The 57,180-nt window shown below is 59.9% G+C and carries 54 protein-coding genes and 1 riboswitch (1 of these 55 only partly in view); of the genes, 40 read left to right on the forward strand and 14 right to left on the reverse strand.

Going from position 1 to position 57,180, the window contains the following annotated elements; genetic code table 11:
* Positions 1-223 precede the first annotated feature (223 nt).
* Genes rpsF through rpsR form a run of 3 tightly spaced genes read left to right on the forward strand, consistent with a single transcriptional unit; the run spans position 224 to position 1,302 of the window.
* Complete coding sequence (rpsF, locus tag NFS22_RS09300) at positions 224-520, forward strand: 30S ribosomal protein S6 (protein ID WP_251317497.1); 297 nt, start codon at positions 224-226, stop codon at positions 518-520.
* 12 nt (positions 521-532) lie between these two features.
* Positions 533-1,018 (forward strand): single-stranded DNA-binding protein, encoded by a 486-nt coding sequence (locus NFS22_RS09305; RefSeq protein ID WP_251317499.1) that lies wholly within the window; start codon positions 533-535, stop codon positions 1,016-1,018.
* A gap of 44 nt (positions 1,019-1,062) precedes the next feature.
* A complete protein-coding gene (gene rpsR / locus NFS22_RS09310; RefSeq protein ID WP_420908857.1) occupies positions 1,063-1,302 on the forward strand; it encodes a 30S ribosomal protein S18 in 240 nt (79 codons plus the stop codon).
* 167 nt (positions 1,303-1,469) lie between these two features.
* Here rpsR and NFS22_RS09315 read toward each other — a convergent pair whose 3' ends face one another.
* The 4 genes from NFS22_RS09315 to NFS22_RS09330 all read right to left on the reverse strand — a co-directional run bounded on the left by NFS22_RS09315 (position 1,470) and on the right by NFS22_RS09330 (position 4,274).
* Positions 1,470-1,655: a hypothetical protein gene (locus NFS22_RS09315; RefSeq protein WP_251317502.1), complete on the reverse strand. Its 186-nt coding sequence runs from the start codon at positions 1,653-1,655 to the stop codon at positions 1,470-1,472.
* Between the two features lie 20 nt (positions 1,656-1,675).
* Positions 1,676-2,680: an ATP-binding protein gene (locus tag NFS22_RS09320; protein WP_251317503.1), complete on the reverse strand. Its 1,005-nt coding sequence runs from the start codon at positions 2,678-2,680 to the stop codon at positions 1,676-1,678.
* A 1-nt stretch (position 2,681) separates the two neighbouring features.
* A complete protein-coding gene (locus NFS22_RS09325) occupies positions 2,682-3,635 on the reverse strand; it encodes a DnaD domain protein (RefSeq protein ID WP_251317505.1) in 954 nt (317 codons plus the stop codon).
* Between the two features lie 99 nt (positions 3,636-3,734).
* Positions 3,735-4,274 (reverse strand): ECF transporter S component, encoded by a 540-nt coding sequence (locus NFS22_RS09330; RefSeq protein WP_251317507.1) that lies wholly within the window; start codon positions 4,272-4,274, stop codon positions 3,735-3,737.
* A 145-nt stretch (positions 4,275-4,419) separates the two neighbouring features.
* A riboswitch (FMN riboswitch) is annotated at positions 4,420-4,536 on the reverse strand.
* Positions 4,537-4,827: 291 nt separating this feature from the next.
* Between NFS22_RS09330 and NFS22_RS09335 the strand changes: the two genes are divergently transcribed.
* Together NFS22_RS09335 and spoIIP are read left to right on the forward strand one after the other, a co-directional pair.
* Positions 4,828-5,769 (forward strand): AEC family transporter, encoded by a 942-nt coding sequence (locus NFS22_RS09335; RefSeq protein WP_251317508.1) that lies wholly within the window; start codon positions 4,828-4,830, stop codon positions 5,767-5,769.
* A 129-nt stretch (positions 5,770-5,898) separates the two neighbouring features.
* A complete protein-coding gene (gene spoIIP, locus NFS22_RS09340) occupies positions 5,899-7,056 on the forward strand; it encodes a stage II sporulation protein P (protein ID WP_251317509.1) in 1,158 nt (385 codons plus the stop codon).
* 141 nt (positions 7,057-7,197) lie between these two features.
* Here spoIIP and prfB read toward each other — a convergent pair whose 3' ends face one another.
* Entirely contained in the window at positions 7,198-8,319 is a 1,122-nt protein-coding gene (gene prfB, locus NFS22_RS09345; protein WP_251317510.1) for a peptide chain release factor 2, read from the reverse strand.
* Between the two features lie 139 nt (positions 8,320-8,458).
* On the opposite strand from prfB, the gene NFS22_RS09350 reads away from it, so the two are divergent.
* On the forward strand, positions 8,459-8,755 hold the full coding sequence (locus NFS22_RS09350) for a hypothetical protein (protein ID WP_251317511.1): 297 nt from the start codon (positions 8,459-8,461) through the stop codon (positions 8,753-8,755).
* Between the two features lie 3 nt (positions 8,756-8,758).
* Positions 8,759-9,190, forward strand: coding sequence for a hypothetical protein (locus NFS22_RS09355; protein WP_251317512.1), 432 nt, complete (start codon positions 8,759-8,761; stop codon positions 9,188-9,190).
* Between the two features lie 185 nt (positions 9,191-9,375).
* Here NFS22_RS09355 and NFS22_RS09360 read toward each other — a convergent pair whose 3' ends face one another.
* The 4 genes from NFS22_RS09360 to NFS22_RS09375 form a co-directional block, all read right to left on the reverse strand.
* The gene (locus tag NFS22_RS09360; protein WP_251317513.1) at positions 9,376-11,229 is read right to left on the reverse strand and encodes an S-layer homology domain-containing protein; all 1,854 of its coding nucleotides are present in this window, start codon (positions 11,227-11,229) and stop codon (positions 9,376-9,378) included.
* A 203-nt stretch (positions 11,230-11,432) separates the two neighbouring features.
* Positions 11,433-12,683 carry an ABC transporter permease gene (locus tag NFS22_RS09365; protein ID WP_251317514.1) on the reverse strand — a complete coding sequence of 417 codons (1,251 nt, stop codon included), beginning with the start codon at positions 12,681-12,683 and terminating at the stop codon, positions 11,433-11,435.
* A complete protein-coding gene (locus NFS22_RS09370; RefSeq protein ID WP_277614758.1) occupies positions 12,680-13,417 on the reverse strand; it encodes an ABC transporter ATP-binding protein in 738 nt (245 codons plus the stop codon). The genes NFS22_RS09365 and NFS22_RS09370 overlap by 4 nt, the downstream gene beginning before the upstream one ends.
* Positions 13,418-13,430: 13 nt before the next feature.
* A complete protein-coding gene (locus tag NFS22_RS09375; protein ID WP_251317515.1) occupies positions 13,431-15,080 on the reverse strand; it encodes an efflux RND transporter periplasmic adaptor subunit in 1,650 nt (549 codons plus the stop codon).
* A gap of 339 nt (positions 15,081-15,419) precedes the next feature.
* Between NFS22_RS09375 and NFS22_RS09380 the strand changes: the two genes are divergently transcribed.
* Entirely contained in the window at positions 15,420-15,764 is a 345-nt protein-coding gene (locus NFS22_RS09380; protein ID WP_251317516.1) for a helix-turn-helix domain-containing protein, read from the forward strand.
* 91 nt (positions 15,765-15,855) lie between these two features.
* On the opposite strand, the gene NFS22_RS09385 is transcribed toward NFS22_RS09380, so the two are convergent.
* Complete coding sequence (locus NFS22_RS09385) at positions 15,856-17,016, reverse strand: mannitol-1-phosphate 5-dehydrogenase (RefSeq protein WP_251317517.1); 1,161 nt, start codon at positions 17,014-17,016, stop codon at positions 15,856-15,858.
* A gap of 418 nt (positions 17,017-17,434) precedes the next feature.
* On the opposite strand from NFS22_RS09385, the gene NFS22_RS09390 reads away from it, so the two are divergent.
* Positions 17,435-18,178 (forward strand): DeoR/GlpR family DNA-binding transcription regulator, encoded by a 744-nt coding sequence (locus tag NFS22_RS09390; protein WP_251317518.1) that lies wholly within the window; start codon positions 17,435-17,437, stop codon positions 18,176-18,178.
* A 48-nt stretch (positions 18,179-18,226) separates the two neighbouring features.
* Positions 18,227-20,128, forward strand: a complete 1,902-nt coding sequence (locus tag NFS22_RS09395) for a PTS mannitol transporter subunit IICBA (protein WP_251317519.1) — start codon at positions 18,227-18,229, stop codon at positions 20,126-20,128.
* A gap of 166 nt (positions 20,129-20,294) precedes the next feature.
* On the opposite strand, the gene NFS22_RS09400 is transcribed toward NFS22_RS09395, so the two are convergent.
* Entirely contained in the window at positions 20,295-20,432 is a 138-nt protein-coding gene (locus NFS22_RS09400; protein ID WP_251317520.1) for a hypothetical protein, read from the reverse strand.
* 109 nt (positions 20,433-20,541) lie between these two features.
* Between NFS22_RS09400 and NFS22_RS09405 the strand changes: the two genes are divergently transcribed.
* The 4 genes from NFS22_RS09405 (at position 20,542) to NFS22_RS09420 (ending at position 26,619) form a co-directional block, all read left to right on the forward strand.
* Positions 20,542-22,287 carry a Na/Pi cotransporter family protein gene (locus NFS22_RS09405; RefSeq protein WP_251317521.1) on the forward strand — a complete coding sequence of 582 codons (1,746 nt, stop codon included), beginning with the start codon at positions 20,542-20,544 and terminating at the stop codon, positions 22,285-22,287.
* 199 nt (positions 22,288-22,486) lie between these two features.
* Complete coding sequence (locus tag NFS22_RS09410; RefSeq protein WP_251317522.1) at positions 22,487-23,161, forward strand: response regulator; 675 nt, start codon at positions 22,487-22,489, stop codon at positions 23,159-23,161.
* Positions 23,158-24,840 carry a sensor histidine kinase gene (locus tag NFS22_RS09415; RefSeq protein WP_251317523.1) on the forward strand — a complete coding sequence of 561 codons (1,683 nt, stop codon included), beginning with the start codon at positions 23,158-23,160 and terminating at the stop codon, positions 24,838-24,840. Before NFS22_RS09410 ends, NFS22_RS09415 begins: the two co-directional genes overlap by 4 nt.
* 303 nt (positions 24,841-25,143) lie before the next feature.
* Positions 25,144-26,619: a glycoside hydrolase family 32 protein gene (locus NFS22_RS09420; RefSeq protein WP_251317524.1), complete on the forward strand. Its 1,476-nt coding sequence runs from the start codon at positions 25,144-25,146 to the stop codon at positions 26,617-26,619.
* An 86-nt stretch (positions 26,620-26,705) separates the two neighbouring features.
* Here NFS22_RS09420 and NFS22_RS23715 read toward each other — a convergent pair whose 3' ends face one another.
* On the reverse strand, positions 26,706-28,073 hold the full coding sequence (locus NFS22_RS23715) for a sigma-54 interaction domain-containing protein (protein ID WP_277614759.1): 1,368 nt from the start codon (positions 28,071-28,073) through the stop codon (positions 26,706-26,708).
* 549 nt (positions 28,074-28,622) lie between these two features.
* Between NFS22_RS23715 and NFS22_RS09440 the strand changes: the two genes are divergently transcribed.
* From NFS22_RS09440 to NFS22_RS09565, 26 genes are all read left to right on the forward strand, one after another.
* Positions 28,623-29,351, forward strand: coding sequence for an aspartate/glutamate racemase family protein (locus NFS22_RS09440; protein ID WP_251317525.1), 729 nt, complete (start codon positions 28,623-28,625; stop codon positions 29,349-29,351).
* Between the two features lie 128 nt (positions 29,352-29,479).
* Positions 29,480-29,806 (forward strand): (2Fe-2S)-binding protein, encoded by a 327-nt coding sequence (locus NFS22_RS09445; protein ID WP_251317526.1) that lies wholly within the window; start codon positions 29,480-29,482, stop codon positions 29,804-29,806.
* Positions 29,803-30,924, forward strand: coding sequence for an NAD(P)/FAD-dependent oxidoreductase (locus NFS22_RS09450; RefSeq protein ID WP_251317527.1), 1,122 nt, complete (start codon positions 29,803-29,805; stop codon positions 30,922-30,924). The genes NFS22_RS09445 and NFS22_RS09450 overlap by 4 nt, the downstream gene beginning before the upstream one ends.
* Positions 30,924-31,448, forward strand: coding sequence for an ATP-binding protein (locus NFS22_RS09455; protein ID WP_251317528.1), 525 nt, complete (start codon positions 30,924-30,926; stop codon positions 31,446-31,448). The genes NFS22_RS09450 and NFS22_RS09455 overlap by 1 nt, the downstream gene beginning before the upstream one ends.
* A 5-nt stretch (positions 31,449-31,453) precedes the next feature.
* On the forward strand, positions 31,454-31,726 hold the full coding sequence (locus NFS22_RS09460) for a (2Fe-2S)-binding protein (protein ID WP_251317529.1): 273 nt from the start codon (positions 31,454-31,456) through the stop codon (positions 31,724-31,726).
* Positions 31,719-32,873, forward strand: a complete 1,155-nt coding sequence (locus NFS22_RS09465; protein WP_251317530.1) for an NAD(P)/FAD-dependent oxidoreductase — start codon at positions 31,719-31,721, stop codon at positions 32,871-32,873. The genes NFS22_RS09460 and NFS22_RS09465 overlap by 8 nt, the downstream gene beginning before the upstream one ends.
* 12 nt (positions 32,874-32,885) lie before the next feature.
* On the forward strand, positions 32,886-34,013 hold the full coding sequence (locus NFS22_RS09470; RefSeq protein WP_251317531.1) for a mandelate racemase/muconate lactonizing enzyme family protein: 1,128 nt from the start codon (positions 32,886-32,888) through the stop codon (positions 34,011-34,013).
* 90 nt (positions 34,014-34,103) lie between these two features.
* The gene (locus NFS22_RS09475) at positions 34,104-35,513 is read left to right on the forward strand and encodes a TRAP transporter large permease subunit (protein ID WP_251317532.1); all 1,410 of its coding nucleotides are present in this window, start codon (positions 34,104-34,106) and stop codon (positions 35,511-35,513) included.
* Between the two features lie 51 nt (positions 35,514-35,564).
* On the forward strand, positions 35,565-35,978 hold the full coding sequence (locus NFS22_RS09480; RefSeq protein ID WP_251317533.1) for a GlcG/HbpS family heme-binding protein: 414 nt from the start codon (positions 35,565-35,567) through the stop codon (positions 35,976-35,978).
* Between the two features lie 217 nt (positions 35,979-36,195).
* Positions 36,196-37,671 (forward strand): sodium:solute symporter family protein, encoded by a 1,476-nt coding sequence (locus NFS22_RS09485; RefSeq protein ID WP_251317534.1) that lies wholly within the window; start codon positions 36,196-36,198, stop codon positions 37,669-37,671.
* Positions 37,643-39,298, forward strand: a complete 1,656-nt coding sequence (locus NFS22_RS09490) for a sensor histidine kinase (protein ID WP_251317535.1) — start codon at positions 37,643-37,645, stop codon at positions 39,296-39,298. The genes NFS22_RS09485 and NFS22_RS09490 overlap by 29 nt, the downstream gene beginning before the upstream one ends.
* On the forward strand, positions 39,288-40,679 hold the full coding sequence (locus NFS22_RS09495; RefSeq protein WP_251317536.1) for a sigma-54-dependent transcriptional regulator: 1,392 nt from the start codon (positions 39,288-39,290) through the stop codon (positions 40,677-40,679). Before NFS22_RS09490 ends, NFS22_RS09495 begins: the two co-directional genes overlap by 11 nt.
* A gap of 191 nt (positions 40,680-40,870) precedes the next feature.
* A complete protein-coding gene (locus tag NFS22_RS09500) occupies positions 40,871-41,638 on the forward strand; it encodes a LamB/YcsF family protein (RefSeq protein ID WP_251317537.1) in 768 nt (255 codons plus the stop codon).
* Between the two features lie 36 nt (positions 41,639-41,674).
* On the forward strand, positions 41,675-42,925 hold the full coding sequence (locus NFS22_RS09505) for an NRAMP family divalent metal transporter (protein ID WP_251317538.1): 1,251 nt from the start codon (positions 41,675-41,677) through the stop codon (positions 42,923-42,925).
* A 71-nt stretch (positions 42,926-42,996) separates the two neighbouring features.
* The gene (pxpB, locus tag NFS22_RS09510; RefSeq protein WP_251317539.1) at positions 42,997-43,737 is read left to right on the forward strand and encodes a 5-oxoprolinase subunit PxpB; all 741 of its coding nucleotides are present in this window, start codon (positions 42,997-42,999) and stop codon (positions 43,735-43,737) included.
* Positions 43,734-44,675 carry a 5-oxoprolinase subunit C family protein gene (locus NFS22_RS09515; protein ID WP_251317540.1) on the forward strand — a complete coding sequence of 314 codons (942 nt, stop codon included), beginning with the start codon at positions 43,734-43,736 and terminating at the stop codon, positions 44,673-44,675. The genes pxpB and NFS22_RS09515 overlap by 4 nt, the downstream gene beginning before the upstream one ends.
* A gap of 50 nt (positions 44,676-44,725) precedes the next feature.
* A complete protein-coding gene (locus NFS22_RS09520) occupies positions 44,726-45,550 on the forward strand; it encodes a putative hydro-lyase (RefSeq protein ID WP_251317541.1) in 825 nt (274 codons plus the stop codon).
* Between the two features lie 138 nt (positions 45,551-45,688).
* A complete protein-coding gene (locus NFS22_RS09525) occupies positions 45,689-46,699 on the forward strand; it encodes a LacI family DNA-binding transcriptional regulator (RefSeq protein WP_251317542.1) in 1,011 nt (336 codons plus the stop codon).
* 76 nt (positions 46,700-46,775) lie between these two features.
* Positions 46,776-48,119 (forward strand): MATE family efflux transporter, encoded by a 1,344-nt coding sequence (locus NFS22_RS09530; protein ID WP_251317543.1) that lies wholly within the window; start codon positions 46,776-46,778, stop codon positions 48,117-48,119.
* 88 nt (positions 48,120-48,207) lie between these two features.
* Positions 48,208-49,410, forward strand: coding sequence for an AGE family epimerase/isomerase (locus tag NFS22_RS09535; RefSeq protein WP_251317544.1), 1,203 nt, complete (start codon positions 48,208-48,210; stop codon positions 49,408-49,410).
* A gap of 28 nt (positions 49,411-49,438) precedes the next feature.
* Complete coding sequence (locus NFS22_RS09540; RefSeq protein ID WP_251317545.1) at positions 49,439-50,293, forward strand: MurR/RpiR family transcriptional regulator; 855 nt, start codon at positions 49,439-49,441, stop codon at positions 50,291-50,293.
* Between the two features lie 10 nt (positions 50,294-50,303).
* Positions 50,304-50,951 carry a YesL family protein gene (locus tag NFS22_RS09545; RefSeq protein ID WP_251317546.1) on the forward strand — a complete coding sequence of 216 codons (648 nt, stop codon included), beginning with the start codon at positions 50,304-50,306 and terminating at the stop codon, positions 50,949-50,951.
* 479 nt (positions 50,952-51,430) lie between these two features.
* Complete coding sequence (locus NFS22_RS09550; protein ID WP_251317547.1) at positions 51,431-52,804, forward strand: ABC transporter substrate-binding protein; 1,374 nt, start codon at positions 51,431-51,433, stop codon at positions 52,802-52,804.
* Positions 52,805-52,962: 158 nt separating this feature from the next.
* Positions 52,963-53,856: a carbohydrate ABC transporter permease gene (locus NFS22_RS09555; protein WP_251317618.1), complete on the forward strand. Its 894-nt coding sequence runs from the start codon at positions 52,963-52,965 to the stop codon at positions 53,854-53,856.
* 12 nt (positions 53,857-53,868) lie between these two features.
* Positions 53,869-54,795, forward strand: coding sequence for a carbohydrate ABC transporter permease (locus NFS22_RS09560; protein WP_251317548.1), 927 nt, complete (start codon positions 53,869-53,871; stop codon positions 54,793-54,795).
* Positions 54,796-54,830: 35 nt separating this feature from the next.
* Entirely contained in the window at positions 54,831-55,742 is a 912-nt protein-coding gene (locus tag NFS22_RS09565) for a dihydrodipicolinate synthase family protein (RefSeq protein ID WP_251317549.1), read from the forward strand.
* Between the two features lie 65 nt (positions 55,743-55,807).
* Here NFS22_RS09565 and NFS22_RS09570 read toward each other — a convergent pair whose 3' ends face one another.
* Both NFS22_RS09570 and NFS22_RS09575 read right to left on the reverse strand, forming a co-directional pair.
* Positions 55,808-56,401, reverse strand: coding sequence for a hypothetical protein (locus NFS22_RS09570; RefSeq protein ID WP_251317550.1), 594 nt, complete (start codon positions 56,399-56,401; stop codon positions 55,808-55,810).
* A gap of 17 nt (positions 56,402-56,418) precedes the next feature.
* On the reverse strand, positions 56,419-57,180 hold the 3' end of the coding sequence (locus NFS22_RS09575) for a glycoside hydrolase family 3 C-terminal domain-containing protein (protein WP_251317551.1). The gene runs 1,656 nt beyond the window's last position; 762 of the gene's 2,418 nt are visible here — the last part of the coding sequence; its start codon lies off the right edge, out of view; it ends in the stop codon at positions 56,419-56,421.

Consider the following 57,180-nt stretch of genomic DNA (forward strand, 5'->3'; position numbering starts at 1 on the left):
TGACGGTCGTATGTATAAAAAAATTAGGTTACACTCGGTCGTTTGACCTTGTGTAACCTAATATTAACGCCTGCCAAAGAACCTAATATTAACGCCTGCCAAAGAAACACTTGACTTTTCAACAAATTCCGGTATAATAATTAAGCCTGTCTCCAGCTGGAGGCAGCTATCCTTGCTCCCGGAGGGGTTTCGGGGGCCATATGTCCATAAGGAGGTGCAAAACATGGCAAAAATCAATGCGAACTACGAGGCGATTTATATCCTCAAGCCCGACCTGAACGAAGAGCAGATCAAGGCTCTGGTTGAGCGGTTCAAGGGCGTGGTGGAGGCGAACGGCACTGTGTCCGAGATCGACGAGTGGGGCAAGCGCCGGCTGGCCTATCCCATCAACGATCTGATGGAGGGATACTACGTGCTGATGACCTTCACTGCCGCCGCCGCCGTCCCCGCTGAGCTGGACCGTATTTTCCGGATCACCGACGGCGTGATGCGCTCCATGATCGTCTGCAAGGACGAGTAAGGGGGAGCAACAGTGCTGAACAAGATTTTCATTATGGGCCGTCTCACCCGGGACCCGGAGCTGAGACGCACCCAGACCGGCACTCCGGTGGCATCCTTTTCCCTGGCTGTTGACCGGGATTTTCGGGACAAGTCAACCGGCGAGCGAGCCACCGACTTTATTGATGTGGTGGCCTGGCGGCAAACCGCCGAGTTTGTCAGCCGGTATTTTTCCAAGGGCCGTATGGCCGTGGTGGAGGGCCGGCTTCAGATTCGGGACTGGACCGACAAGGAGGGCGGCAAGCGCCGCTCCGCCGAGGTAGTGGCGGACAATATCTACTTTGGTGACTCCAAGCGGGACGGTGACGGCGGGGGCTATTCCACCGGCTATCACCAGGGCGGGAGCTATTCTTCCGCACCCGCCGCGCCCGCCGACCCCTTCGGCGGCTATGGCGCTCCCCCCGCGGACGGCGATCAGTTCGCTGAGCTATCAACTGACGACGGCAATCTGCCGTTTTGACTTTGACCAGTTAAGGTCGTAAAAAGGAGGTTAATTCCATGGCTATGGAACGCGACAACAAGCCCATGCGGGGCCGTAAGCGCCGCAAGGTCTGTGCTTTCTGCGCCGACAAGGTGGAGCAGATCGACTATAAGGACGCCGCCAAGCTGCGCCGGTTCACATCCGAGCGGGCCAAGATTCTGCCCCGCCGCACCACCGGCACCTGCGCCATGCATCAGCGCCAGCTGACTGAGGCCATCAAGCGTGCCCGCCAGGTCGCCCTGCTGCCCTACGTCACTGACTAATAGAAGAAGCACAGCCCCCTTCGCTGTGTACCGCCCAGGTTGTGTGGACAGCGCAAAAAGGCCCTGTGGTAGGAAGTATGAAGTTTTAAGTGGAGAGGCGTCGCGCAAGCGGCGCTTCTCCACTTTTCAGCTGGATGCGCTCATGATTGTAGAAATAAATCAAATTGTCAATCAATCATAGACCGTTGTGTCTTTCCTCTGGGGCGGAGACAGGACCGTTCCATACCCTCCACATCCGCAAACTCGGCGACGGTGATCGAACGGAAAACGACCGTGAACAGCGCCCCGAGCTTTCTCTCCAGGCGGTCCAGGGCGGCAGCGGCCACTTTTGCCTCACCCGTTTTGATTTTCAAATTTATGGCCCGTCCTGGGTTCACATCCGGTTTTTCCGCAGCAGCCGGATATCGTCCCCGAAGAAATGCAGGACGTGGTACTCCCCGTCCAGGCGGGAGACGATCTGGGGGGCGTAGCGTTGGGCGGCCTCCTCCATAGACAGGTTGGAGGAAATCACCGTCCGCCGGTCCGCTGCCAGCCGGGTGTTGACCAGCTCATACAGGGCGGATTGAGTAAACTGGGTGGTCAGCTCACTGCCCAGGTCGTCCAGGATAAGCAGGTCACAGTTGAGGTAGCGGCGGGTCTCATCCCGGGCGTCCAGACCGTCGGGGCTGTCCCGGAGGAATTTTCGGGCCTCAAACTGGGCGAAAATGTTCCCCGCCGTGTCGTACACCACAGAAAATCCGTTTTCAGATACGGTGCGGGCAATGCAGGCGGACAGGAAGGTTTTTCCCAGTCCCGGCGGGCCGGAGAGGAACAGGTTTTTGATGGCGAAGCGGCCAAACTTGGTGGCGTAGTTCAGGCAGACATCATAGACCAGCTCCATATTCCCTCTGGGGGAGGTACCTCTGCCTGGGTAGGGGGTCTGGCTGTAGTAGTCCAGGCGGAAGGTGTCGAAGGATTGCTCCCCCAGGTCCAGCAGCTTGGACAGCTCCTTAATCTGCTCCTGGGTACACAGCTCTTTCAGGCAGCGGCACATTTTAGCTCCCTGCCAGCCCCGGTCTTTGCACAGGGGACAGGCGGGCCTGTCGTCCAGGGCGTCTTCGGGCAGGCCAAGCCCCCCCAGCAGGACAGCCCGCTCCCGCCGCAGGTCCTGGTTCTCTTCCCGCACAGCCTTTACGGCCTGGACGGGATCGCCCCCCTGGCGGAGGGCGGCGGCCACCAGGCCGGCCATGGTGCCCTGGATGCGGCGGTCCAGTTGCTCCAGCCGGGGCTCCCGCTCATAGGCTTCCAGCCGCAAGCGCTCGGTTCTCTCCCGGCGGCGGCGGGACTCGTCCTCCAGCCGCTGGGCGGCCCGGTGCAGTACGTTAGCGTCGTATGGCACGTTAAGATCCCTCCTGTTTCATTTGCTCCATCAGGCGGCGCATGCGCTCCATGTCCTCCCTGGCCCGCTGCTCCTGGCCAGGGGAGGGAGGGGGCGCTGCCTTCTGCCCTCCCCCGGCCCGGACGGGCCTGAGGTCCCGGTCCCCCGCCCGGACGGCGGCGGCGGTGTGCAGCCCCTTCTCATGCCAGCGGCGCAAAATCCCGTTCATATAGCCCCAGTCCATAGACTGCTTTTTCAAAACCGTCCGCTCATAGGCCATGCGGATGGCCTCATCCTCAAAGCCCATGTCATCCCAGGCGGCAATGTAGTCCTTCTCCCGCTGGACCAGGGGGCGGGGGGAGATATCCAGCAGGCAGAGCACCTCGGTCTCCCGGCCCCGAAGGCGGGTGAGCTTTTCGATGTGTTCCTCCGCCCGCTCCATGGTGTCCACCCCCCGGCGGGCCCAGATGAAGCCCTCCTTCCGAATCTGGGACAGGAAGGGCTTGCGTCCGGGGCCGTATTTTCGGGCCACCTCCTCAATGCACCAGCCCACCAGCATAAGGATGACCTCGGCGGGGAGGGCCAGGTGGTCGTAGAGGGTATACAGGCTCTTTAAATCGGCGGTGGACAGCCGCTTGCCCAGCCGGCGTTCCACCTCGCCCGCCAGGGCGGGGAAGGTGGAGGCGTTGTCTGCCAGGGCCTGGGTGATGTCCTCGGTGGAGTAATCCGGGGGCGGCTCCTCCTGGACGGGGGGCTCTGGGGGGGCGGCGGGGAGCTCCGGGGCCAGCCCCTGGCTTTTCAGCTGTTCCAAGGCGCTCTGAAAGCGGGCGTCCGTCCATTTGAGCCCCTCCGTGTTCCCGCAGCGGAGCAGCCGGAGATACAGCAGGGCGGCGTCGCCGCTGTCCAGCTTCAGCAGCCGGTCTGCCGCCTGAGCGGTCATGGCCAGAACCTCGCCGGGAAGAAATGTCTGGGACATGGGCGCCGCCCTCCTTTCCAACACTGTTTCGTGTTTTGATATTGTACAACAAAATTGGCCCCGCGTCCATCCTTTTTCAAAACTCCCGCCTGCCGGGCGCTAATTTTGGGCGGCCCGCCCCAGCGCGGATAGGGCTGGTTTGTACAGAAGGATCGTAATTGCCGCGTTCAGTCCCCCTTTGATAAAATTAAAGGGCAGAAAGGCCGGAAGAAGCAGCTTTACCACTTCTTCTCTAGGGACCCCCATATAGAGCGGCGTGAGAAGCCAATTCCAAAGCATCATGGCTGAAACCATACAGCCCCACCCACACAAAAGCCCGGCCGCAGCGCCACAAAATCCGCGCTTTTTTTGATGGACAAGCGCTGTGGTACAGGCGAAAGAACAGCTGGAAATGACATTCATAAAAAATCCCAGTATGCCGGTTTCGCTGAGGGTGAACATTTCGATCAGAGAGACAACCCCCGCCATCCAGAACGAGGCAAGCGGCCCAAAGAGCAGACCGCTGATGGCGATGACGCTGTCCTTGGGGTCGTATTTCAAAAACAGAACCAGGGGGACGCGTCCCACCGCCGCTGCCCCATAGGCCAGCGCGCACAGCATGCCGATTGTAGTAAGTTTCCTTGTGTTTCCCTTCATCATAAAGACCTCCTGAAAAAATTAACACCTGAACAGGACGGACTGCCTTTCAGGTGTTGATTGATCAGGTGTATTGAAAACGTCAACAGAGCGGGCGGCACGGGATGGAAAAAGAGCGCGGAGGCCAGAGCGGACCCTGACCGTTTCAACACACCTTCTTCAAATCCAGACTGTACTGTCGGTTTTGGAGTTGCACCAAATCAGCATGTTCATGCTCGCGGACTTTACCGCCGATCGGGAATTTCACCCTGCCCTGAAGACATCATCACTATTCAGTTGTCAGCAGCAGTATATCAGACAAGGAGAAAATTGTCAATTCAACGGATGAAATAGACATAGAAATCAATTTTGCTGCTGCAGGGCGCGACGACCCCGGCGCGCCGTTGGCAGCAACTGCCAACCTGCGGCGGGCCGAGTCGTCCCGCCCTGCAATATGGCGGTCAATCTGATAATCACTATCAATTTATTTGTGGGACAGGCCGGAAAAATAACCCTTCCGAATCCGGCGGCGATATGATAAACTGAACTGACACACAAAAAAGGGAGGGCGGGGCCTGTGGAAAATTTTATCGTATCCATCCGCTGTATTACCCCGGTGCTTCTCACCATGTGCCTGGGTATTTTGATTCGGGCCTGCGCCAGGTTCCCCGAGGAGTTGTACGGGCAGCTGAGCACGCTATGCTTTCGGTTTCTTCTGCCCTTTCAGCTGTTTTACAACATCTACAGCGCCAAGATGGAGGGGGCCTTTTCCCCCAAGCTGCTGTTGTTTCTGGAGGCGGGGGTGCTGATCTGGTTTTTGGTGAACTACGCCTTTTTCTGCGGAGTGGTGCCGGATCGCAGAACGCGGGGCGCTTACATCCAGAACTCCTTCCGTTCCAACATCGCGGTGGTGGGGGTGTCTTTGGCCCAAACCATGATGGGCGGCGGACCCGGGGTGGCGGCCATGTCCATTGCCACGGCGGTGCTGGTGCCCACCTATAACGTGCTGGCGGTGATTACGCTGGAATCCTGTCGGGGCGGCAAGGCCCGGCCGGATGAGACGGTAAAGCAAATTTTAAAAAACCCTCTGATTCGGGCCTGCCTTCTTGGGGTGGTATGCCTGGGACTGGGTATCCGTTTGCCGCAGCCGGTGGACCAGGCGGTGAAAAATATAGGCAGCGCGGGCAGCGTGATGACCCTGGTAGCCCTGGGCGCCTCCCTGCGGCTGGAGGGGGCGCGGAAAAACATCAGGCGGATTATTTTCTGCAACGTCCATCGCCTGGTGCTCACCCCTCTTGTCATGCTCACAGCGGCCTGCCTGATGGGCTTTCGGGGGGATGCTCTGGCAGTCATTCTCATCTGCGCCGGTACGCCCACCGCCACCACCTCCTACCCCATGGCCCTGGCCTGTGACAGCGACCATGAGCTGACAGCCCAGGCTGTGGTAACCACGTCCCTGTTTTTCTGTCTGAGCATGCTTTTGTGGATCTTTGCCCTCAAGCAGATGGGGTTGATGTAGAAAGAGCCGCCCAAAGGGCGGCTCTTTTTCTGTCATGTTTCCGCTTTGCCCCTCATATAGTGGACTGGACTGAACGCACACGGATGCGCAAAGCGCGTCTTTTTCCTACACAGGATAAGGAGTGGTACTATGGGGAACAAGGCTGGACGGGCCCTGCGCCGGGGGGTGGCGCTGGGGCTGGGACTGGTGGCGGCCTGGGGCGTGAGCCTGACGGCGGACCTGGGAGATATGGGCGGACGGCTGAGGTCGCTGGGGGAGCAGCCAACTCTGGCAGTCTCCCTGATGGCCTCCCAGCTGGGGGAGCTCCCCGGCAGGGAGAAGGGTTTGACAGGCTGGAGCCGCCTTCTGCTGGACAGCTCCCCCCTTTTAAAGCTGGGGGAGGGGCCGGTCATGGAGCTGCGGGCGGGCAGGGAGGACCCGGCACCTGATACGCCGGAGGTGCCCGAGCCTCCGGACAGCGAAGACGAGGAGCAGCCTGATCTCCGCCCCTCCCGGGAGAGCGAGGGCATTGTGGAGATGACCGGACAGGGCAAGGAGGGGTCTCAATACCTGTCTGAAGGCGGGGTGTATGTCTACAACCGTACCGGCCTGGACCTGGACTCCTCCCTGCTGGGAGAGGGGACGGTGGATGTTACGCTGGGGGAGGGCCCCCAGATTCTGATTGTCCACACCCACGGCAGTGAGGCCTACTCCATGAGCGACGGTGATACCTATGAGGAGAGCGACCCCTACCGCACCACCGACTGCACCCACAACGTGGTCCGGGTGGGAGAGGAGATGGCCACCGTCTTCCGGGCCTACGGCTTTCAGGTAATTCACGATACCACCCTGTGCGACTATCCCGCTTACAACGGGGCCTATGACCGCTCCAAGGCGGTGGTAGAGCAGTGGCTGGAGCAGTACCCCTCCATCAAAGTGGTGCTGGACGTCCACCGGGACGCCCTGGTGGGCAGCGAGGGGGAGGTGTACAAAATGGTGTCTGTTGAGGCTGGGCAGAAGGTGGCCCAGGTGATGATCGTGCTGGGTACCGACGCCGGCGGAGCCAGCCATCCCCGTTGGAAGGACAACATGGCCTTTGCCCTGTGTCTCCAGCGCAACCTGGTAAAGGGCTACACCAGCTTGGTGCGCCCCACCGTCCTGCGCAAGAGCCGGTATAACCAGCAGCTCTCCCCCGGCTCCATCCTGGTGGAGGTGGGCGGCCACGGCAATACCCTCAGCGAGGCTATCGCCGGAGGACGGCTGTGGGCGGACAACGTGGCCCGGACGCTGTTAGAGATGAAAGGATGAAAAAGCCCGCCGGGGATGCCCCGGCGGGTAAACTATATCTTGGGTATATAGCTGTTAATTGCTATAGGGATATTAAAAACTTTTTATAACTATTTGTAATTTTGCCCTGACATTTTGCAATCTGTTTCAGCGGGGCCGTTTTTATTTGGCCGCCCAGTTTCCGGTGGCCTCGGCGGTGAGGTAGGCGTTGATAAAGCCGTCCAGGTCGCCGTCCATCACGGAGTTGATGCCGCTGGTCTCAAAGGCGGTGCGGTTGTCCTTTACCATCTGGTAGGGCATAAAGACGTAGGAGCGGATCTGGCTGCCCCACTCAATTTTCAGCTGAACACCCTTCAAGTCGGAAATTTTCTCCGCCTTTTCCTGCATTTGCAGCTCCACCAGCTTTGCCCGGAGCATTTTCATACAGTTGTCCTTGTTCTGGAACTGGGAGCGCTCTTGCTGGCTGGCCACCACCACGCCGGTGGGCTTGTGAATCAGGCGCACGGCGGAGGAGGTCTTGTTGACGTGCTGTCCACCCGCGCCGGAGGCCCGGTAAACCTGCATCTCAATGTCCTCGGGGCGAATTTCGATCTCCACGTCCTCGGGCAGGTCGGGCATGACCTCCACAGAGGCGAAGGAGGTCTGCCGCCGGGCGTTGGCGTCGAAGGGGGACACCCGGACCAGACGGTGGACACCGTGCTCCCCCCGCAGATAGCCGTAGGCGTTGTCTCCCTCGATCATAATGGTGGCCGACTTGATGCCCGCCTCGTCCCCCTCCTGGTAGTCCATAATCTGGTAGGTGAAGCCCCGGCGCTCGGTCCAGCGGGTGTACATACGGTAGAGCATCTGAGCCCAGTCCTGGGCCTCGGTCCCCCCTGCGCCGGGATGGATGGTGAGGATCACGTTGGAGCGGTCGTACTCCCCGGTGAGCAGGGTCTCCAGGCGGGCGGCCTCCATGTTGGTCTCCAGCTGGGAAAATCCCTCCTCCAGCTCGGGAATCAGGGACTCATCCTCAAACTCGTTGCCCATCTCGCACAGGGCCATTAAATCGTCCCACTGCTGCTGGCGCCTGTTCTGGCTGTCCACCTTGTCCTGGAGGTTTTTAATGCGCTGCTGCACCTTTTGGGCCTTGGCCAGGTTGTCCCAAAAGCCGTCGGCGGCGGATTCGGCCTGGAGCATATCCAGCTCCCGCTCCGCCCCCTCCAGGTCCAGGGCCTGAGCCAGCTCCTTCAGGGCGGGGGCCAGGTTGTTCAGCTTTACTTTATACTCGTCAAATTGGAGCATGTGTTTCCCACACTTTCTGATTTTATAGATTCAGCTTATTATATATGAGCAGAAGAGAAAAGTAAAGGGGATTTGCCCTTGCTTTTTCCCTTAAAATCGGTACAATAGGGTTATCCGATTTATAAAAGGAGCGTGTCCCATGGAGCGGAAGAAAAAACACTACCATGTGGTCAGAAAGAACAAGGCGGATACCAAGGCCCTGTTTCGGGGGATTGTATGCGGCTACCTGCTCTACCTGGCCTGGCAGCTGATCCGCAGCGGAGGCAGCGACCCCACCTTTCCGCCCTTTGTGGCCTGGCTGCTGGGCGGGGTGTTCATCCTGGCGTCGGCCGGCTTTGGCTTTTACACCTGGGGGGAATATCAGCAGGCCCTGAAGGAGGCGGAGCTTACCCCGGAGGAGGAGGAAGAGCTCCGCCGGGAGCGGGAGGAGGAGTAATCCATGACGCTTTTGGAGGAGATTCGCCGCCTGTATGAGGAATACTTTGCCGAATTTCAGCAGCTGGAGCAAAACCGCCGGCTGGGGGCCGGAGCCTTTGGGCTGAGCGGCGGCCCCCGGGACTACCCCTGCCACCAGCGCTTTGCCGGCGATCTGGAGCGGCTGCTCCAGCGGGCGGAAAACATCCCGTCGGACGAGGCGGCCCACATTTTGGACTACATCTGGTTCGCCCCTCAGGCCCGGGAGGACAGGCAGGACGCGGTCTACTGGATGCTGACGGCGGTCCACGGCATGACGGCGGAGCTTGCCGGCCGGCTGTCCTCCCCCCGGGCCGCCCAGCTGCTGGACCGCTACCAGCGGGCCTATCCCCGCCGGGAACAGCTCCCGGTCCAAAAAAAGGTGGCCGCCGTTTTGAAAAAGCGGGCAAAGGCTTAAAAAGCCTCCCTCTTTGAGGGCGGTGGCACGGCGAAGCCGTGACGGAGGGAGTTTACACAGGAAAAGCTGCAAAATTCTTTCGTTTTACTCCCTCAGGGAGGGAGCCTAAAAGGACAAGCACGAGTTTTTTGACATATTGAAGCGCCCTGTGCCAACCGGCACAGGGCGCTCTTTGCTGCTGACGCTTATTTCACTACGATAATCCGGATTCGTCCTCCCTCAGACTCCGCCTTGTCGTACCAGCCGGTGATATCGCCGCCGCTTTCCGCCCGGGCCAGGCTGGACAGATAATATCTGCCGTCCCGGTACTCGTAGACAACCACGTCGTCCCACAGGGTGTACTTCTGATTGCCGGAAATCAGCTGGTTTCCGGTGATCTGCCCCGCCTTCGCAGCGGCGAGGGGAAACAGCCGTTCGGGTCTGGCGGGGTCGCCCAGGATGCGGACCGCCCCTGCGGTGGCCGGGAACCGGGTGGTACCGGAGAGGCTGTAGCTCACGCCGCCCACGTCGTACTGGTAGGCGTAGTACTTGCTCATCCCCTCGCCCTCCTCCTCAAAGCGGGTAATGATGCCATACTGATAGGCGTCGCCGGTGACGTCGTTGAGGATGAGGGTTTCAATCTCCCCCTGGGGGGTGAGGGAGTAATACTTCACCTTTCCGCTGTCCAGCTCCAGCCCGGCCAGGCGGGAGGGGCTGACCACCGCCCCCCGGTCCTCGCTCACGTCCAGAATTTGCGCCCCCTGGGCAAAGGTGTACTTGCCCAGCTTGGCCCCTTCGCTGTCCACCTTGCCGGACAGGGAGGCGTTGCTCAGTCCCCGGAGGGTGACCTCGCCGCTGCCGGCGGCCACCACCGCCCGGACAACGCTGCCCTTCCGGTAGCCGCCCCGGCTGGGGTACTGATAGGTCTGACCGTCGGCGGCCAGGAGAGTTACGGTCTGAGTGGTATAGGTTCCGCCGCTGCCGTCAGGGTAGGAGGCAGTTTCCACCGCGGTCACCACGCCCACCTGCTCGCCGGCGCTGGCGGAGACGTCAGCCACCGCGGCCACGCCGCCGCTTCGGCCCAGCAGAAGGGTAACCGTACTCCCCAGGCGGTACTGCCCCAGGTCGGACAGGGCGTAGGCGGCGGAGGAGCTCTCAATTTGATAGGTTCTGCCCGCCACCGTCACGGCGGTGGGCTCTGCTCCGGAGGGCTCAATGGCCTGGATCATCCCGGTGGCCTTTTTGGCGTAGGCCCAGAGGGTGCCCATAGACCGGTTCCAGTAGATCACATCATAATCCTGGATACTGGTCAGCAGGGCGGCGCTGCCGTTGCGGTACACCTTGCCGGGTGTGAACCCCAGGGAGGACTGCCAGCTGGAGCCCTGGGCCACTACCGGCCCCTCCATCTGGCCGTTGACCAGGGATACCACGTCCGGCTTGCCCGAGGCGTCCAGGCTGTGGCCCAGCAGCTGGATATAGGGCGCGCCCTCTTTGGTTTTGGCGGAGAGGAGATTGTAAAACAGATAGACCGCGTCCTGCCGGGTGAGCGCGGAGGAGGCCCCGGCGGCCGCCACCCCCTGGCTCAGCTTCAGGCTGTGGTACATGGACAGCTGGCCGGTGGGGAAGGCCCCGGAAAAGTCATCCGGCCCGTAGCCCAGCAGCGTAAGCACCATAGATGCCGCCTCAGCCAGCTTGATCTCCTGATCGGGGCGGAAGGTGCCGTCACTGAACCCGGAGGCCAGCCCGCGGGTCACTGCCGCCTCCACATAGCCGCTGGCCCAGTGGCTGCGGGGGACGTCCGGGTAGGGGGAGGTGGCCGCCTGGCCCACTCCGTCCCCGCCGGGGGCGGCCTTTACCAGCATGGTGACAAACTCCGCCCGGCTCACCTTGGCGGACAGGTTCAGATTCCCGCTCCCGTCCCCGTTCATGATGCCCAGGGCGGTCACCGCCTGGGCGGCGTCCTCCAGGGAGGGCGCCGCCCCCGCCGCCGAGGCGGGCAGGACCAGCGCCAGGGTCAGACAGGCCGCCAGAAGGGCGGCAGAAAAGCGTCTTTTTCTCATAATTCCCATTCCTTTCAAAAAATCTCTCTTGTCCCCGCCGAGAGGGGAGGCCCCCTTCGCAAAGGGGGCTCTCTGCGAAGCCAGATGGGGGTTTTCCACAAGAGACAGCTGTGTTTTTGTTGGGGAAAACCCTCCGTCACCGCCTTCGGCGGCGCCACCTCCCTTTGCGAAGGGAGGCTTTTCCCTGCGGGGGACACGAGGGCTCAATCGTATCTTAAAGCGTCAATGGGGTTCAATTTGGCCGCTTTATTGGCGGGCAGGTAGCCGAACAAAATGCCGATACCCACCGACACGCCAAAGCTCAATCCAATGGCCCCCAGGGTGGGGGTGGCGTTGAAGGTGATACCGCTGGTGCCCAGGCTGGCCACCAGCATACCGCCCAGCAAAGCCTCCAGGGCCTTGGCCAGCAGACAGCCAAAGGCAATGCCTAAAAGCCCGCCTATGGCGGAGGTGGTGCCCGCCTCAATGACGAACTGGCTGCGGATGTCCTTCCGCTTGGCCCCCAGGGACTTGCGCACGCCGATCTCCCGGGTGCGCTCGGTGACCGACACCAGCATGATGTTCATAATCCCGATTCCGCCCACCAGCAGGGAGATGGCGGCGATTGCCACCAGCACCCCCATGGCAACCCCCATCATGGCGTTGATCTGGTTGGCCTGCTCCGCCATGGTGGTGATGTAGAAGTAATCCCACATGCCGTCTTCGGTACGGAAAAAGTCGTTGAGATAGGCCTCGATAATCCTTTTGCCGGCGTCGGCGGTCTCGCCGGAGGTGCTGGTGAAGATGTACAAATTGACCCACCGGCTGCCCATAATCTCCAGGGCGGTGGTGTAGGGGATGTAGATCTGATCGTCCTGGCTGCCGGGGAGCATCTCCAGCTCGGCGTTGCGCTTGAGCACCCCCACCACCGTGAGGGGCCGGCCGTTGATGGAAAGCTGTTTCCCCAGGGCGTCTCCGTCAAAGGCTTCCTGTTCCAGATAGGCCCCGATGATGCAGATGTTTCCCCGCCGCTCCACGTCCATGTAGCTGACGAAGCGGCCCTTAGCCAGCTGCTCGCCGTCGATGGTGTAGCCGGTGGCGGCGTTGTACATGACCTCGCTGACGCCGTAGAGGTTGGTACGGTCGAATTTGTCGCTGCCGTGACGGACCACGGCATTGACCCCCAGATAGGGGGATACGCCGGTGAGAATGTCCGCGTTTGCCTCCACCATGTCATACATATCCTCCGGGCCGGGCAGCCTATCCGCCGTGCCGCCGAAGAACTGGGCCTGGATCATGTTGATGCCCAGCTTATCCACCTGCTGCTGGACCATGCCGGTCAGGCCGTTGCCCAGGGACAGGATGACGATGACCGCCCCCACGCCGATAATGATGCCCAGCATGGTAAGAATGGCCCGCATTTTGCTGGTGGTCAGCGACTTGATGGCCAGGCGGAAGGACTGGGTAAAGTTCATGCGCCCACCTCCTCTTCCTCGTCGTGGGGCTGGACTACCGCCCTGGGGTCGCGGGAATCCCCGTCGTAGATGATTTTGCCGTCCTGAAGGCGGACGATCCGGTCCGCCTTCACGGCGATAGAGTTGTCGTGGGTGATGAGGACCACCGTATTTCCCTCCCGGTGCAGCTGCTTGAGAAAGCCCAGCACCTCCCGGCCTGTGCGGGAATCCAAGGCGCCGGTGGGCTCGTCGGCCAAAATCAGGCTGGGGTCTCCGGCCAGGGCCCGGGCGATGGACACCCGCTGCTGCTGTCCGCCGGACAGCTGGGAGGGCAGGTTTTTCCCCTTGTCCCGCAGGCCCACCCGCTCCAGGGAACGCAGGGCCCGCTCCCGGCGCTCCTCGCCGGGCACCCCGGCGTAGAGCAGGGGCAGCTCCACATTCTCCAGCACGGTGAGCTTTGGGATCAGGTTGTACTGCTGAAAGATGAAGCCCAGCATTTTGTTGCGGATCTCCGCCTGCTGGTCGTCATCCATGGTGGACACGTCCACGCCCCCCAGATGGTAGGTGCCCGAGGTGGGCACGTCCAGACAGCCGATAATGTTCATGGCGGTGGACTTTCCTGACCCGGAGGAGCCCACAATGGCCACAAACTCCCCCTGGTCAATGGTCAGGTCCACCCCGTCCAGAGCGTGGACCGTCTCCGAGCCCATCTGGTATATTTTGTAGACGTTTTTCAGTTCAATGAGGTGTTCCAACGTGATCGACCTCCTAGGACACAACGACGCTTCCGCCGCCCGCGCCGCCTGACATTCCGTCCTGGGCCTGGGCGGGCACCAGAACTGTGTCCCCCTCGCTCAGGCCAGAGGTGATTTCCACATAGTCCCCGTCACCCCCGCCCAGGGTGACGGACTGCTCTTCCACCTGAGCGGGGTCAACAATGGTGACACCGTCCTCAGCCAGGCAGCCCTCCAGAGGGACCAGCACCGTGTCTCCCCGCTGGACCGCCGACGCCGGGATGGACAGCACGTTTTCCGCCCGCTCCACCACAATATCGGCGGACACGTTCATGCCCGGGTTCAGCCCGCCGTATTCCTTCAGCAGAATGGTGGCAGGGTAGGTGGTAAAGCCGTTGGTGGTGGTGCCGTTGATGCTCACCCGGTCCACCTCGCCCAAAAAGACCTCGCCGGGGATGGCATCGGCGGTAATCTCCACTGTCTGCCCGGCCTGGACCTTGCTCAGGTCCAGCTCGCTGATGTTCATCTCCAGCTTTAAGTAGCTCAAGTCGTAGATGACAGCCAGGGAGCCCGATTCAATGTTGTTTACATTGTCTCCGGCCTTCACGTTCTTTTCAATGACGGTTCCCGAGATGGGAGCGGTAATGGTGTAATTTTCCAAAGTATCCTGGGCCCGCTGGAGGGAGAGCCGGGCGTTCTCCAGATTGATGGACAAATCCTCCAGAGAGCTCTGGGCGGCGGTCCCGCCCAGGGTAACCAGAGCGGACCCGACGGACACCCTGCTTCCCACAATAACGGACACATCCGTGACCTCGCCGCTGGCCTGGGCCGTCACGGTCTGGCGCAGGGCCTCCTCAAAGCCGGCGCTGCCGGCGCAGGCGATATCCCCCACCTGGGCGGTGGCGGAGTTAGCCGAGGTGAGGGCTCCGGGGTTGCTCACCCGGATCTTCACATGGCGCACCAGGGCCCCGCCCGCCCCCACCAGCTCAGCGGAGGACACCGACTCCACCGTTCCGGGCAGGGTCTCCAGGGTTCCGGCAATGGTCACCTGGGCGGACTGCCCGGCGGAGATACGCTGGGCGTCGGCGGCGTGGAAGGGCAGAGTTACCGTCAGGGTAGCGGTATCCGCCACCTCGGCTATGGGGGTGCCAGGGGAGACCAGATCACCCTTCTGCACCAGCACACTCTGGACCACCCCGGCTCCGCCCGCCCGGACGGTGAGGTTGGCGGCCAGATCGTCATAGCTCTTTTGAGCCTGACGGACGGCCAGCTCCGCCTGCTGGATGCTCATCTCCGCGTCCTTGGCGTCCAGGCGGTAGAGCACATCCCCCTTTTCCACCCGGTCACCCACCTCAAAGGGGGCCTCCAGCACCTCGCCGGTGACCAGGGGCTTGAGGTAGTAGGAATCAATGGGGGTGACGGTGCCCGTCCCGGAGACGGAGACCGTCAGGTCCCGCCGCTGAACACTGTCCGGGACAAACTGTCCGGCCAGCCCCGCGCCGCCCCCTCCCGGCTGTTTGATGAAAAACCAGTATACACCGCCCAGTATCACAGCGGCAATCACGCCGCGCCTGAGCCATTTTCTCCCCTTCTTGCCCTTAGGCAAGCGGGGAACGGGCAGCTTGCGTTTTTTCTCCTTGGTTTCCTGCGCCGCCTCGGGCGTCAGAACAGACGTTGTTTCCATAACGGACCTCCTCTATTTGCACCGCCTGGGCGGTGAGTTTCGCACGGGTTATTGTACTGTGCGTTCCTTACATTTTTCCAAAGAATAGTTAAAATTTTCATTAAATTTTTCCAGCCACTATCCTACCCCCCAATCAGAAAGCCAGCGGTAAAGAAAAACGTAAAGATTTGGGAAAGATTTGTCCCTGTTTTACACCTTCCCGTAACTGGAAAGTCAAGGGAACTTTGCTATTATAAGTCTTAATTTTATAGAAATCAATATAAATTCGTTAAATTTAAGAAAAAGGTAAGAATTCTCCATCTGTGTCTTAGAATATAAGAACAGAAGGGGGCATACTGTATGACGGAATTTGGGCAGGCCCTGCGGCTGGCCCGGGAGCGCCGGGATTTAAGCCAGACCCAGGTTATGGCGCTGACCGGAATCAACAACAAGACCCTGTCCGGGTACGAAAACGGCGTGGCCGAGCCCGACCTGCAAACGCTGGCCATTTTGCTGCGGCTGTACCGGGCGTCGGCGGACCAGCTTTTGCGTCTGAACGGCTTTACCATTCCGGAGGACGAGGAGCGCCTGCTTTCCAGTTACCGCGCGCTGTCCAAAGAGCAGCGGCAGGAGCTGCTTCTGGTGCTGGACACCCTGTCCGCTCACCGCGCCTCCCAGGCAAAAAAGCGGTGGGAGGTCCGCTGACCGCCCGCCTTTTTCACGCATCCCCAAAAGACACCGCTCAGGAAACCGGACCGGTCTCCTGAGCGGCGTTTTTGCAGGGGCGGTATCAGAATTATCCCTTGGCCACGGCCAGGGCGCGGTATACGTCCAGAATGCGGGTGAACAGGGCATCCTCAGGTTTCAGGCCGGTGTACTGTTCCAGCGCCCGCTCCACGCCGCCGTCCTCAATGGCCTTCATCAGCTCCACGCTCTGCTCATCCTCGGGGCAGTTGAAGTGGAGGGCAGCGGCCGCGCCGAAGATCAGGTGATCCACAGGCAGCCCATAGCCGTAGGCGGTCATCAGAGGCTTCATCAGCCGGTCGGTGGGGGACAGCTTGCGGATGGGCTCCCGGGCCACCCGCTGGGTCTCGTCCGCCAGGAAGGGGTTCTGGAAGCGGGCAAAGATACGCTCAATATAGGCGTGGTGGGCATCGGGATCAAAGCCGAACTTTTTAATCAGCCCCTCGCCGCTCTCCCACATGGCCTGGTGGACCAGTGCGCCAATGGCGGGGTCGGCAATGCTCTCCACAATGGTCTTGTGGCCCTTGAGAGAGCCCAGGTAGGCGCAGATGGCGTGGCCGCTGTTCAGGGTGAACAGCTTGCGCTCCAGATAGGCGTCCAGGTTGTCCACCCAGCCCAGCCCCTCAATCTCGGGCCGCTCGCCCTTCCAGCCGCCCTTCTCCACATCCCACTCGGTGTACTGCTCCACAGCCACATCCAGGGGATTTTCAAAGTTGGCCTTGGGGACGATACGGTCTACGGCGCAGTCGGCAAAGCCCACATACTCCTTGGCGTAGGCGGCCTCCTCCTCGCTCAGATTGCTGTAGACGGCCTCCCGCAGCTGGCTGGTACCCCGGATGGCGTTTTCACAGGCCACCACGTTCAGGATCCGGGTGCTCCCGGCCTCCTTCCGGGCCCGGATACCGGCGGCGATAGGTTTGGCCACAATGGGCAGAATGCGCAGGCCCACGGCGGTGGTGATGAGCTCGCAGTCGCCGGCAATGGCTTCCACCAGCTCCGGGCCGGCGGAGGAGATGCCGCTGATGTTGGTGACGGTCAGGTCAGAGCACTCCCTGTCCTGAATGTGGACGGTGTAGCTCCTGCGCTGGTTGATGGCGGAGATCAGGTTGTCCGCCACGTCGGCAAAGGTGACATGGTAGCCGCTCTTCTCCAGCAGGGCCCCGATAAAGCCCCGGCCAATGTTGCCCGCGCCAATCATGATCGCTTGTTTCATGTTCTTACCTTCCTTTATTTTGTTGATATTGAGAGTGTGCGGGATGCTCCGGTGTTTCCTTGGCTAAGAGTATAGCCCATCCCCTCGGGGATAACAAGCGGTAAAGCGCCGAAATATCCACCCCGGTTTTCGCCCAAAAAAGTGATTTTGCACGTTTTTGATTGTTTTACTCCGACTGAACACATTTTTCCCTTTCTTGGCCCGTTTTTTGCTGGTGAGGGCTGGACTCGAATCAAAGGCGGCTCTCCGATTTTTTGGAAATTCTCGTGCGTTTTATATATTATAGACAAAAATTGAGGCGATATTTTGTGAGCTTAGCCGCTGAAAATTGGTTGACTTTCCCTTCGGGCTATGCTAGGATAGCTTTAGTCAAAATCAATCATAAATTCAAAATCAATCAGAAGGGAGTGAGTACATTATGCTGGCTGAACAGCGCGCAAGAGCCATTTTGCAGCAGATCTCCCAGCATCAGACCGTAAGCGTAACAGACCTGTGCCAGGCCACCGGGGCATCGGAGGCCACCATCCGCCGGGACTTAAACGCCCTGGCCCGCCAGGGCAAGCTGGTGAAAATCCACGGAGGGGCCACCAGCCTGGAGGAGGAGGAGTTCCTGGCCCGGGAGCCCGACCTTGCCACCAAGCAGCGCTACTCCCGGGAGAAGGAGCGCATTGCCCGCTACGCCTCCGGCCTGGTGGGGGAGGACGACGTGGTCTTTCTGGACACAGGCACCACCATGCTCCACCTGGCCGACCATCTGAAGGGCTCCAAGGCCCTGTTCGTCACCAGCAGCATTGACCTGGCCGGACGGCTCACCGCCCACAGCCTCCACGTCTATGTGCTGGGCGGTGCGCTCAAGCTGGGCACGGTGGACATTGTGGGCGCCGAAGCCCTGAACGCTCTGCGGCGCTACAACTTTACCAAGGTGTTTCTGGGCACCAGCGGGGTCAGCATCAGCCAGGGGTTCACCACCCCGGACCCGGAGGCGGCGGCGCTGAAATCGCTGGCGGCCTCCCGCGCCCAGTCGGTCTACATGCTGGCCGACTCCAGCAAGTTCGGCCGGGTCACCGCCGCCACCATCCTGCCCCTGGAGGCCGCCCAGATCATCACCGACAAGCTGCCCGACCGCAAATACCTGGACAGCACCGACATTATCGCGGTCTGACCGCGGCTCCATCCCCAAACGGACCATTAAAAGGAAAGGAAGATACCATTGAAAGAACATGTACAAAAATTTGGCCGTTTCCTCAGCGGAATGGTCATGCCCAACATTGGGGCCTTCATAGCCTGGGGCCTGATCGCCGCTCTGTTTATCCCCGCCGGCTGGCTGGGCAAGTGGGGGCCCGCCGCCACCATCAACAACATGGTGGTTCCTATGCTCTCCTATCTGCTGCCCATTCTGATTGGCTACACCGGCGGTAAAGCCGTAGGCGGTCAGAAGGGCGCCGTCACCGGCGCGCTGGCTACTCTGGGCGCCATAGCATCCACTGACGCCACTATGTTTATCGGCGCCATGATCTGCGGCCCTCTGGGCGGCTGGTGCATCAAGAAGTTTGACCAGAAGATGGAGGGACACATTCCCGCCGGCTTCGAGATGGTGGTCAACAACTTCTCGGTGGGCATTATCGGCGGCATTCTGGCCATTCTTTCCATCTTTGTGATCGGCCCCGCCTGTGTGGTCATCACCAACATCCTGGGCACAGGGGTCAGCTTCCTGGTGGACCACGGGCTGCTGCCCTTTACCGCTGTGCTGGTGGAGCCGGCCAAGGTGCTCTTCCTGAACAACGCCATCAATCACGGTGTGTTTACCCCAATCGGCACCGCTCAGGCCATGGAAACCGGCAAGTCCATTCTGTTTATGATTGAGTCCAACCCCGGCCCCGGCCTGGGCCTGCTGCTGGCCTACTGTGTGGCCGGCAAGGGTGAGACCCGCTCCTCCGCCGGCGCCGCCGCCATCATCCAATTTGTAGGCGGCATCCACGAGATTTACTTCCCCTACATTCTGATGAACCCCATCGTAATCCTGGGCCCCATGATCGGCAACATTGCCGGCATCTTCACCCTGTCCGCTCTGGGTGGCGGACTGGTTGCCGCAGCCTCCCCCGGCAGCATCATCGCCGAAGTTCTCATGACTCCCCAGGGCGGCTATGTGGCCAATTTTGCCGGTATCGGCATTGCCGCAGTGGTCAGTTTTGCCATCTCCGTCTTCCTGCTGAAGATGTTCGGCAAGGACACCAGCCTGGCCGAGGCACAGGCCCAGGTGGCCGCCTCCAAGGCCGCGTCCAAGGGTCAGGCCGCTCCCGCCGACGCCCCCACCGGCGCTGAGGTGGACATCCACTCCGTGAAGAAGATTGTCTTCGCCTGCGACGCCGGCATGGGCTCCTCCGCTATGGGCGCCACCATGCTGCGCAACAAGCTGAAGGACGCCGGTATCACTGATATCGAGGTCATTCACCACCCTGTGTCTGAGATTCCCTCCGACTGCCAGATCGTTGTCACCCACCATGAACTGGCCCACCGGGCTGTGGCCAGCAATCCCAAGGCCCGGGTCATCCCCATCCAGAACTTTATGGGCGCCCCTGAGTATGCCATGCTGGTGGAAGAGCTGGTGGCCGCCCGCAGCGGCAAAGCCGCTCCCGCCCCCGCCGCCAAGCCCGCCGAGGCTCCCGCCGCCCCTGGAGCCATCCTGCTGGAGAAGAAGAACATCCTTCTCAACTGCAAGTCCGTTACCCCTGAGGAGGCCATCCGCGCCTGCGGCAAGCTGATGGTGGACAGCGGCTACTGCACCGAGGGCTACGTCCAGGGCATGATCGAGCGCAACGCCGGCTTCCCTGTGGCCATTGGCAGCCACGTGGCCATCCCCCACGGCACCAACGAGTCCCGGGAGTTCATCCAGAAGACCGGCCTGGTGGTTATGACCTATCCCCAGGGCATTGTCTGGGGCGAGGACGAGGAGCTTGTCCGCCTGGTGATTGGCATTGCCTCCCAGGGAGAGGAGCATCTGGACATCCTCAACCGGATTGTGGAGGTCTGCGAGACTGAGGAGGACACCGACGCTCTGGTGGACAGCGCCACCGTGGAAGAGCTGTATAAGAAGCTGAACGGTCTGTCCTGATCCCTTCGCCATCCGCAAACATTCCCGCCGCAATAAACCGCACCCCGCTTGTTACAATTCTTCTTGGAACAAGCGGGGTGCCCTGCTTCGATTGATGATTGCCATAAAAACACTCCCGCCCGGCTGTATAGAGCAGCCGGGCGGGATTTTATCTGGTCACTTTTATTTAAAAAGAGAATGGGCCGCTGAACCTTTCCGCAGACAGCCATTTGGCCACATAGTCATGCAGCGCCTCCATAGTGTTGCCAAACTGGCCTTTAAAGGCCTCGCAGTGGTGGGTGGTATGGAACTTGCGGCTGGCCATTACTGTGGCCGGCCTTTTATTTTACATGAATTTTACACGGCTCTGGTAATGAATTTTACATATATTTGTTACAATATAGAGCGAGAACGTGTAAAGGGGAAATGATTTGATGGACATCTTTGACGCGCTGACGCTGATTGGCGGGTTGAGTCTGTTCCTGTTCGGCATGAGCGTGATGGGACAGGCCCTGGAGCGCAGGGCCGGCGGACAGCTCCGCTCCCTTTTGGGCAAGCTGACCTCCGGCAAGCTCACCGGGCTTTTAACCGGTTTGGGTGTGACCGCCGTGATTCAGAGCTCCTCAGCCACCACGGTGATGGTGGTGGGTTTTGTCAACTCCGGACTGATGAACTTGAAGCAGGCTGTCAACGTCATCATGGGGGCCAATATCGGGACCACCGTGACCGCCTGGGTTTTGAGCCTTGCGGGAATTGACAGCGGGAACGTGGTAATCAAACTGCTAAAGCCCTCCTCCTTTACGCCGGTTCTGGCCTTTCTTGGCATTATTTTTTATATGTTCTGCGGGAACGCCAAGAAAAAGGACACTGGCATGATTCTGCTGGGCTTTGCCACGCTGATGTTTGGCATGGAGACCATGTCCGGCGCTGTTGCCGGACTGCGGGAGGTCCCCGCCTTTCAGCAGATGTTTATTCTGTTCAAAAATCCGGTTTTAGGGGTGGCAGCGGGCACGGTGCTCACCGCTGTGATCCAGTCCAGCTCTGCCTCGGTGGGTATTTTGCAGGCGCTGGCGGTGACGGGACAGGTCTCCTACGGGGCGGCGATTCCCATTATCATGGGCCAGAACATTGGAACCTGCGTAACGGCTATGATCTCCTCCGTCGGAGCGAACAAAAACGCGAAGCGGGCCGCCCTGGTCCATCTCTCCTTTAACATCATCGGAACGGCGGTGCTGCTGTCAGTGTTCTGTCTGCTCCGGGTGTTCCTTCGCCCGCCGTTTCTGGACGAGCCTGCCTCTTTGTGGGGCATCGCCGTAGCCCACTCTGTGTTCAATGTGCTGTGTACCATGCTGATGCTGCCGCTGTCCGGTATTCTGGAGCGGCTTGTCACTGTTCTGGTTCCTGATGCCAGACAGCCAGAGGTGTTTTCCGGTCTGGATGAGCGCCTGCTTGCCGCGCCGCCCATTGCGCTGGAGCGGTGCCGGGGGGCGGCGGCAGACATGGCGGCGGATGCCGTCTCCTCCATGAAGCAGGCCCTTGCCTCCCTGCGGGAGTACTCCCCGGAGCTGGCTGCCTCCATTCGGGAAAAAGAGAGGCGGACGGACGATTATGAGGACCAGCTGGGCACCTACCTTGTAAACCTGAGCACCCGCCCGATCAGCGAGGAGGACAGCAGAGAGGCGGCCAAACTGCTGAAAATGATCGGTGATTTTGAGCGCATTTCCGACCACGCCGTCAACATCCTGGAGTCTGCGGAGGAGATGGAGGACAAGAGGCTGCGCTTCACCGGCGGCGCTATGGCCGAACTTGCCATTGTTTCTGCGGCGGTGGAGGACATTTTGGAGCTGTCCCTTACAGCCTTTCTTCGGGATGATCTGGACACAGCGGCAATGGTGGAGCCGCTGGAGCAGGTGATTGACCAGCTGAAAGAGCAGCTGCGCACCCGGCATATTCTCCGGATGCAGAAGGGGGACTGCTCCATAGACGCGGGATTTGCCTGGTCCGACCTGCTGACCAATCTGGAGCGCACGGCGGATCACTGCTCCAACATCGCCGGGTGTGTAATCGATATGGCCAACGACAGCATGAATCTGCACCAGTCTCTGCGCAGGGTCCGGGATGACAGCGAGGAATTCCGGCGGCGCTTTCAGCAGTACCAGCGAAAATATGCGCTTTGCTGAAGGGCGTCCTGTTCGCGCAGCTCAATGCAGGAGCGGCCTGCGGCCGCCTGTCACTAACAGGCAGGCATATCCTTTTCTGCGGGCGGTGACTGGCTATAAATTAGGTGAGAGTACAGTGCCGGGATGGAAAAACCCATTGCGCGGCAGGACCGGATAGGTTAAAATGAGTGGCAATACAGCCGGGGCGGAGGGGAAAGACATGATTTTTTGTGTGGAAGATGATGAGAGCATCCGGAGCCTGGAGCTCTATGCCCTGAACGCCGCCGGGTTTGAGGCCAGAGGCTTTGAGGATGGCGGCTCTTTTTTAGAGGCGCTGCAGACAGAAAAGCCGGAGCTTGTGCTCCTGGATGTGATGCTGCCCGGAACCAGCGGGGTGGAGCTGCTGAAGCTGATGAGGCAGCCCGGAGAAAACCGGGAAATTCCGGTGATTATGGCCACAGCCAGGGGGGCGGAGTACGACAAGATCCAGAGCCTGGACCTGGGCGCGGACGATTACTTGGTCAAGCCCTTCGGGATGATGGAGATGGTGTCCCGGGTCAAGGCGGTGCTGCGCCGATGCCGCCCCAGGCAGGAGCGGGATGTATTAACGGCGAAAGAGCTGTCAATGGATTTGACAGAGCGCACCGTGACGGCAGGCGGCAGGCGGATTGCCCTCACCTACAAGGAATTTGAACTGCTGCGGCTGTTCCTCTCCGCCCCCGGCGTGGCCTTTACCCGGGAAAAGCTCCTGGCAAGCGTTTGGGATGCGGAGTTTTCCGGCGAGACGCGGACGGTGGATATGCACATCCGCACCCTGCGGCAGAAGCTGGGCAACTATGGCGGGATGATTGAAACGGTCCGCAATGTGGGCTACCGGCTGGAGGTTGGACAATGACAAAGAAAATCTTTCACGCCATCCTCCTTGCAGCGGCGGCGGTGCTGCTGGCCAGCCTTGTCATTGTCATGGGATGCCTGTACAGCTATTTTAAAACCGCCCAGGAGAAGCAGATGAAGGATGAACTGCGCCTTGCGGCCTATGCGGTGGAGGAGAGCGGGCGGGACTATCTGGAGCGGCTGTCCGCCCAGGATTTCCGCTATACCTGGAAGCCGGATTACCGCCTGACCTGGATCGCCCAGGACGGGACCGTGCTGTTTGACACCGTTGAGCCCGCCGGGCAGATGGAGAACCACGGAAACCGGGCGGAGGTCCAGGAGGCCTTTGCCAAGGGCGAGAGCAGCAGCATCCGCTATTCCAACACCCTGACAGAAGGGACGCTTTATTACGCCAGGGCGCTGAACAACGGCACTGTACTGCGGATTTCTATCCGTCAGATCACGGTGCTGGCCCTGATGCTCAGTATGCTCCAGCCGATTGTGCTGGTGGCGGTCTTTGCCGCCATTCTTTCCGCCGTTCTGGCCCACGGGATGGCCGGTAAAATTGTCCACCCGCTGAACAATCTGGACCTGGACCGTCCGCTGGAGAACAACGCCTATGAGGAGCTGGCCCCCCTTCTGGGCCGCATCCACCAGCAGCGGCAGCAGATCTCGGCCCAGCTCCAGAGCCTGCGGGAAAAGACAGATGAATTTGACCAGATCACCAGCCATATGAATGAGGGGCTGGTTCTGCTGGACAACGCCGGAAAAATTTTAAGCATCAACCCGGCGGCCCAGCAAATTTTTGGGGTGGACCCCTCCTGCGGCGGACGGGATTTTCTGCTGATTAACCGGGACCACCACATGAGCGCCGCCCTCCTTGCGGCGGCGGAGCGCGGCCACGGCCAGGCCCGCGGGGGGCGAAACGGCAGGGAATACCAGTTTGACGTGAGCCGGATTGAGTCAGACGGCGCGGCCATGGGTACGGTGCTGCTGGCCTTTGACGTGACAGAACAGGTGTCGGCAGAGCGAAACCGCCGGGAATTTACGGCGAATGTATCCCACGAGCTGAAAACGCCTCTGCAATCCATTCTGGGCAGTGCGGAGCTGCTGAAAAACGGACTGGTCAAACCGGAGGATATTCCCCGCTTTTCCGGCCTGATCCACACGGAGGTGGCCCGGCTGGTGGCACTGGTGGAGGACATCATCCATCTGTCCCAGTTTGACGAGGGGGTTGCGCCGGCCCGAGAGGCCGTTGACCTGTTCCGTCTGGCGGAGGCGGCGGCGGAGGCCCTGCGGGGCGGGGCGGAGAAAAAGCATGTCCAACTTCTGGTAACCGGCGAACGTGTCCAGGTAACCGGCGTCCGCAGCATTTTATATGAGATGATCTATAATCTGTGTGACAATGCAATCAAATACAACGTGGAAAAGGGGCGGGTGGAGATAGAGACGGCCAACAGCGGACAGGGCCCCGTGCTTGTTGTTCGGGATACCGGCATTGGGATTCCCCCCGAATATCAGTCCAGGGTGTTCGAGCGCTTTTTCCGGGTGGACAAAAGCCGCTCCAAGGCCTCCGGTGGTACCGGGCTGGGGCTGTCAATCGTAAAGCACGCCGCCCAGTACCATCACGCGGCAGTTGACCTGCGCAGCCAGGCGGGTGAGGGAACAACAATTACAGTTGCGTTTCCTCCGGCGGAGTGATCCAAAGGAGCCGCCGCAGGCGGCACAGCGAAGCCGTGACGGAGGGAGTTCGCACAGGAGGAAGTTGGAAATTGCTTTGTTTTACCCCCCCTCTGTCACCTCCTGCGGCGGCAGGGAAATCATGTAGGGCGCGACGACCCCGGCGCGCTGTTGCAGCAGCTGTCAACCAGCGGCAGGCCGTCCCGTTTTGTCTTGCCAAAGCTCTTTTACCTGTGGTACAATGAGAAAACCGCTGCGATAAGCGCAAAGGGCAGGGGCAGCGCCCCTGCCTTTATTCTTATAAAACATACCGGAGGTATTCCAATGACCAGTGAACTGCTGCAAAAGGCCCGGGACCTTGAGGCCCGGTACGGCCCCCGCATTCCAGACAGCGAGCGCCCCGCCCTTCACGCCACCCCTGCCATTGGCTGGATGAACGATCCCAACGGCTTCTCCATGTACAGGGGGGAGTGCCACCTGTTTTATCAGTATCACCCCTACTCCAACGAGTGGGGCCCCATGCACTGGGGGCACCTGAAAACAAAGGATTTTATCCATTGGGAGCGCCTGCCCGCCGCCCTGGCCCCGGACCGGGACTATGACGCCGCCGGCTGCTTCTCCGGCGGGGCGGCGGAGCTGCCTGACGGGCGGCAGCTGCTGATGTACACCGGAGTCCGGCGCATATATGACGCCGAGGGCTTTCTCCAGGAGATTCAGACCCAGTGTGCCGCCGTGGGTGACGGGGTGAACTATGAAAAGGCTCCAAATAACCCGGTGCTGGATGATAAGGACCTGCCCGAGGGGGGCAGCGCCATTGACTTCCGGGACCCCAAGATCTGGTGGGAGGACGGCGTACTATACGCGGCCATTGGCAACCGCACCGCCGACGGCAGCGGGGCCGTTTTACTCTACCGGGAGACCGGAAGCCTCAAATGGGAATTTGTCCGCACCTTGGACGCCAGCCGCTGCCAGTACGGAAAAATGTGGGAGTGCCCCGACTTCTTCCCCCTGGACGGCAGGCAGGTGCTGATTACCAGCCCCCAGGATATGGACCCGGTAGGCCTGGAGTTCCACGCCGGAAACGGCACCCTGTGCCTGATCGGGGACTATGACCCCCAGGGCGGGGGCTTTGTGCGGCAATATGCCCAGGCCATTGACTATGGACTGGATTTTTATGCCCCCCAGACCCTGCTTGCTCCGGACGGACGGCGGATCATGATCGCCTGGATGCAGAACTGGGACACCGTGGGGGCCAAGCCCGGCCATTGCCGCTGGTTCGGGCAGATGACCCTGCCCCGGGAGCTGGCCGTGAAGGATGGGCGGCTGTATCAAACCCCTGTACGGGAGCTGGAGAATTACCGGAGCGGCTGTGTGGTCCACCGGAATATCCCGGTCAGCGGCGAGATCAACCTGCCCGGGGTCCAGGGGCGGGTGCTGGATATGACGGTGGACGTCCGCCCCACAGGGGGTGAGCTCTACCGCTGGTTCCGTATCCGAGTGGCCAAGGACGGGGAGCATGAGACCATCATCCGCTACCGCCCCAGCGACGGCACCGTAAAAATCGACCGGACCCGCAGCGGCCTGCCCCGGGATATTGTCCACACCCGCAGCTTTTTGGCGCGGCCCCAGGGGGGCAAAATCAAATTCCGCATCATTCTGGATCGGTTCAGCGTGGAGGTCTTTGTCAACGACGGCGAACAGGCGGCCAGCGCGGTTATCTACACCCGGCAGGAGGCGGAGGCCATCACCTTTGAGGCCGGCGGCTCTGCTTTGATGGACGTGGAAAAGTACAGCCTATAGCAATCATCAGCTTTGCTGACACATGCAGGGGCGGCCGCAGGCCGCCCCTGCAACTATGGTGGCAGAAGTTTGAAGCTTGCTATAATTTAATTCCCCTTGTCCCGCAGTTCATACTGGCGCAGCTTTTTGTACAGGCCGGACAGGGAGATGCCCAGCTCCGCCGCCGCCCGCCTCTTTCCCTCCAGCGAGGGGCCGCAGCGCTCCAGGGCCTGTTTGATGGCCTGTTCCTCCAGCTTGGCCAGGGGCACGATATCCCCGGCGGGATGGACAGCCATATCTCCCCGCACTCCCAGAACATGTGCCACGTCATCCCCGCTGACCACGGTTCCCTCCCGGTACAAAAGCAGCCGCTCGGTGACATTTTCCAGCTCACGCACATTTCCCGGCCAGTTATAACCGGTGAGCAAGTTCAATGCCTCCCTGGAAATGGAGCAGGGGACCGCGCCCATGGTGTGCTTTTTTAAAAAGTGGTTCAGGAGCAGGGGGATATCCCCCTTCCTGTCACGAAGGGGCGGGACCTCCAGATGGATCACGTTCAGCCGGTAGTAGAGGTCCTGGCGGAATTGCTTCATTCGGATCTGCTCCTGAAGGTTCTGGTTGGTGGCGGCGATAATCCGGACGTCCAGAGCCATGGTCCGGGTGGAGCCCACTCGCTCCACCTCCTTCTCCTGGAGGGTCCGCAGCAGCTTGGCCTGGAGGGAGAAGTCCAGGTCGCCGATCTCATCCAAAAAGATGCTTCCGCCCTGGGCCAGCTCAAATTTTCCTTTTTTCTCCCTGGACGCGCCGGTAAAGGCCCCCTTTTCATAGCCGAACAGCTCGCTCTCCAGCAGGGAGGAGGGGATGGCCGGGCAGTTGACCCGGATAAAGGGCTTGTCCGAACGCAGACTGTGGCTGTGGATGGCGTGGGCGAACAGCTCCTTGCCGGTGCCGCTCTCCCCTGTGAGGAGGACGGAGGCGTCGGACTCCGCCGCCCGCTTGGCCTGCCTGATGCACTCCAAAAAGCGGGTGTCCTCTCCGATCAGGTCCTGAAAGCTGTAGGAGGGCCGCTCCAGCTGACGCAGCTTGTTTTTCAGCTGAGTCATCTCGGTATCCCGCTCTTTCAGCCGCTGGGCCAGCTTCATGTAGCTGGTCTGGTCGTTAAAAATGGTGATGATTCCGATCATCTCCCCGTTTTCTTCCCGGATGGGGGAGGCGTTGGACACCATAACAACTCCCTCCCGGGAGCTGCTCACCACGCCATAGGCCGGAAGCCCGGATTTAAATACCTTGGCGGCGGCCCCGTGGGGCTGTACCTCCAGTACGTTGTGCCCCAGGCGGGCCTCCAGGGGCAGGCCGGTCATAGAGGTAAAGGCCTTGTTGCAAAAGATATAAGTGCCCCGGGCGTCCAGGATCTGAATTCCCTCGGTGGCGAATTCTTCTACCGCATATACAATCAGCTGTTCCAGTTTTTCCATAGGCTGCTCCCCCGTTGAGTGTGGAATAATTCTAATTTCAAGAACGATATTCTAATAAATAGAACTCCTGGGAAATTTACAGTTGACATTCCCGTGGTTTTGTGTTACCATCATCTCAGCAAGGGCAAAGATGTCTTTGAACGGTTTCCGGTCAACATCTTTGTCCTTGTCTTATTTTTTGGGGTTTTGGGGCGATGGTTTAGAAGAAAATCTTCTAAAAAGCCTGCCTCAGACACAAAAATGAGGCATTCTAAAAAATAGAATCTTTAACAAACTAAATCTCTGAATTACTGAAGGCACACAATCTTTCCCAAAACTTTATTTCAATTCAAAACAGAGAGAAACGGGGCGAAAAATTAAAAAATCAGTCAAATCTCAACACCTCTCGCCAAAAGCTTGGCCTTTTCAACAAAATTGGCACAATAATTGCTTGATATATTTGTCATAAGCGTCCAAGGCCTGATACCGCACGTTTCCGCCTGTTATCTGATCTGGACAGACCTTTGGCAGGCCGGCTTGGTCGTGATTCAAAGAGAGGAGGAAAACGGAATGAGATTGATAGGGGGTCATACAAATTACGGCCAGGATATCGGCGTTTTAATGCTGGATACCAGATTCCCCCGCATCCCCGGCGATATCGGAAACGCCAAGAGCTACCCCGGCGTTCCGGTGCGCTACAAGGTGGTCAAAGACGCCTTTACAGACCGTATTATGGGACAGGACCATGACCCCGCTCTGCTTCAACCCTTTATCCAGGCCGCCCGGGAGCTGGAGACCGAGGGCTGCAAGGCGATTACCACCAGCTGCGGCTTTTTGGCCAAATTCCAGCGGGAGCTGGCCAACAGCGTCAATGTTCCTGTATTTACTTCGGCCCTCATGCTGGTTCCTTTGGTGCGGCAGATGGTGAACCAGGACAAGGAGATTGCCATTTTTACCGAGCGCCCATGGAACCTGACGGAGGACCACTTCAACCAGGCCGGATTTTCTACAAAGGATATTCCCGTTGTGGTCAGCGGCATGCCGGAGGGCTCTCCCTTCCCGGAGCTGTTTATCGGCAACAACCTGGAGGAGGAGCGGGAGGTTTTGCAGCAGTGCATGGAGGAGATGACCTCCCGCCACATGCGGGAGCACCCCAACACCGGGGCAATCGTCTTTGAGTGTACCAACTTCGGTCCCTTCAGCCGCCAGGTCCAGGATATTGCCAAGGTGCCTGTATTTGGCATCAATCAGCTGCTGGAGTATATTGCCGCCTGTGTGGATGTGCAGGCCTATTACTAAGGCCGGCCGCCAAAGCGGCTTGGGGCGGCGGGTGATTGCATTATACCACACCCTTTGCCCCATGAACAGGCAAAAGTTTTTCAACGGAACATCAATCTGCGCAGCAGAGTAAGGAGTGTTTTCAAAAGATGAGAGTAATCGACCATCCAATTCTGGACGAGCTGGACACCTCCAAACAGGTGACCATCTACTGTGACGGAAAGCCCATCCCCGCGCTGGAGGGGGAGCCCATTGCGGCGGCCCTGATGAACGCGGGCATCCGGTCCTTCCGCACCACACCCAAGCGGAAGGAAAAGCGGGGCATCTTCTGCGCCATTGGCCGGTGCACCGACTGCATGATGATTGTAGACGGCGTGCCCAACACCCGCACCTGCGTCACCCCGGTGCGGGACGGCATGCATGTCAAAACCCAGGAGGGGCTGGGTTCCTTTGAGGGGAAGGAGGAGAAGGCGTGAAAATCAAGGAGACGGATGTAGCCATTGTGGGCGCGGGCTCGGCGGGACTGAGCGCCGCCTATCAGGCGGCCTCCGCGGGGGCCAAGGTGCTGGTGCTGGACGAGAACCGCCTGCCCGGCGGGCAGCTGTTCAAGCAGATTCATAAATTCTTCGGCTCACGGGCCCACCAGGCGGGCACGCGGGGCTACATGATCGGCCGGCAGCTGCTGGAGCGGGTGGAGCAAAGCGGCGCCGAGGTCTGGCTGGACACTCTGGTGTACGGTATGGAGAAAAACTGCCATCTGGGCGTGATCCGCAATGGGGAGCACTGGGTGGTCAAGGCCAAAAAGGTGATTGTGGCCACTGGGGCCAAGGAGAACTACCTGGCCTTTCCGGGCAGCACCCTGCCCGGGGTTATGGGGGCCGGGGCGGCCCAGACTATGATTAACGTCAACCGGGTGCTGCCCGGCCAGCGGATTCTCATGCTGGGCTCGGGCAACGTGGGGCTGATTGTGTCCTACCAGCTGATGCAGGCCGGGGCCGACGTGGTGGCTTTGGTGGACGCCGCCCCCAATATCGGCGGCTACGGGGTCCACGCCGGCAAGATCCGCCGGGCGGGCGTCCCCTTCTATATCAGCCACACCATCAAACAGGTTACCGGCAAAGACCAGGTGGAGCAGGTGGAAATTATCCAGGTGGACAGCAAGTTCCAGCCCATCCCGGGGACGGAGAAGACCTTTGATGTGGATACCGTCTGCCTGGCTGTGGGATTGAACCCTATGACCGAGCTGATCTGGATGACGGGCTGTGAGTTCTGCTTTATTCCCGCCTTCGGCGGACATGTACCCCTCCACGACGGAAACATGGAGACCTCTGTTCCCGGCCTGTATGTGGCCGGCGACGTCACCGGCGTGGAGGAGGCCTCCTCCGCCATGGAGGAGGGCAACCTGGCCGGCGTGGCCGCCGCCGAAGCCCTGGGCCTGCTGAGCCCGGAGGAGGCCGCCGCCAAGAAGGGCGAGATTCGGGGCCGCCTGGATATTCTCCGCTCCGGCCTGTTCGGTGAGAAGCGGCGGAGCGCCAAGCAGTCCCAGCTGCAAAACATGGCCGACTATCAGCAGAAGAAAGGTGGGAGTCTGTAATGGACGGAGTGAGATATACCGGCGTGCCCTCCCCGGAGGAGCTGAAAAACTGTCCGGGCATTCCCAGCGAGGAGCGGATGAAGAAGGGCCGCGTGGCCTGTGTGGAGTGCGTGCAGGAGATCCCCTGCAACCCCTGTGAGGGCATCTGCCCCTTCCACGCCATCACAGTGGGGGAGCAGATTACCGCCCTGCCCCACCTCCATGAGGAGATCTGCACCGGCTGCGGCCTGTGCGTGGCCAACTGCCCCGGCCTGGCCATCACCATTGTGGACAAGTCCCTGTCGGAGACAGAGGGCAGTGTGGACTTCCCATTTGAGTATCTGCCCCTGCCCCAGAAGGGGGACGTGGTGGACGCGGTGAACCGGGAGGGCCAGGTGGTATGCAGCGGAACCGTGCTGTCGGTGAAAAAGCCCGCGTCTTACAGCGGGACAGCCGTGGTAAGCCTGAAGGTGCCGCTGGAGTATGTGGACCAGGTGCGCAGCATGAAGAGGCTGCCCAGAACCAGTCTGAAACAGGAGGGATGATTGTCATGGGAGAGGAACTGATTATCTGCCGCTGCCAGGAAGTAACGGAGAAGGAGATATTGGACGCCATTGCCGACGGCGCCACCACTGTAGACGGCGTGAAACGGCGCACCAGAGCCTGCATGGGGCTGTGCCAGGGCAAGACCTGCGGCCGGCTGGTACAGAGCATGGTGGCCAGACAGACAGGGCAAAACCCCGCTGACGTCCCGCCCCAGAAGAGCCGGATGCCCGCCCGCCCTGTAAAAATCGGAACGTTTGGAGGGCCGGAGGATGTATGATGTCATTGTGATGGGCGGCGGTATTATCGGCTGCTCTGTGGCCTGGCAGCTGTCCAAGCTGGGCAAAAAGGTGCTGATTGTGGAGCGGACCGACATAGCCAGCGGCTCCGCCGGCGCCACCGACGGCGTGGTGGGCTACCACACCAAAAAGCCTGGACCTCAGCTGGACCTGGCCGTCCAGTCCATTGAGATGTTCAAAACCCTGAACGAGGAACTGGGCATGGATGTGGAGTACGGCCTGGAGGCCGGCGGCATACAGCCCGTGGAGAACAAGGAGCAGTGGGACATGCTGTCCGCCATGGCGGAGGAGCAGCGCAAAAGCGGAGTGGATATCCGCATGATCTCCGCCCGGGAGGCTTGCCAAATCGAGCCCAACCTGAACCCGGATATCTACGGGGCCCTCTATTCCCCCACCGGCGGCAAGGTAAATCCCCTGGCCCTCACCGTGGCCTTCTCCCGGGCCGCCAAAAAGCTGGGGGCCGAGATCATGACCAACACCGAGGTCACCGGCTTTATCATTGAGGAGGGCCGGGCCAAGGGAGTTGTCACCAGCAAGGGCGAGTTCCGGGCGGACGCCATTGTCAACGCCTGCGGCTCCTGGGCCGGCAAGGTGGCCAAGCTGGCCGGGCTGGATCTGCCCATCAAGCCCAGAAAGGGCCAGCTGGCGGTGACCGAGCCCATAGGCCCCTATCTCACCGCCACCGTTCAGTGCGCCCTGTACAACGTAATCAAATTCCGTCCGGAGACCATCAAGGACCAGACAGTGCTGAAGCTGGGCTCCTCCCTGAGCATTGAGCAGCAGGAGAGCGGCGGACTGATTATCGGCGGCACCCGGGAATTTGTGGACTACGAGGGCGAAAACACCTTCGAGGCGGTGGAGACCATGATGAAGCGGGCGGTCCGCTTCTTCCCCGCTCTGAAGGATGTGAGCGTGATCCGATTTTTCTCCGGCTTCCGCCCTTACACCCCCGACGGCCTGTCCCTGCTGGGAGAGGTGAAAACCCTGCCCGGCTTTTACATGGCGGCGGGCCACGAGGGCGACGGCATCGCCCTGGCCCCCATCACCGGCAAGCTGATCGCGGAGCTGATTGTCACCGGCAAAACCTCTTACGACATCTCCGATTTCAGCCCCAACCGGTTTCTGTAAGGAGGAGTTGCGTTGAAAATCAAGAAAATTTCCTCCATCGTGGTGGATATTCCCCTCACCCGGCCCCATGTGATGTCTCTGGTTACGGTAAAAGACGTCAATTACCTCTTTGTGCGGATTGAGGGCGAGAACGGCGCAGTAGGCTGGGGCGAGACGTCTTTCCTGGGCGGGCCGACCTGGTCAGAGGAGAGCGTGGAATCTGCGGCGGCAGTGGTCAACAAGTATGTGGGGCCGCTTTTGATCGGCAAGGATTTTGAACAGATTGAGTCACTGCGGCATTTTATGGAAACCCTGGTGCGGGGCAACCACTTTGCCCTGGCGGCAATCGAGCTGGCCCTGTGGGACCTGCTTGGACAAACCCGTGGACTGCCGGTTTACGACCTTCTGGGCGGACTGTGCCGAGACCGGGTGCCCATGAGCTGGTCGCTGGCCGCAGGGAGCATTGAAGCCGACCTGCGGGAGGCGGAGGAGATGTCCGCGAAAGGAAATTTCGTCTTCAAGTTCAAAACCGGCCTGAAAACCCCGGAGGAGGACGCCCAGCGGATCAAGGCGGTGCGTGAGGCGTTCCCCCAGGCTCAGCTCCGGGCCGACGCCAACCAGGGCTGGGACCGGGCCGCGGCCCTGCGGGCATGCCGGCTTTTTGAGCCCTATCGCCTGGACTTTATTGAACAGCCCGTGCCCAAAACGGATATAGACAGCCTGGAGTACATCAATAAACACTCCAACACCCCTATTATGGCCGACGAGAGCCTGGAGTCCATCCAGGCGGCCACCCAACTGGTCAAACGGGACGCGGTGGGCGTATTTGGCATCAAGCTGTCAAAAGCCGGCGGGCTGCTGGGCGGAAAGCGGCTGGCGGGAATTGCAGAGGGCGCATGCTTCCCCTGCTATGTGGGCAGCATGTTTGAAACCCCGCTGTGCAACGCAGCCCATCTGCATTTCTGCTGCTCCACCCCTCAGGTGGTGCTGGGCTGTGAGTTGTTCGGCCCCATGCTGCTGGCCGATCAGGTCACAAATGAGATGACAGCTTTTCAAGATGGACATGTCCTGCTTGAGCGCGGTAAACCGGGCTTTGGAATAACAATGAATGAGCAGAAACTGAAGCAATATGCCCGCGGCCCCTTTGCCGACATTACGTAAAGGGCACCAAGCTGTGAGCAGAGATTGTGGAAAGGAGGCAATAACCTGTTCGGGTGAGAGAAATCGGTAACTAAAGAGAGGAGAGTATTCATGGAAAAAGTCCTAATCACTATTGTAATTCTGCTATGTATTGTCCTGATTAAAAAGATCCCCTTTATCGGTGGAAATATCACAGCAGGTCTGGCTATTGCCGGTCTGGTTACTATGCTGCTGAACGGGGTGTTTAATCCCGGCACCTGGATTGTTGCTTTTATTGACGGCCTGGATCGAATGGCGTGGATCATGTTTCTGGCTGCGTTCGGTTCCGTCTTTGCCCAGATCAACACGGAGTTGGGGGCTGTGGACACTGTAATCGGCGCACTGAACGCCAAATTCCACCGCAGGCCCCGGGTTCTGGCCGTGTGCATCATGTTTGTGCTGCTGCTGGCCGGCTCCCTGATGGGTGACGCCGTGGCCGCCTCCACCGTAATCGGAATTCTGACCTTTGGCATTCTTGCCTCCATGAATATCCCCCTGCATAAAATCTGCTGTCTGGTTGTTATGGGTGCCTCCATTGGCTCCATTATGCCCCCCATGTCCCAGGCCCTGGCTCTGGCCGCTACCCTGGCCGGCGCCGACCCTGACGCTGTGTTGAACATTGGCTATTTTTCTGTGGGCTTTGTGTTCCTTGCCATGGCTATTTACACCTGCCTCTTCCTGGTGAAGAAGGACAACGTGCCTGGCGCCAACCCCGAGGTGGAAATCAAGCTGGCAAACGAGACCGCCGGCCAGATTTTGAGGGAAAACTGGAAATCCCTGATTCCCGTCATGTTCCTGATCCTTGTGGTGGCCTGCCGCAGCTTTGACTTTATCGGCATCGACCTGGGTCCCCTGATCCTGCAAAATATCAAGTTCAGCATCAACGAGGAGACCACCAACCTTTACGCCCTGATGGGCAGCACCACCATCCTGAAAGGCTGCACCAACGGCGTGGTGATTTCCATTGTCTGCGCCATTGTGTTCTCTCTGGTGTTTAAGCCCGTGCGGGAGAACTTTGGACGCATTGTGTCTACCGGCGTAAAGAATTCCATGCCCTGCGTCGGAATCCAGATTGCCTGCTCGTTTATGCTGGGCGCGTTCTATTACTGCGGCTCCATTGAAGCTGTGGCCCAGTTCTGCCAGAACCTGAATAACAGCATCCTGAAGGTGGGCGCCGGCGCCTGTCTGATGGTCCTGGGCGCCCTCACCGGCTCTCAGTCCACTGCTCAGAACGTGGTCAACACCTTTGCCCTCCCCATCCTGACCGCTACCGGCACCAACCCTGTGTTTGCCGCTGTGGGCGGCGGCCACCTGGCTGCCGGCGGCATGGGCCTGCCCCCCGCGGACCTGACCACCTTTGTGGTGGCCGGCCTTATCAGCGCCCAGTTCAAAAAGGACTGCGACCCCCTCAAGTCCATGTTCTGGATGGTCCCCTACTCCCTTGTGATGTGTGCGGTGGGCTTCTTCTTCTGGTTTGTATAGGCAGAAAGCGGTATCTACTAAGATCTCATTTCATATCAGGAGGACAAATTTATGATTCGCAGAGTTTCTCAGGACCAGTTCACCGCCCTGTGTGAAAAGGTCATTGGTGACATTAAAAAAGAAAACGGCAAGCCCATTGTGATTGTGATCGCCGACGAGGCGGGGGACATTGTCCATATGACTCACATGGACGGCGCGCCTGCCCGCAGCGGGGTGATCGCCTCAGGCAAGGCCTATACGGCCATCCGTATGGGACGTACCACCGCCGCCCTGGGCCAGTTCTGCCAGGACTCCAACACGCCGCTGACCGCCTTTGTCATTCCCGGGCTGACTACCATGCCCGGCGGCACCCCCGTCTATGACAAAAACGGCGCCATTGTAGGCGCGGTAGGCGTAAGCGGCCGCTCCGCGGCGGAGGACCAGGAAATGGCCGACCTGTGCGCCAAATTCCTGTCCCAGTATTGATCGCCCGCCCCTGAAATACCAAAATCCCGCTGGAATCAAAAAATTCCGGCGGGATTTTAACTGTCCAAGGGAAGTCTTTTTATCTGAGTGAGGGAAACAATCCGGCTTTCGAGCAAAAATAAACCTTGCGCAAGAAGAGGGAATCTGCGACAATAGACACAGAAAAAAGATGACGGGCGGCGGCAGGGGAATTGGTGCGCCGCCGGGGGGAGGGGCTATGAGCAAAACAATGCTGTATCTGGGGTATTTCTGCCTGTATTCGGTGGTGCTCCTGATTATTGGAAAGAGCAGCCTTCGGGACGAGAGCACACCGGAGGACTATTTTATCTGTGAGCGAAAGGTGGGAACGCCCCAGAGTGTCTGCACCTTTACGGGCACCTGGGTATCGGCCATTACCATCCTCAGCCTGACGGGCAGCGTCTACGAGGACGGGCTGGCGGTACTGTTTTACTCGGTGATTCCCTGGTTTTTGGGGGCGTTTCTTCTGGCGCTGGTTGCCAGAAGGCTGTACAGCAACGGGATTATCACAATTCCGGAGTTGTTCCGGGTGAAGTACGGCTCCAGGGTGCTCCAGGCCATCTACGCTGTGATTATCATTGGGGTCTATGTGTTTTACCTGGTGTCCCAGTACAAGGGCTTTGGTATGATTTCTGCGGCACTGTTTGATATCCCCTACCCGGTCGGGGTGGGGATGGTCTATCTTTTTATTCTGTACACCACCTTTGGAGGCTACCGCTCGGTGGTCCGGACTGACGTATTCAACCTGATTTTGCTGGTGGTGGGGCTGGCGGTGCTGATGGTGTCCATTCTGTCACAGGTGGGCGGGTTCGGGGCGCTCTATGGGCAGGCCGTCCGGATGACGGGCTACTCCGCCGCCGGGATGTCTGTACAAAGCGACCCGCTGCTGGCCCCCTTCGGGGGGCGGTACACGCCCCTGGTCAGCCTGAGCATGTTCTGGGGCTGGGGGCTGGGGCTGGCGGCCAATCCCCAGTATCTGGTGCGGATGCTGGGGGCCAGCAGCAGCCGGGACGCCCGCAGGACGGTGCTCTATTCCCTGGTGCTGCTGTTTGCCATTTACTTTGCCCTGATCCATATTGGTCTGGGGATGCGGGTGCTGGTGCCTGAGCTGTCCAGGCCGGTGGATACCGACGGGATCATTATCCAGCTGATTAACAATGAGCTCTACGGCCCCTGGAGCGGATTTTTCCTCTTTGCCGTCTTTGGGGCCTGTATTTCCACCGCCAACTCCCAGCTGCTGCTGATCGCCTCCTCCTTTTCCTACGATCTGGCCAAGGGGCTGGCCCACAAGGAGCTGTCCGCCAGCCGTGTGGTAAACCTGGGGCGGCTGGCGGTGCTGGGCGGGGGGACTCTGGCCATGCTGCTCACCCTGAATCCCCCCCCTTTCACCCTGTCCTACGGGGGAGACGTATGGGGTATTTTGGGCATTTTGCTCTTTCCGCCGCTGTACGGCACACTGCTGTCCAGGCGGATCACGCGCCGGGGGGTGTGGGCCTGCCTGATCGCCGGAGGGCTGGCCATTGCGGTGCTCTACCCGCTGTTTTACCGGGGGATCTTTACCGCCCACCCGGCCATGTTTGCCATGCCTTTGTCCACCGCGGCAATGATAGGGGTCTCTCTATGGGACGGGAAGGAGTGTGCTCGGGATGAAGTGGAAGATCAGCTCCACCATTGAAAATAAGATTCTGTTTCCCTTTGTCTGCATCAGCATGATAACGGTGCTCTGCTTCTGCGCCATCCTGTACCGGACGGAGTACGATGTGAAGCTGCGCACCGAGACTCTCAACGCCGGAGCCCTGGTGGAGTATATCAACGCCGACATTGACGCAGGGGAGGGCTGGCAGTCCCCCCGGGATCTGCTGGAAAAGTACGCCGGCGGCTACCGGGGGGACAGCCTGTTTCTCTACGACGCCCAGGGACAGCTGCTGTTCAGCCGGCGGCCACTGGGGGACGCGGAGCTGGTGCTGGAGGACAGCCAGGACAACCGCCTGAGCTGGCGGGTGCTCTACGCCCTGGACCAGCGGGCTGTCCGCCTGGAGTTTATTGAGGAGCAGCGCTATATGATTCTGGCCGCAGTGGCCATGCTGCTGATAATCGTCCAGGCCAGCGTGTTTATTGCCTATCACATCTCCTCCCCCCTGCGGCAGCTGAGCCGGGTGTGCACCCTGGTCAGCCGGGACCCGGGGGCCTCGGAGGATCTGGCGGTGGAGTACACCCGCCGCCGGGACGAGACCGGCCAGCTGGCCGCCGCCTTCCAGGCCATGCTGGACAGCCAGCGGCGGTATACCCGGGAGCTGACCCAGGTGAAGGTGCTCAACGAGAGCATTGTGGCCAATCTGCCTCTGGGCGTGGTGGTCTATGACCGGGAGGGCCGGGTGGTGCTCCAGAACCTCCAGGCGGATGGACTGTTGCAGCGCGTTGAGGAGCGGGACGAACAGGGGCGGGACCTGGCCGAGCTGCTGGCTGAGCTGGTGCGGCGGGACCCGGTGCTCCCCTCCCCGGTGCGGTTGTACGACCGGACAGGCAAGGTGCGGGACTGCGAGCTGGGGGCCTGGACGCTGCACAGCGGCGACGGCGACGGCTGGGGCACCCTGTGTACCATTGACGATGTCACCTATAAAAAGCATATGGAGGAGAAGCTGAGCCGGGAGGAGCGGCTGGCCTACACCGGCAGGCTGGCCGCCGACGTGGCCCACGAGGCCCGCAACCCCCTGGCGGGCATCCGGGCGGGATTGCAGGTACTCTCCCCCAAGCTGACCCAGGAGCGGGACGCCATGCTGTGCCGGGAGATGGTGCGGGAGGTGGACCGGGTGAACCTGCTCATTGAAAACCTGCTCAACCTGTCCCGGCAGCGGGAGAGTGAAAAGACCACCGTCAGCCTCAACGCCTTGGGCAATGAGCTGATGATGCTCTACTTTAAGGTGGCGGAGAACAAGGGCATTGCCCTGACAGTGGAGATGGAGGGGGAGCTGTGGCTCTTTGCCGACGAGCAGCAGCTGCGGCAGATCCTCATCAATCTGATTAACAACAGCATCAAAGCCATGCCTGACGGCGGGCAGGTCATCCTGACGGGGAGGCCGGCGGCGGACGGGGTGGCGGTGACGGTGGCGGACAGCGGCGGGGGCATGTCGCCGGAGAAGCTGGATCGGGTGCTGAGCGGGCAGACGGGAGGACTGGGCCTGTCCATTGTCCAGCGCCTTCTGGAGCAGAACGGCGGCAGCCTGAATATCCGGAGCGTCCCTGGCCGGGGCACCCAGGTGACCCTGACCTTCCACGGAACAGGAGGAGACCATGAAGTATAAGGTTTTAGTGATTGACGACGAATTTTTGCTGCGCATGACCCTGGAGAGCGGCCTGTCCGACCGGGGCTACCAGGTGGAGGTAGCCGGAGACATCCGCCAGGGCGTTGCCCTGGCGGAGACCTTTCATCCCGACGTGGTTTTGCTGGACAACCGGCTGGGCAGCGACCGGGGGCTGGACCACATCTCCGATTTCCGGCAGCTGGACGAGGAGGTGCAGATTATCCTGATGACCGCCTACGGCTCCGTATCCCAGGCGGTGGAGGCCATGAAGCTGGGGGTGAGCAACTATGTGCTCAAGCCCTTTGACCTGGATGAGATCGACCTGATTATCCGTCGGGGCATGGAACAGCTGACCAACCGGCGCACGGTGGCGCTGATGCGCAGGCCCAACCGGGAGCTGATCGGCGTCAGTCCAGGCATCCAGCGGATCCGGCAGAATATCCGGGTACTGGCGGAAAATGACAGCGTGGATGTGCTCATCTTTGGCGAAACTGGCACCGGCAAAGAGGTTGTGGCCAACAACATCCACGACGGCAGCGCCCGCCGGGACAAGCCCCTGGTCAAAATCAACTGCGGGGCCATCCCGGAGACTCTGCTGGAGTCGGAGCTCTTCGGCTATGAGAAGGGGGCCTTTACCGGGGCGAACAAGACGAAAAAAGGCCTGATGGAGCTGGCCAACGGCGGAACGGTCTTTCTGGACGAGATTGGAGAGCTGCCTTTGCCCATGCAGGCCAAGCTGCTCACCTTTCTGGAGGACCGCCGCTTTAAGCGGGTGGGGGGGCTGCGGGATATCGAGGTCAACGTCCGCATTGTGGCGGCCACCAACCGCAACCTGGAGGAGGAGGTGGGCAGGGGCGCCTTTCGGGAGGATCTGTTCTACCGGCTGAACGTGATGCAGATCTACATACCGCCCCTGCGGGAGCGGCCTGAGGATATCCCCGCTTTGTGCCAGTTCTATCTGGAACAGTTCAGCCTGAAGTTCAAAAAGTCCTTCCAGGGCATTGAGCCGGAGTTTTTACGGACCATGGAGCGCTACGACTGGAAGGGAAACGTACGGGAGCTGCGCAATGTGATGGAGCGCTGTGCCCTGTTCAGTGGGGGCGAGCTGCTCAGCGGGGCGGAGTCCGGGCTGCGGCTGTCGGGACAGAGCTGCCCGGCGTCGGGGGAGGGCTTTCCCCTGCGGGACCTGCGCCAGGGGGCCATTGACCTGCGCCGTGAGGTGGACGCCTTTGAGCTGGCCTACATCAGGCGGGCCATGGAGCTCACCGGAGGGAATCTGTCCCAGGCGGCCCAGCTGCTGGGGGCCACCCGCTTTACCCTGAAACGCCGCCTGGACGGCGAAGAACCGGACAAGGACCGAAAGACAACGTCCGGCACATAAAACCTGAACGCCTGGCTGTGCAAAAACGCACAGCCGGGCGTTTTTGCACCAGGAATTTTTTGTATGCTCCTTTAAAAATTAGAAAATATGACAAAAACAAGGGGAATATCCGCCAAAAAATCCGGAGCGCCGGGTTGGCATAAAGATTGCTTGTTATTATGATGAGTTTGTTTTAAAGGAGGAAACGCACTATGTACAAAGTAGATCTCAACAGTGACCTGGGTGAAAGCTTCGGCGCCTATACCATTGGTATGGACGAGGCGGTTATCGCCCATGTCTCCTCGGCAAACGTGGCCTGCGGCTATCACGCGGGTGATCCCCTGGTGATGGACAAGACCGTTGCCGCCTGCAAGGCTGCGGGCGTGGCGGTGGGAGCCCACCCCGGCTTTCCTGACCTGATGGGCTTTGGCCGCAGGAACATGGTCTGCTCCCCCAAGGAGGCCAAGGCCTACATCCAGTACCAGATGGGCGCGCTGCTGGCCTTCACCGCCGCCCACGGCGTAAAGCTCCAGCATGTCAAGCCACACGGGGCGCTGTACAACATGGCCGGCAAGGATATGGACCTGGCCATGGCTATTGCTGAGGGCATTGCCAGCGTGGACAAGGACGTAATTTTGCTGGGTCTGGCGGGCAGCAAGATGCTGGAGGCCGGAAAGCAGGCGGGGCTGCGGGTGGCCAGTGAGGTCTTCGCCGACCGCGGCTATCAGGCTGACGGCTCTCTGGTGCCCCGGTCCAAGCCCGGCGCCATGATCCACGACAAGGACGAGGCCATTGCCCGCACCATCCGCATGGTCACCGAGGGCAAGGTCACCGCCATCACCGGCGAGGAGGTCTCTATCGACGCCCACTCCATCTGCGTCCACGGCGACAACCCCTCTGCGGTGGAGTTTGTCAAAAACATCCGCGCCCGCCTGGAGGCCGAAGGGGTCGCCATCGCTCCCATCGCGGAGATCGTGTGAACGTAAAAAGAGAGAAACATTTTTGGAGGTACTTAAATGAGTAACGAGAACAAAAAAGACACCAAGAGCATGTCGGTGCTGTTGGGCGCGGCCTTCCTGATGGCCACATCCGCCATCGGCCCCGGCTTCTTGACCCAGACGTCTAAATTTACCGCCCAGTATCTGGCTTCCTTCGCTTTTGTTATCGTATGTGTGGTTATCATGGACGTAATTGCCCAGACCAACGTCTGGTCCGTCATTGGCGCTTCTGGCCTGCGCGGTCAGGATATTGCCAATAAGATGCTGCCCGGCTTGGGTGTGTTCCTGGCCGTTCTGGTCTCCATCGGAGGCTTGGCTTTCAATATCGGCAACGTGGGCGGTGTGTCCCTGGGCCTGAACGCCCTGGCCGGTATCCCTGAGAAGGTAGGTATCATTTTGGCCGGCGCACTGGCTATCTGCATTTTCCTGTCCCGTAGCGGCAAGACCCTGATGGACAAGGTGGCCCAGATCATGGGTGCTATTATCCTGGTGGTGATCCTCTATGTCTGCATTACCTCCAGGCCCCCCGTGGGCACTGCCGTGATGCGTGTGTTTACCCCTGAGAATCCCAAGGACTTGTTTGCTCCCATGATTACTCTGCTGGGCGGCTCCTGCGGCGGCTATATCACCTTCTCCGGTGCGCACCGTCTGCTGGATGCTGGTTACGGCGGTGAAAAGGATGTGGCCCACTTCCGTAAGTCCGTGTTTACCGGTGTGGGTGTGTCCGCCACTGTGCGTATCCTGCTGTTCCTGGCCGTTCTGGGCGTATGCACCAGCGGCGCTACCGTTTTGACCGATGTGGCTGAGACCATTATTGGTGCCAGCAACCCCGCAGCTGAGGCGTTCCGTCAGGCTGCCGGTGATATCGGCTATCGCCTGTTCGGTCTGGCCCTCTTCGCCGCTGGCACCACCTCTGTTATCGGCGCGGCCTACACCTCCGTCTCCTTCCTGAAGACCCTGAATCCCTTTATCATGAAAAATGAGAAGTGGTTCATCGTGGGCTTTATCGCCTTCTCCACCCTGGTCATGGTGCTGGTGGGCAATCCCGCTGAGGTGCTGATCCTGGTGGGCGCTCTCAACGGTTTGATTCTTCCCATTTCCCTGGGGATCATCCTCATTGCCAGCCGCAACAGAAAAATCGTGGGCGACTACAAGCACCCCATTGCCCTCATTGTTCTGGGCGTCATCGTGGCTCTGGCCGCCGCTTATCTGGGCGGTACTACCTTCGTAACAAATATTCAGAACTTCATTAAGGCCATTTCGGGCTGATTCTATCCATAACACTGCCGGGCGGGCCGTACTCGGCCCGCCTTTACCCCTAAAGAAGAAAGGAGCCGCCTATGGCTGACGTCAGATTTCTGCTGACGGGCGATACCTCGGTGTGCGTGGAGTTCGGCAACGAGATCAGCGAGCCCATCAACGCCCAGATCCGCGCCTTCAACATCGCCCTGAGCAAAAGCGACATCCCCGGCATCGTGGAGACGGTGCCCACCTACCGCTCACTTATGGTCCACTACGACCCGGAGGTGATTCGGTACGCCCTCCTCATGGACAAGCTGAAAGGACTGCTGGGCCAGCTGGACAAGATTACCATCCCCCCCAGTGAGGTGCTGGAGATTCCTGTTCTCTACGGCGGGGAGGAGATGGGCCCCGACCTGAAATTTGTGGCCGAGCACGCGGGCAAGACGGAGGAGGAGGTCATCAAAATCCACACCTCCACCGAGTATCTCATCTACATGCTGGGCTTTACCCCCGGCTTCACCTATCTGGGCGGCATGGACGAGTCCATTGCCACCCCCCGGCTGAAAACGCCCCGGGTGAAGATTCCCGCCGGTTCGGTGGGGATCGCCGGGTCTCAGACCGGGGTGTACCCCATAGACTCCCCGGGCGGCTGGCAGCTCATTGGCCGCACCCCTGTGCGGATGTACGACGCCAGCCGGGAAACCCCCATCCTGCCCCAGGCGGGCCAGTATATCAAGTTTTACGCCATTGACCAGGGGGAGTTTGACAAAATTGCCGCCCAGGAGGCGGCGGGGGGCTACGCCGTCAAGCGCCACCCCAGGAAGGAGGGCGGCAAATGAGTATCACCGTATTGAATCCAGGCCTGCTCACCACCGTTCAGGACCAGGGCCGCATTGGCTACCAGCAGTTCGGCGTGTCGGTGTCCGGGGTGATGGACCCCCGGTCCGCCGCTCTGGCCAACATCCTGGCAGGCTGCGGCCAGGGGGAGGCCGTGCTGGAGTGTACCATGATGGGTCCTCAGCTCCAGTTTGATAAAGGCAATGTAATCGCCATCACCGGCGGTGACCTGGGCCCCACGCTGGACGGCAAGGCCATCCCCAACTACCAGGCTGTGGCCGTCAAGGCAGGGCAGGTGCTTAAATTTACCGCCCCCAAGGCGGGGTGCCGGGCCTTTATCGCCTTTACCGGCGGACTGGATATCCCCGTCACCATGGGCAGCCGGTCCACCTACATGAAGGCCAAAATCGGCGGCTATCAGGGCCGCAAGCTGGAGAAGGGGGATGTCATTGGCTTCCGCGCCCCTGTGGACACCCTGCCCCGCATGGAGGACCGGGTGCTCAGTCCCGAGTTTGTCCCCAAGCCGGTGTATACCCTCCGGGTTGTGATGGGTCCACAGGACGACTACTTTACCGATTCAGGCATTGACACCTTCCTCAGCCAGACCTACACCGTCACCCCTGAGTTTGACCGCATGGGCTGCCGCCTGGACGGCCCCGCTATCGCCCACAAGGAGGGCGGCGACATCATCTCTGACGGTATCGCCTTCGGCGCCATCCAGGTGCCCTCCGCCGGTACGCCCATTATTATGCTGGGCGACCGCCAGACCACCGGCGGCTACACCAAAATCGCCACCGTTATTACCGCCGACTTCCGCATCCTGGCCCAGCTGAAAGCGGGGGACAAGGTGCAGTTTGTCAAGGTTCCGGTGGAGTACGCCCAGGGCCTGCTGCTGGCCCAGCGCTCCGCTTTGAAGGCGCTGAGCCGGATCAACGCTTGAAGCTGAAAAAGGCCCCGTTCACAAGGGGCAAAAAAACAAGGAGGTACATCATGGCATTTGATATCACCCCCTATGTCGACATGAAGCCGTCCGAGGTGCGCAAGCTCATTCGGGAGGGCGTGATCGACTTCCCCACCGCCGGCATGTGCCGGGGCTACGCCCAGGCCAACCTGGTCATCCTGCCCCCGGAGTACGCCGCCGACTTTGAGGAGTACGCCAAAAAGAACCCCTTCCCCTGCCCCGTTCTGGAGATCATCAAGGGTACCCCGGACACCCACGACATGGGGGAGGGGGGCAACATCTGCTCCGACATTCCCCGCTACCGGGTGTATGAAAACGGCGTGTTCACCAAGGAGCTCACCGACGCCTCCGACTACTGGAAGGAGGGCTATGTGGGCTTTTTGATCGGGTGTTCCTTCTCCTTTGAGGAGGCCCTGATCCGGGAGGGCATTGAGGTGCGCCATATCGCCCAGGGCCGGAACGTGCCCATGTACAAGACCAATATCCAGACGGTGAAGGCCGGGCCCTTTGAGGGGCCCATGGTGTGCTCCATGCGTCCCATGACCCCGGAGAACGCCAAAAAAGCCTACGACATCACCGTAAAAATGCCCAACGTCCACGGCGCCCCTGTCCATATGGGGGACGCCGCCGAGGTGGGTGTGGCCGACGTGATGAAGCCCGACTATGGCGAGGCGGTGGACATCTACCCCGGCGAGATTACCGTCTTCTGGCCCTGCGGCGTCACACCCCAGGCCGCTGTGGAAAATGCCAAGCCCCCCATTGTCATCACCCACGCCCCTGGCCACATGTTCATCACCGACGTGCTGAACACCCAGCTCAACGACTATCTGGAGGCCAAAAAGCAGAAAAATTAACACAGAATCCCGCAATTTAAACCGCGGTCCTCCGCCGGGCGCGCCATGCCCCGGCGGAGGACTTTTCCCTTGAACCGCCCCCGCCTTCATGCTATACTTGTGCTGACCATTTTCCCAAAAGGGACAGGAGGGAAGGGCATGTGGGCGGAAGGCAAGGTGCGGATTGTGGATATCGCCCAGGAGCTGGGGGTCAGCACGGCTACAGTGTCCAACGTGATCCACGGCAAGACGCAAAAGATATCCCATCAAACCATCAAACGGGTGCAGGAAAAGCTGGAGGAGCGGGGCTACATCCCCAACATGGCGGCCACGCTGCTGGCGCAGAACAACTCCCGCATTATCGGCGTGGTCATCAAGGACCACGAAAAGTATGAGGGACAGCTGCTGATGGACCCCTTTATCTCCTCGTCCCTGAATTTTCTGGCTGACGAGATTGAGAAAAACGGATATTTTATGATGGTAAAAAAAGCAAAAAACATTATGCAGTCCGTTAAATTCGCCTCCATGTGGAATATGGACGGCATGGTTCTGCTAAGCTTCTGCGCCGATGAGTACCAGCAGCTGCGCGACCGAATCCACATCCCCTTTGTGGTCTACGACGGCTATTTTGAAAACGCGGGCAAGATCTGCAACCTCCAGATTGACGACCGGGACGGCGGGCGGCAGATGGGGGAGCACCTGCGGGAGCTGGGACATAAAGCAGTGCTCTGTGTGGCGGACAACCGGGAGTGCATGGACCTGCGGCGCTATAAGGGGCTGTGCGATGGGCTGGGCTTCCAGGCGGATTTTTGGCAGATTCCTTTGCGCAAGCAGGAGCGGGACCGCTTTTACCGCCAGCGGCTGGAGCGGCTGCGCCGGTACAGCGCCATTTTTGCGGTGTCGGATATTTACGCGGTGGACCTGATGAGTTTTCTCCAGCGCTCAGGCGTACAGGTCCCGGAGGAAATTTCTGTCGCCGGCTTTGACGACAGCCCAATCTGCGAGCAGGTCTCCCCGGCCCTGACCTCCGTCCGGCAGGACGGGGCCTATCGGGCCCAAAGGGCCATTCAGCTGCTGAAGCGGATGCGCCGGGAACCGAAGTTCTCCGGGGATTTCCTGACCTCCGTTCAGCTGAAGCCCAGGCAGAGCACTGCCCGGTTACGTCATTAACCCGGCAGGTTATGTGATTAACCCTTGATTATCCCCGCTTTCTCCTCCATAATCGGGTGAGAAAGCGGGTGATTTTATGGAGCAAAGGGCCTTTTTCAAAACGGTGATCGGAATTGCCGTTCCGGTGGGACTGCAATCCATGCTGCAATCCTCCTTCGCCATGATCGACCAGCTGATGGTGGGGCAGCTGGGGAGCAGGGCGGTGGCGGCGGTGGAGGTGGCCGGCAGGCCGGCGTTTATCTTCTCAATGGTGCTGGGGGCGGTTGCCGCCATTACCGGAATTATGATCTCCCAGTATCTGGGCATGAAGAACGAGACAATGGCGGACCGGAGCCTGTCTGTCAATCTGGCCGCAGTTACGGCGCTGGCTGGGCTGTTCACAGCGCTGTGCCTGCTGTTTCCCCAGGGAATCGTCCGCATTTTTGTGGAGGACGACCCGGAGATTATCGCCCTTGGGCGGGGCTATCTGGTCCGGATTGCCTGGACCTACCTCCCTATGGGGATTGCCTCCATTTTGTCTGTGATGGTCCGCTGTATGAATCGGGCCTCCTGGCCCCTGTACGCCGGCATCTCGGCGGCTGTGGTCAATACGGCTTTGAACTACGCGCTGATTTTCGGGCGCTTCGGCTTTCCAGCCCTGGGGGTGACGGGGGCGGCGGCGGCCAGCGTGATCTCGCAGCTGGTCAATGTGCTGATGATCGCAGTGATGTTCTATCGGGCGCGGGGGAGACAATTCCGCTTTTCCCTGGCCCTGGGAAAGCCGGGCTGGCGGCAGTTTGCCGGGATGCTGCTCCCCATTCTGGTTAACGAGTTTCTCTGGAGCGTGGGGCAAAATGTGAATACATTCATCTATGGGCACATTGGAACCGGGGAGCTGGCGGCTATGTCCCTGACCGGCCCGGTGCAGGGGCTGTTTATTGGCGCTCTGGGCGGCGTGTCCCAGGCGGCGGGCATCCTGATTGGCAAACGGCTGGGAGCCGGGGAGTATGAGCAGGCGTACCGGGAGTCCAAAACCCTGATGTGGTACGGCCTGGCGGGGTCGCTGGTCCTGTCGGCCCTGCTGATATGGCTGAGGCGGCCCTATGTACAGCTCTACAACGTGGAGCGGCCAGTGCAGGAGATGGCGGCCGGGCTGCTGCTGGTGTTTGCCATTCTGGCCCCGGTAAAGGTGGCCAACATGATTCTGGGCGGCGGAATTATCCGCAGCGGCGGCAAGACCGCCTGCATTATGGTAATCGACATGATTGGCACCTGGCTTGTGGGCGCGCCGCTGGGGCTGTTTACCGCCTTTGTGCTACACATGCCCATTGAATGGGTCTATTTGATCCTGTCCCAGGAGGAGCTGGTCCGCCTTTTTATGGGAATCATCATCTTCAAACGGAGAAACTGGATGAAGTCCCTCTCTCCCGGCACAGAATAGGATTGCATATTGCACAAATCTATGATACAATTCCACTGCTGTAATCTCCCTCATAGCCAAATTTGACCGGATAAAGGAGAAATCGTTTATGGATCAACAGAAATTGCGGGACGCCCAGTCCTGGGTCAAAGAGGAGCTGGACCGCTCCGCCGCCTTCTGGCTGGAGCACGGCATGGACCGCGAGCACGGCGGGGTGTACACCTGCCTGGACCGGAAGGGCGAAATTTATTCCACCGACAAGAGCGTGTGGATGCAGGGCCGATGCGGCTGGATTTTCGCCTTTTTGTGCCACAATTACGGGGTGAAACAGGAGTGGCTGGAGGCCTCCAGAAGCTGTTTGGACTTTATGGAGCAGCACTGCTTCAACCACGAGGCCGGGGACCGGATGTACTTTACCGTGACGGCGGAGGGCAAGCCCCTGCGCCAGCGGCGGTACTACTTCTCCGAGGCCTTCTGCGCGATAGCCAACGCCGAGTACTACGGCGTAACCGGGGACAGGTCCCGGCTGGAGCGGGCCCGCCAGTGCTATGACCTGTACTGGGACCTGAGCCAGGGCAGGCCGGACCCCGTGGGCATGGGGCCCAAGACCATTCCCGAGACCAGGTCGGGCCGGGCCTTCGGCACCCCTATGATTATCCTCAATGTCACCGGCGTGCTGCTGCGCACCGACCCGGAACGGAAGGCCCTCTATGAACAGCGGGCCCGGCAGTGCGTGGACGATATCTTTAAGTACCACGTCAAGCCCGAGCTGAAATGCACCCTGGAGAACGTGGATGTGGACGGCTCCCCACGGCTGTACTACACCGAGGGCCGTACCGTCAACCCCGGCCACGATATCGAGGGGGTGTGGTTCCTGCTGGAGCACGCCCAGCGGACGGGGGACAGGGAGCTGGTGCAAAAGGCGGCCCAGATGTTCGATTGGGCCATCGCCGCCGGCTGGGACGAGGAGTACGGCGGGCTGCTCTACTTCACCGACTGCCTGGGCAAGCCCCCGGAGGCCTATGAACACGACATGAAGCTGTGGTGGCCCCACAACGAGATTCTGATCGCCTCCATGATGCTCTACCGGGATACGGGAGAGGAGAAGTATCTGGATTGGTTCTACAAAACGGCGGACTACTGCAAGGCCCACTTTGCCGACCCGGAGTACGGCGAGTGGTACGGCTATCTCCGCCGGGACGGCCTGCCCACACAGCCCAGTACCAAGGGCAGCACCTTTAAAGGTCCCTTCCACATGCCCCGGAGCATGATTCTGGTGGACAAAATGATTGACGAGATTTTGGCGCGGTGAATTCGGCCGCCCCTGCAGGAGGTGCCCCGTGGAGAAAAACATCCTGGCCCAGATGCTGCAAGAGTATGACAGCTTTACCCGGTCAGAGCGGAAGATTGTGGACTATGTGCTGGAGCACCAGAAGGAGACCCAGTACATCAGCATCACCGACCTGAGCGCGGAGTGCGAGGTGGCGGTGTCCACTGTGTCGCTGTTCTGCCGGAAGCTGAAGCTGGCCGGCTTTAACGACTTCAAGCTGGAGCTGGCCCGGGCGGCTCTGCCCGCCGGGTCCAACGTGAGCCAGCTGACGGGGGAGATTCTCCCGGAGGACACCCCGGGGCTGGTGATGGGTAAGGTGCTCCACACCGTGCAGGAGGAGCTGAACAACGCCTACCACATGCTGGCCGCCCCCTCGGTCACCCGGGCGGTGGACCTGCTGCGGGGGGCGGGACAGGTGATCTGCCTGGGCCAGGGCAACCACTCGGTGGTGGCCCTGGCGGCCTGGGCCCAGTTTTCCACCACCTCTCCCAAGTTCAAGACCATTCAGGACTCCCACATGCAGGCGGTGATGCTGTCCACTCTGACCCGGGAGGATGTGGTGCTCTACTTCTCCTACTCCGGGGCCACCCACGAGGTGCTGGAGGCGGCGGAAATCATCCGCAGCCGGGGGGCCAGGCTGATTCTGGTGACCCGGTATCTCAACTCCCCGGCCAGCGCCTACGCCGACACTGTTTTGCTGTGCGGACCCAACGAGCAGCCCTTTCAGTTTGGCTCCTCGGCGGCCCTGATTGCCCAGCTGTATGTGGTGGAGGTGCTGCTCAGCGAGTTTGTTCGCCGGGACCCGGAGGGGGCGGAGCGCAACCGCCGGTCTGTGGGCAAGGCGTTAACCCAAAAGTGCGTGTAAGGAGGCTGCGGTGGGAGAGTTTTTCAACCCCGAAAAGGGGATATGGGCCTGGCTGAGCACGTTGGTGGATGTGGTGGGGCTGTCCATTTTGTGGATTGCCCTGTGCCTGCCGGTGGTGACCATCTGCCCGGCCACGGCGGCGCTGTACTACACCGTGGTCAAGTGCGTCCGGGGACGGGAGAGCGGGGCCTTTGGGCACTACCTGCGCTCCTTCCGGAACAACTTCAAGACAGGACTGAAAGCGGGCCTCATTGCCATCCTGGCGGCGCTGCTGCTCTATGGGGGACACAATATTGTCCGCTGGTACGGGACGCGAATCGGGGGCATGGCCTACGTTTTGTATGTGACCTACTACTTTGTCCTCATCCTGCCGGCGGGGGTGCTGTGCTGGCTGTCCCCGCTGCTGGGGCGGTTTGACCGCAATGTGAAAAGCCTGTTTCTTACCGCCGCCCAGCTGACCATTGCCCATCTGCCCAGCACCGTTGTTGTGGTGCTGCTGACGGCTCAATCGGCGGTGTTTTGTATCGAGCGCTGGTGGCCGGTGGTGTTTCTGCCTTCGATGGCCATGCTGCTGGTCTCACTGTTTACCGAGCGGATCTTTCAAAAATATTCCCCGGAGCTGGCCCAAAAGGAGCCCGGAGAGCAGGTGGAAGAATAGAAACATGTCCGAAACGTGCGCAAGTCGTTTCGGGCATATTTTTGCTGGCGGTTTATTTAGGGCAATGCTTATAGCGGGTTTCAAAATTTCTGAAACCTGAGCTGCAGGGGTGGCCTGTGGCCGCCCGCAGAAACAAATGGGCCTGGCTGTAACAGAGGGACGGCCAAAGGCCGCTCCTGCAGAACAGGCCCTCTTGTTATTTCGGTGAATTGCTCTGGAGGATATAGGACAAATTGTGGAGCATAGAGTGAATTGGAATATTTTTTCTTGTTTGTCAAGGCAAATTAGCGCGGATTATTTCGAACAATCCGGGCGAAATGCACAAAAATCGAAATTATTTTTGTACAATCCACTAAATCTGTTCTTTTTTCAGAAATTTTTTCGATTTTGATTGACACGGCGGCACCACCCTTGTATAATTTACACATTGACCCCAGCCTTGCGACCATATTTTTTGTGAAATTGAAGGAGGAACTGCAATGAAGATGAAGAAACTGATTGCGGCCGCTCTGGCCATGGCCATGGCCCTGTCACTGGCCGCCTGCGGCGGCGGCGGCCAGACCAGCACTCCCGGCAATAATACATCCGGCAGCGGCAGCCAGACCCCCGCCCAGAGCACCCCTGCAACGCCCTCCGGCGGCACCGAGATCAGCCTGTGGACCTATCCCATCGGCGATTGGGGCAAGGAGGACAAGGTCAAGGCCATTACCGACGCCTTTACCGCTGACACCGGCATCACCGTGAAGGTGGAGTATCTGGCCTACGCCGACGGCGACGACAAGGTAAACTCTGCCATCACCGCCGAAAACGCCCCCGACCTGATTATGGAGGGTCCTGAGCGCCTGGTGACCAACTGGGGCGACAAGGGCTATCTGGTGGACCTGTCCGATATGATTGACGACACCGACCGCAGTGAGATCAACGCCGCCGCCATGGCCGCCTGCACTCACTCCAACGGCTCTGTCTATGAGTATCCTCTGGTTATCACCGCCCACTGCATGGCCATCAACCTGAACGCCTTTAAAGAGGCGGGGGCCGACCAGTATCTGGACCTGGAGAACCACACCTGGACCACCGAGAACTTCATCAAGGCCGTTGACGCCCTGTACGCCAAGTACAACGCTCCTGTGGGCGCTGTCTTCTGCAAGGGCCAGGGCGGCGACCAGGGCACCCGTGCTCTCGTTAACAACCTGTACGGCGGCACCTTTGCCACCGCCTCCCACGACAAATACACATGGGACGATCCTTTGAACATCAAGGCTCTGGAGCAGCTCAAGAGCATGAAGGGCATTGCCTTTGACGCCTCTCTGGAGGGCGGCGACGAGATCAAGGTGTTCTATCAGGGTGTTCTGAAGATGGCCTTCTGCTGGAACATCGCCCAGCAGCTCAACCCCAACCAGGCTGATACCGGCGCTGGCCTGACCGCCGGCGGCGACGAGATCGTCTTCATGGGCTTCCCCTCTGAGAGCGGCAAGCCTGCCCTCCAGGGCGGTATCTGGGGCTTCGGAATCTTCGACAACGGCGATCAGGCCAAGATCGACGCCGCCAAGACCTTTATCAAGTGGATGTGCGACTCTGAGCACACCGTGGACGCCGTCAAGACCGCCAACTACTTCGCCGCCCGCTCCGCCGCCGAGGGTACTGACCTGTCCGGCATTTGGGCTGACAACGAGATCATGAATGAGTACCAGGTTCTCATGCCCTACCTGGGCGACTACTACCAGGTCACCACCGGCTGGGCCGGCGCCCGTACCGAGTGGTGGAACATGCTCCAGGAAGTGGGCAACGGCCAGGACATCACCACCTCTGTGAACACCCATGTGGCCGCCGCCAACGCGCTGGCCGCGGGCTAAGCTGACGGTATAATTTGTAAAAAGAGAAAAGGGTCTTGTACGCCCCTCTCCCGCGAAGGGCGGGAGAGGGGCGCTTTGACTACACGCTCAGCCCCTGACGGGGGATGTGTTCCGGTTGTAAAGGAGTGTTGAATTTGGCAAAACAGTCGAAACCCTCTATGAGCAGAGCGCTGCAGCGCCGGGAGAACATTGCCGGCTACCTGTTTATGCTGCCCAGCCTGATTTTCTTTATTGGCTTTGTGGTAATCCCCATGGTGATCTGTATTTTCACCAGTCTCACCGATATGAACATGCACGACCCCGGACTGTTCGGCAACTTTGTCGGCCTGAGCAACTTTACCCGCCTGTGGCAGGACACAGCGTTTTTGGCCGCGCTGAAAAATACCTTTATCATTGTGATTGTCAGCGTGCCCACGGTGTGCGCCTTCTCGCTGTGGGTGTCCTCCGCCATCTACCGGCTGAAGGGCCCCGTGCTGTCCGCCTTCCGCTGCATCTTCTATCTGCCTGTGGTCACCGGCTCTGTGGCCGTTACTGTGGTGTGGAAGTGGATGTATGACAACTACACCGGTATTTTTAACCATGTGCTCAAAAGCGCGGGCCTGATTGAACAGAACATCAACTGGCTGGGCGACCCAAAATTCGCCCTGTGGTGCATCATTTTGATCCTGTTCACCACCTCTGTGGGCCAGCCTATCGTGCTCTATGTCTCCGCCCTGGGCAACGTGGACACCACTCTGGTGGAGGCCGCCCAGGTGGACGGCGCCACCGATTTCCAGGTCTTCTGGAAGGTGAAGTGGGCTCAGATGCTGCCCACCACTTTGTATATCCTGGTCATCACCACCATCAATTCCTTCCAGTGCTTTGCCCTGATCCAGCTGCTGACCAAGGGCGGCGCCGGCACTGACACAGTGATGTACCGCATCTACTGGACCGCCTTTAAGCTGACAGAGCAGGCGGGCCACTTCGGCTACGCCAACGCCATGGGCGTGGTGCTGGCCATCTTTATCGGACTGCTGTCCGCCCTCCAGTTCAAGCTGGCCAAAGAGAAGTAAGGGGGTGCTGGTATGAAAATTGAAAACGGCCGCGGCCGCGCTTATAAAATCATGTCCATTGTGATCCTGATCATCCTGGCGTTCCTGTTTACCTTCCCGCTGTATTGGATTGTCACCGGCGCTTTTAAAAACGGGGCGGATATCAACGCCACCAAGCCCATCTGGCTGCCCACCGAGTGGGTAGGCACCAATTTTGAGAAGCTGATGAAGCAGCGCACCGTCCCCCTGTGGGAGATTTTCCTGCCCTTTGGCAGCTTCTTCAACAACGGCGAGAAGGTGGTCCTCACCGCCGGGCCAGACGCCCCCGCCGCCTTCCGGTGGCTGATTAACGCGGTGTTTATGTCGGTGGCCGCCATGCTCCTCACCTGCCTCACCGCCGCCATGGCCGGCTATGCCCTGGCCAAGAAGCGGTTCAACGGCCGGGCCATTTTGTTCTCCCTCATTGTGTGCGCCATGGCCCTGCCCAAGCAGGTTATCCTGATTCCCCTGCTGAAAGAGATGGCCTCTTTGCGGCTGTATGACAGCCTGTGGGCCGTCATCTTCCCCACCGTAGGCTGGCCCTTCGGCGTGTTTTTGATGAAGCAGTTCTCCGAGAGCATTCCGGGAGAAATTCTGGAGGCCGCCCGTATTGACGGCTCCAGCGAGTGGAATACCTTCTCCACCGTGGTCATGCCCATGATTAAGCCGGGTATCGGCGCGCTGGCCATTTTCACCTTTATCAACTGCTGGAACGACTACTTTATTCAGCTGGTTATGCTGGCCAGCGGAAGCAACTTTACCATCCCCCTGGGTATTGCCACCCTCCAGGCGGAGACCTCCATCGACAACGGCCTGCTGATGGCCGGCGCGACCTTGGCCGCCGCCCCGATTATCATTGTGTTCCTGATTTTCCAAAAGTACTTCACTCAGGGCATCACCATGGGTGCTGTGAAGGGATAAGTGCTGTTATAATTGACAATTGAGGTGAGTCAAACATGAAAGATTGTTCCAAATATCAGGGTATTTTTCCCGCCTTTTACGCTTGCTACGACAAGGACGGCAAGGTGGACGGCCAGGCCGTCCGGGCTTTGGCCCGCTATCTGCTGGACAAGGGAGTCAAGGGCCTGTATGTAGGCGGCTCCTCCGGCGAATGTATCTACCAGAGCGTGGCTGAGCGGAAGGAAACCCTGGAGCACGTGATGGCTGAGGTGGGCGGCAAGCTGACCATCATTGCCCACGTGGCCTGCAACAACACTGCGGACAGCCAAGAGCTGGCCGCTCACGCCGAGAGCCTGGGGGTGGACGCCATTGCGGCCATTCCGCCCATCTATTTCCACCTGCCCCCCAAGGGAATTGCCAAGTACTGGAACGACATCTCCAGCGCGGCCCCCAACACCGACTTTATCATCTACAACATCCCCCAGCTGGCCGGGGTGGCCCTTACCGTGCCCCTGCTCCAGGAGATGCTGAAAAATCCCAGGGTAATCGGAGTGAAGAACTCCTCCATGCCCGTTCAGGACATTCAGCTGTGGCACGACGAGGGTGCGGTGGTCTTTAACGGGCCGGATGAGCAGCTGCTGTCCGGCCTGACCGCCGGGGCTGTCGGCGGAATCGGCGGGACCTACGGCGCCATGCCCGAGCTGTATCTGGAGATTTTCCGCTGCTTTAAGGCCGGTGAGCTGGAAAAGGGGATGGAGATCCAGAACGAGTGCTGCCGCATCATCTACAAGATGTGCTCCGCCCAGGGGAACCTGTACGCGGTGATTAAGGAGGTTGTCCGCCTCCAGGGCGGCCCCGATGTGGGAGGCGTCCGCGCCCCTCTGCTGGAGCTGGCGGAGGAAGACCACAGCATTACCGCTCAGATCTGCGAGATGATTCAAGCTGCCGTTGGAAAATACTGCGGCTAAAGTCTGAAATTTATCTGTACCAGAAAACCTCCTCCGGAGCTGCCAGGCTCCGGAGGAGATTTTTGTCAGTTCCGCTTCGCTCCAAACTCGGGGGCGAAGATTTTGTTGTCTACAGCGAAAATGATGACCATAGCCACACCGCCGGTAACCACGGTGGTGACAATGCTGCTGACCGTATTGCGCACAGCTTCGTTAGAGATGAGCGCCACGGTGACGGGATTCCACACGCAGGTAAACAGGTTCATCACCAGGAACACCGCAATGGTGGCCAGCAGATGCAGTCCAATCTGAGAAACCAGAGGACCGTGGCTCTTAAAGGTCACATTGCGCTGAAGGGGGAAGTTGATGCACTCGCCGAAGAAGATGGCGGTCAGGTTGGCCAGGGTAAAGGCCAAACCGCTGTTGACCAGGCAGGCACCGTCCGCGCCGACCTCAAGGGCATTGCCAATGATGGACAGCTTGAAGCCGACCCCAAACAGCTCCACCGGGATGCCGGGAAACAGCCACTCTGCGTCACCCACGACGCCGTGGAACAAGCCAGGCAGAAACATAAGCATCACCGCTTTCAGGGCGGTGACCACCCAGCTGAAAATAAGGAACAGTCCGCCCTTGCGGATCCATTCCGCCGCCTTGGGGTGTTTTTGCGCAAAATCGTTCATAGTTCCAACCTCCCCCTTCACTTGATTTCAGCGGCGGCTTTGCGCTTTTGACCGGCCCGGAAGAAGCCGCCGATAATCTGTCCAAACCCCTTGAAGAAATGTCCGTTGACAATGATGAGGATGCCCTCGGCCATCTCCATGGTGCATATGCCGCCAGTCATCTTGGCAATGCCCCGGAAGGGCATGTTGTAATTGAACATCAGGTTCAGATTGGGCTTGCCCTTTTCCATGCTCTTGTTGAGGAAATGGGTCAGAATCTTATAGACCAGCCGGGCCAGGCCGCTTTTGGCGTAATACATCTGGCACAGGGCGTCGTTCATGGTGAGGGTGCCGCTCCAGCTTCCGTCGGGGATGGGGCTGCCCAGCAGCTGTTCAAATTCCCCATCAGGGACGGCTCTGACAGCGCCGCCGTAGTAGCTGGACAGCCCCTTGCCGGCGTAGGGATTGGGGGCGCCGGTCCCAGCCACGGTCACACTGCCGGACAGCTTGATGTCCGCTGCGGAGGCTCCAATCAAAATATGATATTCTCCGCCCTCCACCTCAAACTGGCCGGTCTTGACGTTGAAATACCGGAACGCCTTGTCGTCCAGGGGGATGGTGACCGTTTTGCGCTCCCCCGCCTTGAGCAGCACCTTGGCAAAGCCCTTCAGCTCCTTCGCAGGCCGGAACACCTCACCGGACGGCTTGGAGATATAGAGCTGAGCCACCTCCGCGCCGTCCATCTTCCCGGTGTTGGTGAGGGTGAAGACTGCTTCCTTGTCAGTGACCTTCAGGTCGCT

Source organism: Flintibacter muris (assembly GCF_943192995.1).
GTDB lineage: Bacteria > Bacillota > Clostridia > Oscillospirales > Oscillospiraceae > Lawsonibacter > Lawsonibacter muris.

Coding starts and splice junctions, on each gene's coding strand:
- rpsF (WP_251317497.1), top strand. CDS start 224: ATGGCAAAAATCAATGCGAACTACGAGGCGATTTATATCCTCAAGCCC.
- rpsR (WP_420908857.1), top strand. CDS start 1,063: ATGGAACGCGACAACAAGCCCATGCGGGGCCGTAAGCGCCGCAAGGTC.
- NFS22_RS09325 (WP_251317505.1), bottom strand. CDS start 3,635: ATGTCCCAGACATTTCTTCCCGGCGAGGTTCTGGCCATGACCGCTCAG.
- NFS22_RS09330 (WP_251317507.1), bottom strand. CDS start 4,274: ATGATGAAGGGAAACACAAGGAAACTTACTACAATCGGCATGCTGTGC.
- spoIIP (WP_251317509.1), top strand. CDS start 5,899: ATGGGGAACAAGGCTGGACGGGCCCTGCGCCGGGGGGTGGCGCTGGGG.
- prfB (WP_251317510.1), bottom strand. CDS start 8,319: ATGCTCCAATTTGACGAGTATAAAGTAAAGCTGAACAACCTGGCCCCC.
- NFS22_RS09350 (WP_251317511.1), top strand. CDS start 8,459: ATGGAGCGGAAGAAAAAACACTACCATGTGGTCAGAAAGAACAAGGCG.
- NFS22_RS09355 (WP_251317512.1), top strand. CDS start 8,759: ATGACGCTTTTGGAGGAGATTCGCCGCCTGTATGAGGAATACTTTGCC.
- NFS22_RS09360 (WP_251317513.1), bottom strand. CDS start 11,229: ATGAGAAAAAGACGCTTTTCTGCCGCCCTTCTGGCGGCCTGTCTGACC.
- NFS22_RS09365 (WP_251317514.1), bottom strand. CDS start 12,683: ATGAACTTTACCCAGTCCTTCCGCCTGGCCATCAAGTCGCTGACCACC.
- NFS22_RS09375 (WP_251317515.1), bottom strand. CDS start 15,080: ATGGAAACAACGTCTGTTCTGACGCCCGAGGCGGCGCAGGAAACCAAG.
- NFS22_RS09380 (WP_251317516.1), top strand. CDS start 15,420: ATGACGGAATTTGGGCAGGCCCTGCGGCTGGCCCGGGAGCGCCGGGAT.
- NFS22_RS09385 (WP_251317517.1), bottom strand. CDS start 17,016: ATGAAACAAGCGATCATGATTGGCGCGGGCAACATTGGCCGGGGCTTT.
- NFS22_RS09390 (WP_251317518.1), top strand. CDS start 17,435: ATGCTGGCTGAACAGCGCGCAAGAGCCATTTTGCAGCAGATCTCCCAG.
- NFS22_RS09400 (WP_251317520.1), bottom strand. CDS start 20,432: ATGGCCAGCCGCAAGTTCCATACCACCCACCACTGCGAGGCCTTTAAA.
- NFS22_RS09405 (WP_251317521.1), top strand. CDS start 20,542: ATGGACATCTTTGACGCGCTGACGCTGATTGGCGGGTTGAGTCTGTTC.
- NFS22_RS09410 (WP_251317522.1), top strand. CDS start 22,487: ATGATTTTTTGTGTGGAAGATGATGAGAGCATCCGGAGCCTGGAGCTC.
- NFS22_RS09415 (WP_251317523.1), top strand. CDS start 23,158: ATGACAAAGAAAATCTTTCACGCCATCCTCCTTGCAGCGGCGGCGGTG.
- NFS22_RS09420 (WP_251317524.1), top strand. CDS start 25,144: ATGACCAGTGAACTGCTGCAAAAGGCCCGGGACCTTGAGGCCCGGTAC.
- NFS22_RS23715 (WP_277614759.1), bottom strand. CDS start 28,073: ATGGAAAAACTGGAACAGCTGATTGTATATGCGGTAGAAGAATTCGCC.
- NFS22_RS09440 (WP_251317525.1), top strand. CDS start 28,623: ATGAGATTGATAGGGGGTCATACAAATTACGGCCAGGATATCGGCGTT.
- NFS22_RS09445 (WP_251317526.1), top strand. CDS start 29,480: ATGAGAGTAATCGACCATCCAATTCTGGACGAGCTGGACACCTCCAAA.
- NFS22_RS09455 (WP_251317528.1), top strand. CDS start 30,924: ATGGACGGAGTGAGATATACCGGCGTGCCCTCCCCGGAGGAGCTGAAA.
- NFS22_RS09460 (WP_251317529.1), top strand. CDS start 31,454: ATGGGAGAGGAACTGATTATCTGCCGCTGCCAGGAAGTAACGGAGAAG.
- NFS22_RS09465 (WP_251317530.1), top strand. CDS start 31,719: ATGTATGATGTCATTGTGATGGGCGGCGGTATTATCGGCTGCTCTGTG.
- NFS22_RS09475 (WP_251317532.1), top strand. CDS start 34,104: ATGGAAAAAGTCCTAATCACTATTGTAATTCTGCTATGTATTGTCCTG.
- NFS22_RS09480 (WP_251317533.1), top strand. CDS start 35,565: ATGATTCGCAGAGTTTCTCAGGACCAGTTCACCGCCCTGTGTGAAAAG.
- NFS22_RS09485 (WP_251317534.1), top strand. CDS start 36,196: ATGAGCAAAACAATGCTGTATCTGGGGTATTTCTGCCTGTATTCGGTG.
- NFS22_RS09490 (WP_251317535.1), top strand. CDS start 37,643: ATGAAGTGGAAGATCAGCTCCACCATTGAAAATAAGATTCTGTTTCCC.
- NFS22_RS09495 (WP_251317536.1), top strand. CDS start 39,288: ATGAAGTATAAGGTTTTAGTGATTGACGACGAATTTTTGCTGCGCATG.
- NFS22_RS09500 (WP_251317537.1), top strand. CDS start 40,871: ATGTACAAAGTAGATCTCAACAGTGACCTGGGTGAAAGCTTCGGCGCC.
- NFS22_RS09505 (WP_251317538.1), top strand. CDS start 41,675: ATGAGTAACGAGAACAAAAAAGACACCAAGAGCATGTCGGTGCTGTTG.
- pxpB (WP_251317539.1), top strand. CDS start 42,997: ATGGCTGACGTCAGATTTCTGCTGACGGGCGATACCTCGGTGTGCGTG.
- NFS22_RS09515 (WP_251317540.1), top strand. CDS start 43,734: ATGAGTATCACCGTATTGAATCCAGGCCTGCTCACCACCGTTCAGGAC.
- NFS22_RS09520 (WP_251317541.1), top strand. CDS start 44,726: ATGGCATTTGATATCACCCCCTATGTCGACATGAAGCCGTCCGAGGTG.
- NFS22_RS09525 (WP_251317542.1), top strand. CDS start 45,689: ATGTGGGCGGAAGGCAAGGTGCGGATTGTGGATATCGCCCAGGAGCTG.
- NFS22_RS09530 (WP_251317543.1), top strand. CDS start 46,776: ATGGAGCAAAGGGCCTTTTTCAAAACGGTGATCGGAATTGCCGTTCCG.
- NFS22_RS09535 (WP_251317544.1), top strand. CDS start 48,208: ATGGATCAACAGAAATTGCGGGACGCCCAGTCCTGGGTCAAAGAGGAG.
- NFS22_RS09550 (WP_251317547.1), top strand. CDS start 51,431: ATGAAGATGAAGAAACTGATTGCGGCCGCTCTGGCCATGGCCATGGCC.
- NFS22_RS09555 (WP_251317618.1), top strand. CDS start 52,963: ATGAGCAGAGCGCTGCAGCGCCGGGAGAACATTGCCGGCTACCTGTTT.
- NFS22_RS09560 (WP_251317548.1), top strand. CDS start 53,869: ATGAAAATTGAAAACGGCCGCGGCCGCGCTTATAAAATCATGTCCATT.
- NFS22_RS09565 (WP_251317549.1), top strand. CDS start 54,831: ATGAAAGATTGTTCCAAATATCAGGGTATTTTTCCCGCCTTTTACGCT.
- NFS22_RS09570 (WP_251317550.1), bottom strand. CDS start 56,401: ATGAACGATTTTGCGCAAAAACACCCCAAGGCGGCGGAATGGATCCGC.